The 57,671-nt window shown below is 35.3% G+C and carries 36 protein-coding genes and 1 pseudogene (1 of these 37 running past the window's edge); 12 read left to right on the top strand and 25 right to left on the bottom strand.

Annotation, left to right across the window (positions count from 1 at the left end; all coding sequences use genetic code 11):
• The 15 genes and pseudogenes from PQO00_RS18900 to PQO00_RS18830 all read right to left on the bottom strand — a co-directional run.
• Positions 1–12,544, bottom strand: partial view of a T9SS type B sorting domain-containing protein gene (locus PQO00_RS18900; RefSeq protein WP_274186420.1) — the 5' portion only. Its footprint begins 536 nt before the window's first position; 12,544 of the gene's 13,080 nt are visible here — the first part of the coding sequence; its start codon is at positions 12,542–12,544; its stop codon lies beyond the left edge, outside the window.
• A gap of 103 nt (positions 12,545–12,647) precedes the next feature.
• Positions 12,648–15,596, bottom strand: a complete 2,949-nt coding sequence (locus tag PQO00_RS18895) for a type IX secretion system membrane protein PorP/SprF (RefSeq protein WP_274186419.1) — start codon at positions 15,594–15,596, stop codon at positions 12,648–12,650.
• 1 nt (position 15,597) lies between these two features.
• Positions 15,598–17,046, bottom strand: coding sequence for a gliding motility-associated C-terminal domain-containing protein (locus tag PQO00_RS18890; RefSeq protein ID WP_274186418.1), 1,449 nt, complete (start codon positions 17,044–17,046; stop codon positions 15,598–15,600).
• A gap of 163 nt (positions 17,047–17,209) precedes the next feature.
• A complete protein-coding gene (locus PQO00_RS18885) occupies positions 17,210–18,514 on the bottom strand; it encodes a hypothetical protein (RefSeq protein ID WP_274186417.1) in 1,305 nt (434 codons plus the stop codon).
• Positions 18,515–19,117: 603 nt separating this feature from the next.
• Entirely contained in the window at positions 19,118–19,561 is a 444-nt protein-coding gene (locus PQO00_RS18880) for a hypothetical protein (protein WP_274186416.1), read from the bottom strand.
• A gap of 501 nt (positions 19,562–20,062) precedes the next feature.
• Positions 20,063–20,176: pseudogene (locus tag PQO00_RS18875) on the bottom strand (hypothetical protein); the annotation flags it as partial.
• 244 nt (positions 20,177–20,420) lie between these two features.
• Positions 20,421–21,881 carry a TolC family protein gene (locus PQO00_RS18870; protein ID WP_274186415.1) on the bottom strand — a complete coding sequence of 487 codons (1,461 nt, stop codon included), beginning with the start codon at positions 21,879–21,881 and terminating at the stop codon, positions 20,421–20,423.
• On the bottom strand, positions 21,878–22,090 hold the full coding sequence (locus tag PQO00_RS18865; protein ID WP_274186414.1) for a hypothetical protein: 213 nt from the start codon (positions 22,088–22,090) through the stop codon (positions 21,878–21,880). The genes PQO00_RS18870 and PQO00_RS18865 overlap by 4 nt, the downstream gene beginning before the upstream one ends.
• Before the next feature lie 8 nt (positions 22,091–22,098).
• Positions 22,099–22,770: an ABC transporter ATP-binding protein gene (locus PQO00_RS18860; RefSeq protein WP_274186413.1), complete on the bottom strand. Its 672-nt coding sequence runs from the start codon at positions 22,768–22,770 to the stop codon at positions 22,099–22,101.
• Positions 22,771–22,842: 72 nt separating this feature from the next.
• Positions 22,843–25,230, bottom strand: a complete 2,388-nt coding sequence (locus PQO00_RS18855) for an ABC transporter permease (RefSeq protein ID WP_274186412.1) — start codon at positions 25,228–25,230, stop codon at positions 22,843–22,845.
• A gap of 10 nt (positions 25,231–25,240) precedes the next feature.
• Positions 25,241–27,670: an ABC transporter permease gene (locus tag PQO00_RS18850; protein ID WP_274186411.1), complete on the bottom strand. Its 2,430-nt coding sequence runs from the start codon at positions 27,668–27,670 to the stop codon at positions 25,241–25,243.
• A 12-nt stretch (positions 27,671–27,682) separates the two neighbouring features.
• Positions 27,683–30,061, bottom strand: a complete 2,379-nt coding sequence (locus PQO00_RS18845; RefSeq protein ID WP_274186410.1) for an ABC transporter permease — start codon at positions 30,059–30,061, stop codon at positions 27,683–27,685.
• 12 nt (positions 30,062–30,073) lie between these two features.
• Complete coding sequence (locus PQO00_RS18840) at positions 30,074–32,551, bottom strand: ABC transporter permease (RefSeq protein ID WP_274186409.1); 2,478 nt, start codon at positions 32,549–32,551, stop codon at positions 30,074–30,076.
• A gap of 12 nt (positions 32,552–32,563) precedes the next feature.
• Positions 32,564–33,241: an ABC transporter ATP-binding protein gene (locus PQO00_RS18835; RefSeq protein ID WP_274186408.1), complete on the bottom strand. Its 678-nt coding sequence runs from the start codon at positions 33,239–33,241 to the stop codon at positions 32,564–32,566.
• A gap of 13 nt (positions 33,242–33,254) precedes the next feature.
• Positions 33,255–34,502, bottom strand: coding sequence for an efflux RND transporter periplasmic adaptor subunit (locus PQO00_RS18830; RefSeq protein WP_274186407.1), 1,248 nt, complete (start codon positions 34,500–34,502; stop codon positions 33,255–33,257).
• A gap of 203 nt (positions 34,503–34,705) precedes the next feature.
• Here PQO00_RS18830 and PQO00_RS18825 point away from each other — a divergent pair, with 203 nt between their 5' ends.
• Together PQO00_RS18825 and PQO00_RS18820 are read left to right on the top strand one after the other, a co-directional pair.
• A complete protein-coding gene (locus PQO00_RS18825) occupies positions 34,706–36,052 on the top strand; it encodes a sigma-54 dependent transcriptional regulator (RefSeq protein ID WP_274186406.1) in 1,347 nt (448 codons plus the stop codon).
• Positions 36,042–37,424 (top strand): PAS domain-containing sensor histidine kinase, encoded by a 1,383-nt coding sequence (locus PQO00_RS18820; protein WP_274186405.1) that lies wholly within the window; start codon positions 36,042–36,044, stop codon positions 37,422–37,424. The genes PQO00_RS18825 and PQO00_RS18820 overlap by 11 nt, the downstream gene beginning before the upstream one ends.
• A gap of 166 nt (positions 37,425–37,590) precedes the next feature.
• Here the strand turns inward: PQO00_RS18820 and PQO00_RS18815 are convergent, their stop codons facing one another.
• The 6 genes from PQO00_RS18815 to PQO00_RS18790 form a co-directional block, all read right to left on the bottom strand.
• Positions 37,591–39,483: a hypothetical protein gene (locus PQO00_RS18815; RefSeq protein ID WP_274186404.1), complete on the bottom strand. Its 1,893-nt coding sequence runs from the start codon at positions 39,481–39,483 to the stop codon at positions 37,591–37,593.
• A 580-nt stretch (positions 39,484–40,063) separates the two neighbouring features.
• Positions 40,064–40,525: a GNAT family N-acetyltransferase gene (locus PQO00_RS18810; protein ID WP_274186403.1), complete on the bottom strand. Its 462-nt coding sequence runs from the start codon at positions 40,523–40,525 to the stop codon at positions 40,064–40,066.
• A 712-nt stretch (positions 40,526–41,237) separates the two neighbouring features.
• Positions 41,238–43,199: a glucosamine-6-phosphate deaminase gene (nagB, locus tag PQO00_RS18805; RefSeq protein WP_274186432.1), complete on the bottom strand. Its 1,962-nt coding sequence runs from the start codon at positions 43,197–43,199 to the stop codon at positions 41,238–41,240.
• Complete coding sequence (locus PQO00_RS18800; protein ID WP_274186402.1) at positions 43,200–44,528, bottom strand: sugar MFS transporter; 1,329 nt, start codon at positions 44,526–44,528, stop codon at positions 43,200–43,202.
• A 26-nt stretch (positions 44,529–44,554) separates the two neighbouring features.
• Positions 44,555–45,646, bottom strand: coding sequence for a phosphotransferase enzyme family protein (locus PQO00_RS18795; protein ID WP_274186401.1), 1,092 nt, complete (start codon positions 45,644–45,646; stop codon positions 44,555–44,557).
• A gap of 1 nt (position 45,647) precedes the next feature.
• Positions 45,648–46,550 (bottom strand): sugar phosphate nucleotidyltransferase, encoded by a 903-nt coding sequence (locus tag PQO00_RS18790; RefSeq protein WP_274186400.1) that lies wholly within the window; start codon positions 46,548–46,550, stop codon positions 45,648–45,650.
• Between the two features lie 173 nt (positions 46,551–46,723).
• On the opposite strand from PQO00_RS18790, the gene PQO00_RS18785 reads away from it, so the two are divergent.
• The gene (locus PQO00_RS18785) at positions 46,724–47,767 is read left to right on the top strand and encodes a substrate-binding domain-containing protein (protein ID WP_274186399.1); all 1,044 of its coding nucleotides are present in this window, start codon (positions 46,724–46,726) and stop codon (positions 47,765–47,767) included.
• An 82-nt stretch (positions 47,768–47,849) separates the two neighbouring features.
• Here the strand turns inward: PQO00_RS18785 and PQO00_RS18780 are convergent, their stop codons facing one another.
• Positions 47,850–48,503, bottom strand: a complete 654-nt coding sequence (locus PQO00_RS18780) for a sugar-binding protein (protein ID WP_274186398.1) — start codon at positions 48,501–48,503, stop codon at positions 47,850–47,852.
• Between the two features lie 518 nt (positions 48,504–49,021).
• Positions 49,022–49,264, bottom strand: coding sequence for a hypothetical protein (locus PQO00_RS18775; protein ID WP_274186397.1), 243 nt, complete (start codon positions 49,262–49,264; stop codon positions 49,022–49,024).
• Between the two features lie 360 nt (positions 49,265–49,624).
• Between PQO00_RS18775 and PQO00_RS18770 the strand changes: the two genes are divergently transcribed.
• From PQO00_RS18770 to PQO00_RS18760, 3 genes are all read left to right on the top strand, one after another.
• Positions 49,625–50,023 carry a hypothetical protein gene (locus PQO00_RS18770; protein ID WP_274186396.1) on the top strand — a complete coding sequence of 133 codons (399 nt, stop codon included), beginning with the start codon at positions 49,625–49,627 and terminating at the stop codon, positions 50,021–50,023.
• Positions 50,024–50,333: 310 nt separating this feature from the next.
• On the top strand, positions 50,334–50,489 hold the full coding sequence (locus tag PQO00_RS18765; RefSeq protein ID WP_274186395.1) for a hypothetical protein: 156 nt from the start codon (positions 50,334–50,336) through the stop codon (positions 50,487–50,489).
• An 82-nt stretch (positions 50,490–50,571) separates the two neighbouring features.
• The gene (locus PQO00_RS18760; RefSeq protein ID WP_274186394.1) at positions 50,572–50,925 is read left to right on the top strand and encodes a hypothetical protein; all 354 of its coding nucleotides are present in this window, start codon (positions 50,572–50,574) and stop codon (positions 50,923–50,925) included.
• An 872-nt stretch (positions 50,926–51,797) separates the two neighbouring features.
• On the opposite strand, the gene PQO00_RS18755 is transcribed toward PQO00_RS18760, so the two are convergent.
• Both PQO00_RS18755 and PQO00_RS18750 read right to left on the bottom strand, forming a co-directional pair.
• Positions 51,798–52,361, bottom strand: a complete 564-nt coding sequence (locus tag PQO00_RS18755) for a PIN domain-containing protein (RefSeq protein WP_274186393.1) — start codon at positions 52,359–52,361, stop codon at positions 51,798–51,800.
• The gene (locus PQO00_RS18750) at positions 52,351–52,806 is read right to left on the bottom strand and encodes a helix-turn-helix domain-containing protein (RefSeq protein ID WP_274186392.1); all 456 of its coding nucleotides are present in this window, start codon (positions 52,804–52,806) and stop codon (positions 52,351–52,353) included. Before PQO00_RS18750 ends, PQO00_RS18755 begins: the two co-directional genes overlap by 11 nt.
• Positions 52,807–53,259: 453 nt before the next feature.
• Between PQO00_RS18750 and PQO00_RS18745 the strand changes: the two genes are divergently transcribed.
• The 6 genes from PQO00_RS18745 to PQO00_RS18720 all read left to right on the top strand — a co-directional run bounded on the left by PQO00_RS18745 (position 53,260) and on the right by PQO00_RS18720 (position 57,548).
• A complete protein-coding gene (locus PQO00_RS18745; protein WP_274186391.1) occupies positions 53,260–53,634 on the top strand; it encodes a DoxX family protein in 375 nt (124 codons plus the stop codon).
• 233 nt (positions 53,635–53,867) lie between these two features.
• On the top strand, positions 53,868–54,926 hold the full coding sequence (locus PQO00_RS18740) for a serine hydrolase (protein ID WP_274186390.1): 1,059 nt from the start codon (positions 53,868–53,870) through the stop codon (positions 54,924–54,926).
• Positions 54,927–55,516: 590 nt separating this feature from the next.
• Positions 55,517–56,026: a DUF3124 domain-containing protein gene (locus PQO00_RS18735; protein WP_274186389.1), complete on the top strand. Its 510-nt coding sequence runs from the start codon at positions 55,517–55,519 to the stop codon at positions 56,024–56,026.
• On the top strand, positions 56,027–56,635 hold the full coding sequence (locus PQO00_RS18730) for a MarC family protein (protein WP_274186388.1): 609 nt from the start codon (positions 56,027–56,029) through the stop codon (positions 56,633–56,635).
• A 318-nt stretch (positions 56,636–56,953) separates the two neighbouring features.
• Positions 56,954–57,361 carry a hypothetical protein gene (locus PQO00_RS18725; RefSeq protein ID WP_274186387.1) on the top strand — a complete coding sequence of 136 codons (408 nt, stop codon included), beginning with the start codon at positions 56,954–56,956 and terminating at the stop codon, positions 57,359–57,361.
• The gene (locus PQO00_RS18720) at positions 57,354–57,548 is read left to right on the top strand and encodes an SRPBCC domain-containing protein (protein WP_274186386.1); all 195 of its coding nucleotides are present in this window, start codon (positions 57,354–57,356) and stop codon (positions 57,546–57,548) included. The genes PQO00_RS18725 and PQO00_RS18720 overlap by 8 nt, the downstream gene beginning before the upstream one ends.
• Positions 57,549–57,671: the final 123 nt, after the last annotated feature.

Here is a 57,671-nt window from a genome sequence, read left to right as displayed (position 1 = left end):
CTATGTAGTGGTCTAATCCAGCTGGCACATTTACAAACACATTGCTTGCTTGGTATGGCCCACCATCTAACGAATAATCCACATCGGCAGGGTTTGTTATACTAGTATCTATAGTTACTGTAACGGTATTAGTAGATAAATTACCTGTACAACCGTATTCAACACTGGCTTCAGGATTAATTCTTACCGATGCTGGGAATGTTATATTCCATTCAGACTCACAACCAAGGGCATCTCGAACATACACGATATGGTCTCCGCCTCCAAGATTTGAAAAATCAAATATGGTTTGGGTTGGACCACCAGTGGTGTAAGTGCCATTTATATCATCTAAAGCGACACTATATGGCTGTACCCCTCCTGATATATCAACACTAAATTCTCCATCCATATCGCCCTCACAAATCTCAGGAATCAACGAGTTAGGTACCAGACTTACTACGACCGGAACTGGAGAGTCAATAGTGAAACTTTCAAATATAAAACAACCCAATTCGTCCTGCGCTATGGCTTGATAATTACCAGGTGCTAGGTTTTCAAATAAAGATGTTTCAAAAAACTGATCTAATCTAGGAGAAATGGCATATCTAATCAACCCTGTTCCTCCTGATGCATTTATTTGCAACGTACCATCGTTGGCTCCTGGACAAGTAACTTCCGATGGAACAAAAGTTGCCGTTAATGGTTGAGAAGGTTCCGTAATGTCTATTCTTACAGAAGTAACCAAACAATCACCACTCTCTACCATTACTTGATAGCTTCCTGCTACAAGATCGGTGAAAACACCAGGACTGTCTTGAGTTACCGGAGTTATATCATTTCCAGATGTATCCTGTAAAGTGTAAACATAGTTACCTAAGCCACCTTGAGCTGTTGCTGTTATAACACCTGTATTATCACCAGCACAATTAATAGTTGGATTCGTAGAATCTAAATTAACTACTAAAGTTGGTAACGGATCTATTTTAATTTCGTTAGATACATTCGCATTACAACCGTTGGCATCCCTTACATAATAAACATGTGTTCCAACCCCTACCGGGAATGTCGTTGATGATGCAAATGATCCTAATGTCGTTACAAAATTTGGCGTATCGCTATACGTATAAGGTCCTGTTCCTCCAGTGGCACTTAATGTTAGCGTGGCATTTGTTAAACAAGTTTGTGAAGTCGCACTTGCTAAAGTTGTTTGTATTTGAGTAGGCTCATTTATAACAACATTAGGTGAGTTGAATACACAATTATAGCCATCGGTAACGGTCACATTATAGGTTCCTGCTCCTAAATCGGTAAATACAGGAGATGTTTGAGGCCCTGATGACGTTGCCGTAGGCGACACCATATTAAGGGTATAAGAGTAATTACTTCCCTGTCCGCCCGTCACAAGACTTACCGTAATGGTCGCATTGGTATCACCAAAACAAGACAATAAGTTTGTACTAGGGGTCACAGTCGCATCAATAGGTGCTGGAATGGTAAGTGTAATCGGATCGGAAGCTATACAGCCACCGGCATCTCTTACATTTACGGTATAAGCCCCTGCTGCCAAGTCTCTAAACGTTCCGTTTGGAGAATACGCAACGGTCGCTGCACCTGTTAATTCATACTCATAAGTACCTCTACCTCCACTGGCAACAGCTGTAATAGTCCCTGCATTGTTATCACAGGTTACGCTAGCTGTTTCTGTTGCCGTTACTATTAATGCACTAGGTGGAGAATCTATAGTAACTACATTCGATGTTGTGGTACAGAAAGGGCTTGCCGTTTCTGTTACAACTACTGTATAATTACCTCCTGATAACCCTGTAACTATCTCGGGGTTTGTGGATGTATTAGCAGCCGTAAGCCCTCTCACAGAAGTACCGGTGCTATCCAAGATATCATAATTATAAGGTCCCGTATAACCAGTAACATTAATTTCAAAAGCACCATTCGTATCAGCAAAACAAGTTACTGCTGTTGTTGCAGTTAATACCGCATCAATCGTATCAAAAGGTACTACCGTAAATGGATCTGTGATTAGGCTACAACCTGTGTCCAGATCATTTACCTGGAAATAGTAATCTCCTGGAGCAGTCACACTAAAGGTATTTGAAGCCTGTGGTGTACCACTTGGCAACATTTGATAGGTAAAGTTACCAGAACCTCCAGTAACGATGATATCGACCGAACCTGTACCATTACAATCAATAGGTGTTGCAATGGCCACTGTGGCTGCTGTTAATGTTGGTAATGGCGCTATGTTAACCGTATTGGTCGCTACACATCCATTATTATCTCTTACAAAGATATTAATGGTCTGTGGACTTCCTGTATCTATGATATCAAATGTATTTGTAGTAAAATAATTTGTACCATCTATACTATAGGTATATGGTGCGGTTCCTGTTCCTGCTCCTTCATTAATGGTCAATGTAGAGGCATTTACAGAATTATCTGGTGCACACGCATAAGGCGTTGCTGTTCCAGACACCGTTAAAAGTGTTGGTTCTGTAACAGGTACAACTGCCGTATCGAAACATCCTCTACCTGAGTTTACCCGTACGGTATAGTTTCCAGCAACCAATCCTGTAAAAATATTCGAGGTTTGCGGCGCTACTACTATAGGAGCCGTTATCTCATACGTATAAATTGGATTATCGTTACTTGCTGCTAAATTTACGGTAATTGAACCATCATTACCGCCATTACAGCTCACATTAACCACATCTGTAGTAAATGTTACTGGTGTTGCGGGAGACAATGTTACCGATACATTGTTTGTACACGAGGTTACGGTATCTGTTATTTCAACAGTATAAGTTCCTGATGGTACTCCAGAAAACACATTACCGGTTAAGCTTATGGATGCAGGATTCGGACTTATAGCATAGGTATAAGTTCCTGATCCTCCGGATGCATCTACTGTAATCACCCCATCATTGTCAAGACAACTAGGCAATGCTGTTATGGTTGGCGTTATACCTAAAGGCTCATAAATAGTTATAGGCGCACTGGTTGCCGTACAGCCATTCGCATCCCTTACTGTTACTGTATATGTTCCAGCAGCCGAAACCGTAAAGGTCCCACTAGATTGGAAACCGGTTCCTATGGAGTACTCCAAAGGCCCTACACCTGTACTACCTGTTATAGTAAATGTATATGGGTCTCCTGTTAAGTTACATTGATTCGATGCCAATGCAGGAACCGTTACCGTTGGTAATGGATCTGTTGCAATAACCACATCTATTTGTGCCGTACAGCCATTAGCATCCTGTACCCAAACATCCCAATTTACATTTGTAGCTGGATCTAAAACGGCACTAGAGCTATTTGTATAATCTCCAGGAACCGGTGCTACACCATCTTGAACAAAAGCATAAGTATACGCTGGTGTTCCATCACTTGCAGTTACCGTTACCTGGGCTCCAAAATTACAGTTTGCATTAATGTTTGATGACTCTACAAGTGTTAATATAGTAGGTTCACCAACTGGTACCGTGAACGTATCGGTACATCCAGTTGTTTCGTCTGTTACTATAATCACCTGATTACCTGCTGGTAATCCTGTTAAATTAATGGTTGTTGCAGATTGTCCTGTTACTGCTGGTGCGCCATTGATTGTGTAGCTATATGTTCCTGCAAAACTTCCGACCGTAAAGTCTACGGCACCATCCGAACCGCCATTACAGCTTACGTCATTAACCAACACTCCTGAAACCGTAATATTGGTTACCGGATCTACGGTATACGACTCTTGGTATGTACAACCATTAGCGTCGGTCACTTCAAATAAATAGGTATCTGGTGCTAATCCTGTAAATAATCCAGAAGAAGCTCCTGTTACATTACCAGTTGCACTCGCTGGTGATAAAATAGCATAAGCCAATGGACCTACACCGTCTGTTGCTGTTAAGGTAACATCACTGGTCAATGCCAAACACGTTACTGGTGTAGAAACAAAGTCCAGATCTGTTGGTGGATCCAATGCTGGTACATTCTGTACAATCGGAGCACTAAGACATCCGTTACTATCCCTAATAATAGCAGATACTGGACCAGCTACGTTTGTAGTAAATGTATTGTTTGAGGTGTAATTTGTACCACCATCAAAACTATAAGTATAAGGTGCCGTTCCTCCAGAAGGCGTAATGGTTACAATAGCTGATTGCGTGGCATTTCCAGCACCACAGGTTAATCCGTCTGTTAATGTTGCAAATCCAGTAACATCTATAGGCTCCGTAATATTTACTACAGTCGCTCCAGAATCACAGTTTTTAGCATCTCTTACCACCACATTATATGGACTACCAGCTGCATTTAATCCGTTAAATACATTTGACGCCTGGAATGTTGCACCATTGTCAATACTATACTGATATGGTGGTATGCCATTGGATGCCGTTACTACGATACTACCATCTGAACCGCCAATACAGCTTACATCGGTATGTGTCTCTGTAAGTGTTGGTGTTGTTCTTGGTGTGACTGTAATGGTGTTGGATTCTGCATCACATAGTTGCGAATCTATCACTCTAAATCGATAGGTTCCATAAGCAGCTGTAGTATAAGTCGATCCTATCGCATTATATGGACCTCCATTGACACTAACTTCAAAAGTTGTGTAAGTTCCCGTACCACCCGTTGGTGTTAACGTAATACTAGCATCTACCGTACAAGTTAAGTCCTGTGTCATATTAGCATCCAATAACAATTGAGGCTCTACAACATACGATGTTGAGGCGATACAACCGTTACCGTCCTGGATACTTAACGTATACGTTCCCGGGGCATTAATTGTAAAGTTTGGACTCGCTTGATATGCACCTCCAATACTGTATGTTGCCGAGGCTGTAGAAGTTGTTCCCGTTATAGTAATATTGAAAGGAGTCCCTGTAAAACATTGCTGAGCTACTGGGTTAATTGTTGGGTCTGGATCTCTTACAATGGTTTCATTAAGTGTGACTTCACAACCATTTGCGTCTCTAACCACAATATCCCAATTTGTTCTTATGGTATCGTCTAGATTAAGGACGTTATTCGGGTCAAAATCAGCTGGAAATGTTGGTGAAAAACCTGGGGCTCCAGCCGCATATTGATACGGACCTGTTCCACCTGTTGTTGTAATGGTAAGCTGTGCTCCTGTATTACAATTAGCATTTATATTACTGGTAACTGATGCACTAAGAGGCTGAATTGGTTGCGTTATTTGAAAAGCATGACTAGCAGGACATTGTGTCCCTGATGCTTCTGTAACCTGTAACACATAACTTCCTGCCGGTAGCGTAGTAATGTTTCCAGAAACGGGTCCTCCTGCCGCTCCAGTTAGCGTTCCATTGATAGCAGGCGTAACTGGTAACAAAGAAAGCGCATCCAAAATTATATAATCTATATCCGTAACGGTTGGATCATAATTTTGAACTGTAAAATTCAATGTCCCGTTTGAGCCACCATTACATGTAACATCTGTACTTGTTGTACCTGTAATTTGGATAGTAGATGGTGCATTAGGGGTTAGTATTTCTAAAATAGAAATACAATTATTAACATCCTCTACTTGTAAGAAGTAAGTGGTATTATGAAGCAATCCTGTAAAGGTATAAGTCGGGCTAGCCTGAGGCGGTGATGCCGTTGCTGGTTGTCCAAAAATTGAAAATACATACGGTGCTATCCCTCCTGTAGTTGTCACTGTATAATCGACACCCGTAGCACAAGTGTTAGAGTCTACAAAACCATCTAATGTTAAAATTGGAGGTGTTTCTATTCTTTGAATGCCACTATTATATTCACATCCGTTGGCATCTACTACGGTGATATAATAATCACCAAAGGTCAATCCTAGAAAATCATAGGATGTTGCTGCTGTTGGTCCCGATGTTGCCAACTGATTAAAACTGGTATCATAAAGCGTATAAACAAACGATGCTACCCCACCAGAGTTAATTGTTGCCGTAAAACTACCAAGGGTATTTATATTACACACTATAGGTGTCGAGGTTATAGTAACATCTATCAGCGCTGGATCGTTTAATATAATCGTTCCTGTGGCATCACAACCTTTACTATCCCTTACAACATAATCGTAATTACCCGCAGTCAAACCTCCAAATACATTCGATGACACAAAAGTTGTTCCTGCATCAATACTATAAGTAAAAGGGGCTTCTCCTGTTAATGCTGTTAAAGTAATAGATCCATCTGAAAAACCATTACAAGTAGGGTCTACTGATGCTTCTGAAACGGTTACTGGCACAATAGCATTGGTTGTAACAGTACTTGTTTCTACAGTACAACCATTCGCATCCGTAATTTCGAATTGATGTGTGCCTACAGTAGCTGTCGGATAAGTAAATGTGGTCCCTGCAAACGCAATGGGGCCTCCTGAATAACCGCCTCCATTTGTGTTGACTCTATAAGCAAAAGGAGCATTACCTCCAGACACCGTTATATCCATGGATGCATCGGTTGGCACCGAACATGTTAAATCTTTCGTTAAAGTGGCACTTGCTGCAAGTGGCGCAAAAACCTCTGTTGTTGTGGCACTAGTTGCCGTACAACCGTTTCCGTCTCTAATGGTTACGGTATAAGTTCCCGGTGCATTTACTGTAAATGTTGAACTGGCTTGATAAGAAGCCCCGCCATTTATACTATATTCCAATGGTGCGACACCTGTTCCTGTTACTGTAAAAGTAAAGGCAGAGGTTACCATACATTGGTTTGATGGTATTGCAGGCGTCGTTACCGTTGGTAGCGCATCACTAACCACCGATACGGTATTCATGGTAATACAACCATTTATGTCCCTTACATATACATCCCAATCCAAATCTGCACCAGAATTTGTATCCACAGTCACAACATTACTTGGACCATATGCTACGGGAGCAGGATCGCCAGTTATAACGGCAGCATACATATAACCTGGTGTACCTCCTGCTGCTGTAACCGTAATTTGTGATTCATCATTAGAACAAAACACACTAGTTGATGTGGTACTAAATGTTAATGGGTTTGCCGGTTCCGTAACTGTTACCGTAAACGTATCTGTACATCCTGTGGTTTCGTCTGTTACAACAATGATCTGATCTCCAACTGGCAAACCAGTTAAATTAATGGTTGTTGCCGATTGTCCCGTTACTGCTGGCGCCCCATTAATGGTATAGCTGTACGTTCCTGCAAAACTTCCAACCGTAAAATCCACGGCGCCATCTAGACCTCCATTACAGCTTACATCATTTATTAATGTTCCAGTGACTACAATATTTATAACAGGATCTACCGTATAAGTCTCTTCATAATAACAACCATCGGCATCTGTAACCCTAAACGTATAGGTGTCTGGTGCCAATCCTGCAAAAACACCTGTGCCATTGGAAGTCGCAGAAGCTGCTGGTGCCGTTATTTCGTAAGTAAGAGGCGCTACGCCTGTTCCTGCCGCTTCGGTTACCGTAACAGTACTTGTTGTAGCTGTACATGTTATAGGGTTACCAATAATAGAACCGGATGTTGGCGGATTTAATGCCGTTATAACAACAGCGTCATTAAACACACAACCTTGGGCATCTCTTACCGAATAATTAATCGTTTGGTCCGAACCATTATCTGTGACATCGAAAGTATTGGTCGCACTATAACCAGATCCATTAAAACTGTATTGGTACGGGGCCGTACCAGTTCCAGCAGTAGTCGTAACCGTTATCGTACCAGGTTGGCTTGCATTAGTCACGCTACAGCTAAATGGTGTTGTTACCGCTGCTGTTGCTGCTAAAGCTGATGGCTCTGTTAATGTTATCGAACCATTAAAAATACATTCTTTACTATCCCTTACCTGATATGAATAGGTACCAGCAATTAAGCCTGTATATAAGGATGTGGCCGTAAAGGCACTTCCATCAAAACTATATTCATAAGGACCTACACCTCCTGCGGGGGTTATTTGCACCGAACCATCTGCAGCACCATTACAAGTTGGATTCACCGAAGTTTCAGTAGCCGTCGGGTTTGTTATCGGAGTAATTGTAACGACATTAGATTCTGCCTGACATCCCTGTGCATCGGTTATTCTAAATCGGTAATCTCCCGCTATTGCGGTTAAATAATTAAATGGTGTTACCACAGATCCTAATGGACCATATGCTCCTCCATTTAATGACAATTCATAAGTATATGGCGATGTCCCTCCAGAAATGGTACCTGTTATTACAGCATCTGGCGTTGCGGAACAATCTAAATCTTTAGCCAAGACCGTACTTACTGTTAATTCTGGAGCTATGGTCTGTGCCGGTAAAGTAAATGTACATCCATACGCATCTCTTACTATAATAGTATAGGTTCCGGGAGTTAGATTAGTAAAAGTGTTACTAGATCCAAAAGGGCCTCCATTAATATTGTATTCATAAGGCGTTTGTCCTCCAGAAGCAGTGGCAACCAGTGTTGCTGCATCTACTCCATCATAACAAAGGTCTCCGCCTATAGTAGCTGTTGGTGGTGTTGACGTACTTAAAACAAAGGTGTCGGTCGCCGTACATCCATTTGCATCCGTAACTGTTACCGTATAAGTTCCCGCCTGCGTTAAATTTGCAAACGTATTGCTTCCTTGTGGCCCTAAAACGGTGGTATCTGGTTGTGTAAGCGTAAAAGTATTGCCGCCCCAACCTCCTGTGGCATTAATAACGACACTGCCATCTACGTTACAAGTAATAGGTGACTCCGTTGCCGTAACACTTAATGATACGGATGGTTCATTTACTGTTACAGAGGCTGTTTCCTGACAATTTGTAGCAGTGTCCGTTACAAGAATTGTGTACGTTCCAGCTCCCAAGCCTGTCAAATCAATAGGAGATGTTCCTACTGTGGAAGCCCCTCCATTAATGGTATAAGTAAAACCTGTTGATCCCGAAACCGTAAATCGAACGGCACCGTCTGAAGCACCTACACAAGTAACATCATTTATCAATTGATCTAAGACGCTTAATGCTGGTAGTGGGTCAATAGTATAAGATTCACTATAAGTACAATTATCTGCATCCCTTACCTGGAAGGTATAAGTTCCTGGTGCTAATCCAGCAAAAACATTTGAGGCCTGATATGCCGTAGCTGATCCTGCCGGTGCTGTTATTTGATATTCCAATGCTCCTGAACCACCTGTAGTTCCAGTAATGGTTACGTCAGATGTATTTGACGGACAAGTTAAAGCAGTATGACTAAAAGTTAAATCTGTTGGTGGGTTCAATGGATCTATAGTAATAGGCGGTGCTACAAGTGTACATCCATTGTCATCTCTTATAGTAACTGTATAAGTACCATCTGTTAATCCTGAAAATGTTAGACCAGCTTGAAAAGTAACCCCATCAATACTGTATGTATAGGGAGCGGTCCCACCTGAAACTCCGGAAACCGTTATAACTCCATCCGAAATACACGTATAAGGTGTGGTTAATGTCGCTGTTCCAGTTATTGGTGAAAGCTCTATAATGCTAATGGTTTGAGGTGCCGTAACACACACATCCGGTCCTGTAGTGTATTCAACAACGACTTCATAATTTCCAGCAGCTAGCCCTGTAAAATTAGGCGAATTAAAGAATGTAGCACCATTATCAATACTATATCGTAAACTATTTCCGTTAGCATTCGTGACATTAACGTTTATTTCTCCAACATTACCTGAGCCTGCACATAAAATATCGGTCTTGGTAATATTAAAATCCGGTGGCAATATAGCATTTACCGTTATTGATGTATCAACAAAACAGTTATTAGAATCAACCACCCTAATATTGTATGTTCCTGCAGCAGTTACAGGAATTTGTGGTAGCGTTTGAAAAACGGTCGTACTATTAACAAAATAGAAATAAGGAGCTGTTCCGCCTACGGGATATACAGTAATCTCACCATCTGTACAGGTCAATGGGCTTGTTAAAGCCGCAGTGGCCGTTAATAATGGTGGCTCTGTTATCGTTATATCTCCTGAGTAAGCACAACCATCGTCTGTGGATACATTTATGGTATATGTTCCAGGGTTTAGGTTCGCAAACGTATAATCACTGGCGGTTATGGGGCCTACACTATTTATTAATGTGCCTCCGTCGTAAATTGAGTAATAATACTGCGGACGAACATCATTGGCCGCGATTAATACACTTCCTTGTCCGCCATTACAATAAGGTTGTGTAATAGCTGTTGAAACGGTAAAATTTCTTTCTCTTATTTGAATATTCGGTACGGTAAAGATACATGGATTAGGTGTCACCCCAATTTGTCTAATATAAACAGTATAAATGCCTGCAGTCGTAATAGAGAACATATTACTTGGCTGGAAATTCACATTATCAATACTATATTCATAACCACTAGGAACATCTCCTACAATAATTTCTCCCGGTGTTGTACAAATAATATCATTAGTTGTGGCCGTAGGTACCAAAACGTTTTCATAAACATTGAAATAAAATTGATTAAAACAACCACCAGTATAATTTAGTGTCAATCTATATTGACCTGCCGTATCTATCAAATAATCCGGTCCTGTTTGAACTTGGTTCCATGTACAAGAAACCTCTTCATTGGCACACCTAATATCGGGAACTGCAGCACAACTTGTGTCATCCAACCGTTCCCAAATTATTGAGGATGTATCCGTAATATTTGTATCAATAAACCTGGTATCATTCGCACCACACATAAAAATATTAGGCAGCTCTTTTCCATCATTAGGACATGTAACTACCTGATCTGCAAATGGAATCAAAGGGTTGGTAACACCCGCTCCATAGGTAATAACATTAAATATCTGATCGATGGATTGACAAGGCGCTGTTGCTGTATTGCGAACATAATACGTCCCAGGGGTGGTCACTGTTATAGATTGTGTGGTTCCTATTACCGGAGTTCCAGAAGGACTTGTGGACCATGAGTATGTGTCGTAGTCGGCTCCTGCCGTTAATACGACATTATCACCACAGAGTATAACGTCTTCTTCAAACGTACAATTAATATCTGCCAAAAAGTTAGTAGCTCCCGGTGTAATTAAACACCCTGTATTGGTGCTATAACTTGGGTCGTCTGAAATAACAAACAAAGGGTTTAATGTTCCTCTATATGTTGAAAATGCCTGATTGCTTACAATGTTATCACATGCATTATTCAACAAACTACATTCTCTTACCACCGTCACTTTAAAACGAATTTCCAGCACAGGATCGTTTTCCTCAACTACAGAATCGTCTATGGCAAAAATAAGTTCCCTGGTTGTTGGATTATAACTTTGCACAGTAATCCCGGGTGGCAATAAGCCCATATCTGCGGGGTAATCAAACTCAATATTTCTTGGAAGGATATCTCTAATCGTAAGTCCTGTAGCGTCGTCATTTCCTGTATTTTGAAAACCTATAATATAATTTAATTCCTCTCCAAGACCTACCAATCCGCCTCCAATATTGTTTCCCGAAGCATCCTCAACGGTCTTGGTAAGTACCATATTAGGTGCAATAATATCAACCGCAAAAGCGAAGAAATAGGGAAAATAAGTATCTCCAGTAGATTCCAAACGTACTGTTGCACTTGTATCATCATTGTCAATAACACCATTACTTGGATTGGGAACAGCCAATATACCTGTATCAAACCCTAGAGCATTACTACTATTAGGTTGCCTAGTAACCGGTCCAGTGACCGAACTATTAAAAAAGTTATCTGAAGCGCGGTTCAAATCTGATAAACTAGTGCCATTTATTCTTAATCGATCTCCTGTAATTGGTTTATCGCCTTCTAAGGCTGCAAATGCAAAATTGGCTCTTACTGGCGCTGGTGCCGGTACTGTTCTAAATCCAGAAACAGCCACATCCACCGTAGGATTATTGGCACTGGTAATGGTACTAAATCCATCAAAACTAGTAATTGATTTACCTGGGTATGATGGATTTTGATAAACTATAAATAAAGACCAACCTGCAGAATATCCTGTACCGTTTCTGGGGCTAAACGTATCTGTTTGTCCTTCAGCCGATGATACATTTGCAACGGTATAGGTTCCTTGGTCGGTTCCTAATGCTCTTATTATATTGGTGACATCCGCATAACATGCGTATGGAAAACTATTACCTCCATCTACCGACGTGCTTCCTGCATCAAAAATAACATCATCTGCCACAATATCATTATAGCCACCTGATGGTCCCCTTAATTTTACATTGTTAATAGATTCAGAACCACTTGTAACCGCACTCCAATAGAGACCTGCATGTACAATTTCATAACAATCATTGGCTGCGGCGGGAATATTAGGATTAATAGGTATTGCCAAATCCGCACTCGACGAACTAAACGTTGTTGCATCTGAATCAATGTCAATATACCTCATATCAACCGTATGGTTGTATGTTGAGTTATTATTGAAATCATTGTTATCTGGTCCCAAAATATTATTACCTATCAGAACGATATCACCCTTCAAATCTTGATTAAATCTGGGTGTGAAGGGCACTTGATTTTGAGCGAATAATTGTAAACTGAACAAAAATATCAGTAGAACAATTAGTTCTTTTTTAAAAATAGTAGGTTTTTTCATAATAGTTTATATTTGATGCTTCTTTATCCTCATTAGTATGGGGCTCAATCAGATAAAGTATAGCTAGGCTAATTTTGTTACATATTCTTAATTATTTTCTTTCTTAATTTTCAATTTTAACCATTGACATTTTTCCATTATATGGTTTGTCACCTTTAGCTTGTAAAGCTTTTGTTGCTTGTTCTACGCTATTAAACTTTTGATAATAAATAAAATATTTACTAGTGTTTTCATCGTAGAAGAAGTTTATATCTGATCGTCCAGCAGATACTGCTTTCTTTACAAACTCATCTCTTTTATCAACATCACTATGTACAGCAAGCACTAAATAATAACCGCTTTCTGTATTTTTAACATCTTTTACAATTTTTATGTTACCGCCCTGCTTTTCTCCAAAATCAAAATCTTCTTCTTTAAGTGGCACAGAACTTACAGGTGTACTTTGCTTGATTCTATTTAACGTAGCCACATCTTTTGAATACCTGTCATCTGCATTATCGTAAGCTGCACGTTTAATTCTTCGTTTTCTCTCTATTTCTGTAGCTATATTAATTTTATCTAGTGCAGACATTAAATTTTCTCTTGATCTTAAAGCCTGTATCTGTTCTGATTTTAATCTTTCCAGCATTTTCAATTCAGTCGGATCAATCGAACCTTCATATTGTTTTTCCAGTGCTTCAATTCTTTCATTTCGGGTATTAATAACACCATCCAACTCTGATTTCAAGGATTCTAAAGCAGCATTTTCTGCTGTAATACTTTTAAAAGGTCTTGGTGCTTTAAAAATACCTTTTTCACCTAAATCATTTTCTTCTTTTAAATCCTTAAGATCTTGATCTCTACTAGCGACGGTTTCGTCTAACCTTGTCAACAAATTATTCATTGTTTTGGTAATATCCGCTACTGGTGATTTTGCTCTTTCTTCTTCTTCGGCTTTAGCTTTCGCCTCGGCTTCTGCTTTCAACCTAGCTGCTTCGTCTGCTTTGGCCTTCGCCTCGGCTTCTGCTTTCAACCTAGCCGCTTCGTCCGCTTTGGCCTTCGCCTCGGCTTCTGCTTTCAACCTAGCCGCTTCGTCCGCTTTGGCCTTCGCCTCGGCTGCTGCTTTCAACCTAGCTGCTTCGTCCGCTTTGGCCTTCGCCTCGGCTGCTGCTTTCAACCTAGCTGCTTCGTCCGCTTTGGCCTTCGCCTCGGCTTCTGCTTTCAACCTAGCTGCTTCGTCCGCTTTGGCCTTCGCCTCGGCTGCTGCTTTCAACCTAGCTGCTTCGTCTGCTTTGGCCTTCGCCTCGGCTTCTGCTTTCAACCTAGCTGCTTCGTCCGCTTTGGCCTTCGCCTCGGCTGCTGCTTTCAACCTAGCTGCTTCGTCTGCTTTGGCCTTCGCCTCGGCTGCTGCTTTCAACCTAGCTGCTTCGTCCGCTTTGGCCTTCGCCTCGGCTGCTACTTTCAACCTAGCTTCTTCGTCTGCTTTGGCCTTCGCCTCTGCTTCTGCTTTCAACCTAGCTGCTTCGTCTGCTTTGGCCTTCGCCTCTGCTTCTGCTTTCAACCTAGCTGCTTCGTCTGCTTTGGCCTTCGCCTCGGCTGCTGCTTTCAACCTAGCTGCTTCGTCTGCTTTGGCCTTCGCCTCGGCTGCTGCTTTCAACCTAGCCGCTTCGTCTGCTTTGGCCTTCGCTTCGGCTGCTGCTTTCAACCTAGCCGCTTCGTCTGCTTTGGCTTTTGCCTCGGCTGCTGCTTTCAACCTAACTTCTTCGTCCGCTTTGGCTTTTGCCTCGGCTGCTGCTTTCAACCTAGCTGCTTCGTCTGCTTTGGCTTTTGCCTCGGCTGCTGCTTTCAACCTAGCTGCTTCGTCTGCTTTGGCTTTCGCCTCGGCTTCTGCTTTCAACCTAGCTGCTTCGTCTGCTTTGGCTTTCGCCTCGGCTGCTGCTTTCAACCTAGCTGCTTCGGTGGCAGCTGTTCTTTCTTTAGCTCTTTCTTCTGCGGCTTTAGCTCTAGCTTCTGCTTCGGCCTTAGCTCTAGCCGATGCTGCTGCCCTTTCTTCAGCAGAAACTTTTGGTTTAGCTGGCGCTTTTCTCCTAACTATAGGACGCCTTGTTCTTTTAGCAGGAATAATGATTGAATTTTCTTCATCATCTCCACTATATCTGTATCTATATCTATTTTTAAATTTATAAGCTAAAGTAATATCATGAGAGTTTCCAAAATCCACCAAGTCTCCCATAGCTTTTTCAAAATTATACTCTATGGAGATTTGGGTGCTTATATTGAGCCCCAATCCACCAGATAATCCATATAAAGTGTTATATCCTACTTGCGCCCAAACACCTTTAGGGACAGTTAACATAGCTATACCAGAAAGCACTGTTTTTTCTTTTTTGAATTCTGATCTAATTAATCCAGAAAACTTACTTTCGTCAAAAAAACCACGACTATTAACATAACCTGTATACATAACATGTGCCTGAATACTTTGCTCAGGATCATCCTCGACCATTTTTGATGTTTTTAGATTGTATAAGACAGCATTATTAATTGACAACCCAAAATCAAAAAAATCGATACCATAATTTATTCCCGGATTTACGGTCAATAAAGAGTTTGAAGGTATATTATCTAATGACGGATCTGGAAAATTTGTTACTATTTTACCTTCGTTCAAACCACTTTTGTAAAATCCCAGATTCATACCAAAGGTTAAATTGCTATACCTGTCTAAAACAACATTGTAAGCAAAATTTAAGATACCTCCAAAGGTGGTCAATACGCCATAATTTTGTTGAAATAATCCCACGCCAACACCTATGTCTTCTCTAAACCTTCCTGAATAACCAAATAAATATGTTTGTGGAGCATCTTCAAACTGAACCCACTGTCTTTTATTATTAAAACTAATATATCTGTTTTGTTCTCTTACAAAACTAAAGGTAGGATTTATAATGTATCTATTAAATTTCAAAGAATTCCTAACAGGTAGCGTAAACGAAACAACTCCATCTTCTTGAGTATGGAATTGCTGCATAAAACATAAGAATATAACGATATTTAATAAATATTTTTTCACACTATTTTATTACCGTTATTGAACCTTTTTTTGTTTGTTGGGATTCAGTTGTTATTATATAGTAGAAGACTGGATTTACATCTGTAAAATCCAATGTTTCCACAGGCCAATTATTCTGATAATCATTTGTTTGAAATACTATTTCTCCTTGTGAACTAATCAACGTAATTTCTGTATTTGTGCCACTTGTATAAGCTTGAGGAATTACCCAAGTATCATTTATACCATCACCATTGGGGCTTATTAAATTAGGTATGTTTTCAACATCTGGAAAGGTATCCTGTATTACAAAAAGATATTCTTTTGATGATATGCATCCCGTAGTTTGCTTAATAATCGCTTTATAATTACCAACTTGTGTTGCTTCATAAGTATTATTAGTAGCTCCCGCTATTAAAGATTCATTTAAATACCATTCATATTCAGGGCTGTTAGCTGTGTCTGTAAGGGTTACGGTCAACGAACCACTAGCTGGCATTAAGTTTATAGCTGGCGCTTCGGGAATATCAATACTACTTGTAAATTGATTGGCATCCAAATCTATGGATGCGCTTGTTGAACAACTCCCTAAAGAGACATTTACAGCGTATACTCCAGACTCATTCGTTTCGTAGGTACGATTTATCGCGCCATCGATCTCATTACCATCTTTAAACCATTGATAATCGGAACCGGATGTTGCTGTTAAGGTTGTTAAGCCTTGACTAGAACAAAATGGATTTCCTAAACTAGAGTTTATACTACTGGTACCACCAGAAGTTGCCTGGCTTACTGTTACTCTGTTGGAAAATGAATTTGAAGTACAGCTTCCATAATTTGTTTCCACAAAATAAGTACCTTCTTCGCTTACTTCTAAACTTGCTCCTTCTGCAACAAAAACAGATGTGGTCGGGCTTGTTTCCTTAAACCAATTAAATGTAAGTGAAGGATATTGTAAAGGAGAATCGTTATCTCCTGTCCCTGGGTTATCTATTGTTAATAAGTAGCTTCCCCCAGCACAGTAAACACCTGTATCGTTTAAATTATTGATTGAAAAAGGGGTGTCTTGAATTTTATAGTATGCTGGAAAGGCGTTTGAACCACTACTTGTCGAACCTGGTGAGGTACTTTTAATTCTAATCTTATATGCTTCTCCCGCAGTTGTAGTGGGTATAGAAAAAGGAATGGTAGCTGGCGAGCTTGTAATTTCACCAGCCGTTGAGGTATAAATTACTTCAGGACTTGAAAAGCTCCCGGTATCATCTGAAAGTTCAATTATAAATTGATTGGAAGCTATATTTATTAATCCTTCTTCAAATTCAAATGTAGTATTATAGGTATTAAAAGAAGGGCTGGCACAAGCCTGGGTAAAGCCTAAACCAGGTTTATGTACTATTTGTGCACCTGTATGCCCAGCCACAAACAAAAATACAACAACAACGACAATATTAATAATAGTAAAATTTCGCATACGATATCATTCTCTTTAGTTAATAAAACTTTTTAGAAACAATTATCGTTCTAACAATGATACTATTAGAATTGAAAATCACCTTGTTGTAATAATTGTCGGTTGGTTATTTAATAAAAAGAACTCTTTATAGGTTTAGGGAAAACTAATAAAATTTCTTATTTTAATTTTTACTATTGGCTGCTATTATTTTATTGATACGTAATCTATAGTCAGGTCTTTTATTATTCTTCAAATCAATGAATGTTTCCGAATTCTGACTTTTTGCGTATACGTTATAAAAAGATCTGTTACCATACCAATTCTCTAAATCCTCATTATTGGAGTTATATTCTTTAAAAATATTACCATTACAATTGTTGAAATACATATCAACAAATTTAATTTTTTCCAAATTCTCTTGATTAATCGTTATTTTATCATCCAGTATTACTGCTGGGTTAAATCCAGAAATAACACTTTTATTGATATCAAGCGTTGCATTTTCACCTATGAAAATAGCCTCTTTAATCAAGCCCATTTTAATGTGAGAACTTAAATCATTACTATCATTAAATAAAGTCAAGTTTTTAGCAACTACCGAAGTTCCTTCCTTAGTGAAATCAACTTCTTCTTTTTTATCATATGAAGTAATTTGTAAACATGTTGCACCAGCACTACTAGTTGCATATGGAGATCGAACAGCTAATGAATTCTCTAAGTTTGATTGTGCTCCTAAATTAAACTTAAAGTCATTACTGTTAGAGCAGTAAGAAACCGCCTTAAGCAAATTAACATTTCCTCCTAGTATTTCAAAAGAATCTCCTTCGCAATAACTTACCATAATATTTTCCAATACTGTTTCGCTTCCTACTCCAGCTAATAATATGCCATCAAAATTAAATCCTTTTCTTAATTTTCTTCCCGCGTATTCTATTCTTACATATTTTAATACTCCAGAATTGCTATTTGTATTCGTTCCACCATAGTTAGTATATCTATAAGAAGATGAATCAAGGTTTGCATATTGTGATGCTATAGAACCATTTCCAAATTTATTAGTTGGAGCGTCCCCTAATAAAATCAAACCTCCCCAGTCACCTGGTTTTTTAACACTTCTATTAGAAGTAAACACTATGGGGTCTGTCTCCAAACCTTCTGCTATTATAGTTGCTCCTTTAGCAATAGTTAAAGATCCTTTTGTTTCAAAATCTCCAATAATTACAGTTCCTGGCTCTATAGTAAGTGTTGTACTATCTGTAACAAAAACATTACCTAATAATAAGTAAGTGTCTTTCTTATATAATTTAGTGTCTGTAGAAATATTACCTGTTAGTATTTGGCTCGGTTCTCCATAATCTATTCTTTTAGGATCAAAATCCGTCCAATTATTTAGCCAGTTTTCCGTACCTATTATTCCTTTTTCCTGCTGAGCTGATGCACTTCCTATTATTAGAAACAACATCATGATTTGGGTAATTTTTTTCATAACGATTAATATTTACTATATGTTTAGTTCAAATCTACAATTATTCATAATTAAATTCCACAAAAAGCCAATAAATTCGATGAAATGCACATTTTGAAAAGAATTAACTTACAAAATTATTCGATATAATGCATATACTTCTTTTAATAACCCTATATAAATAGAATCTTAATGTGATTTGGCATAAATTTTATTGAACGTATTTTCAACTTTTTACTTAAGCGAAAAGCCATGCTTTTATTTCTAGATGAAATCTTTCTACAAAACATAGCATCATACCATATAATAAAAAGATAAAATACGGAAATAAAATAACCAGATCCTTTTCCAAAATGGAAGGGATTATGATAATAAACCATAAAAAATCAATGAGATCTTATCGATAAAATTCTTATATAAATTTAAAACAAAAAAAGAAAAATCTATAATACTATAATGACTTTGTTTATGTATTATTTCTGCTAAAAAGCGTACTTAATAAATAAACTCACCACAAAATAGACAAAAGGTTTAACTTGAATTTTAGTTTTTAGACCTTAATATTCAATGAAATTTATACTAATTATTTATCAAACAACAAATAACTGTATGAGCAAATGGTTGTTAACGAAATTCACTGTATTGGTGCAGTGCCTTCATGGTATCTTCATAAAATATGATCGCCGCTATTAAGTTACTTTTATCCGAATAGGGCAACATCGTCCTTTGAAAATTAAGAGTTGTTTCCAGAAATGCATCCGAAGCTTCAAATTCGTCTTCCAGGGTCTCTCTATTATCTTTTGTATTAGGAATACCTAAAGTAGACATGGTCACACCTGGTTTTGTTGCAAATGCTATGTAAGGTAAAGTTTTAACCAGAAGTTTTATTCTCTCAATATAAAGTTCTAATAATTGACCTTTTTGCATGCGATCCAACTCATCCTTGTCATGGTATTTTTTTATACCTACTTTTTCACTGATAATGCTTTTTGGAGCATCTTTTTGGGCAAAGCTTGCTCCTGTTATTAAAAATAAACTAAGACTAAAAAATATAATTTTCATTTTCATATTACAAATTTTCTTGATTATGAATAACAAAACTATGCAATTTATCTTAAAAAACAACATTTTAACCGATTTTTTTGCATTTTATCCTGAATTTTATCAAAAACTATAGTATAACAGTGTGTTACGATTACATAATATAAGGTGAAAATGAAAAATTTTTATTCCCAACACAGAATATATTATGCTAACACATAATGATTTAATATTTATATGCCCAAATTTTGATAGAAACCTAAAGACTTTATTAAAATATATATACACTAAGGACATTGCTTATCTTAGGCTATAGGAATTTATTTACAAATAACCAAAAGTGCCCATTTATTGTTCTTGTCGTTTTGATGTGATAAAGTTTATAGACTTAAAAACTAATATGCCAAATCAATAATTATGCTATCAGCGTATATTTCCCCATAGGTGTACATACGATCGACAACTATCCTTCCTTTTAAGACTTTATTAATTAAACAGGTGTTAATAACAAACAATGTATGTATTTCCCTAAAGTAATCCGGAAGTATAGCGCATGGGTTCCGATAATATAATAACTGCTTCTGGTGCATCATTTGAGTTTTTTACTATTAGTGGATACATGCCATTTAACGAATTAAATAAAAATGAGGGGTTATCTGATTTTTAAGTGAGCTCTAATTCCGAGACATTTTTTTTGAGCTTCGAGATCCTTTTAGACAGTGTCATTCCTTATCCATGCTTCATAAATTTTAATTGCTGCACCTAACACTAAGAGCATTTAAGGAAAATAAAAGAAGAAAAACTTTAAATGAGTTCTTTATGAAAAACCAGTGATAATTATAGTTTTGGATTTGTTTTTTTTTGAAACATCATGAGGTTTATAGAACTAAAGCCCTCTATAATAATCTAAAATTTTCACTCGTAACAAATATTCATACCTAGCTTTATTTAAATTAAGCTGAGCGGTATCCATATTATTTTTACTAGTTATATATTCTACAATATTCGACACCCCATTTTTAAATCGAACTTCATTTATTCTATATGATTCTTTGAATGACGCTACTTGATCCAATAAAATATGATATCTACTAAATGCAGATTCCATGTTATTGTATGCTTGTTCTATAGCTTGTTTAAAAAGTAATTTTGTATTCTCTAGTTCTAACTGGGTTTCCTCTAATTTTATTTTTTGTAATTGTACCAAGTTTTTTGCTTTAAAACCATTAAACAAAGGAATTCTCACCGAAAGACCGACAACAGAATTAAGATTGTTATCAAATTGGTCTTCGTAACTAATTTTACTTCCAGCAAATTGTCTTTCGTTTTGAAGCACTGGATAATCTTGATTTGCAATGGTCACAAAATCTCCTGTTTCGGTTATACTGCTTCCTGTTTCGGTAAATACTTCTGCGGCACTTGAATAATTGGTATTTAATTGACCGAAAACAGATATTTCTGGATAATACCCCGATCGTGTTACCTTGATACCACTATTGACAGCATCAATACGAAATTGTTTTGATTTGAATGTTGCAAGATTTCGTAAGGCTTCTTTATATACATCGTTTGCCGAAAGTGCATATTCATCAGATGCAATCAATCCAGAAATATTTTCAAAATCTTTTTCCGAATCCAAGTCTATATTCAGCAAAGTTACAAAGTCTAAGATTGCTGATTTAAAATTATTTTCTGCCTCAACAATATTAACTTTATCGATGGCATACTGCCCTTGCATATCGGTATAATCTACCGGATTCCCAATACCTTCATCATAATGTGTTTTTAATCTTTTTAATTGGGTTTCAGTGGTTACTAATCGTGATCTAGAAAGCTCTAATTGATCCCTGCTATTAAGAATTTGAATGTATCCAACGGTAACCTGAAGGATTAAATTTTGTCTAGCTTCTTCCAATGCCATCTCAGAAGCTTTTAAATTAAGCTTGCTCTGCTTAATACTATTTAACACTCTAAACCCATTAAAAACAGTGGTACTTAAATTTACACCAAGCGAAGAAAAGGTAAGCTCTTGATTACTATAACTATTTGTAAACGGATCTATGCTCCTACCATTACTAACCCCGATATTATAATTGGCATTAAGAGTAGGTAGCAACTGGTTTATTGATTGCTTATAATTAACCTTTGATGATTTTGTTTCAAGACTAGAGCTTTTTAAATCGTTATTATTTTCTAAAGCCAATGCAATACAGTTCTCTAAGGTAAATGAAAACTGCTGATTATTTTGAGCAAACCCTACGCTAAAAAAAATATTCCAAACAAAAATCCATATTATATTTTTTTTTATCCTTATTAATAGATAGCTTTTATAATAAGTCTGTATCATACTAGTTTGTCATTTTTTAAGTTAGTAAACTTATGTTCTTCAACATCAATAATGATAAAATCTTCCTGAGCCCCAAGGTGATGTTTTAATGAGCTTTTTGTAATTGAAAATGCCAAACAATACTTATCTCCCAAAGTGTTATTAGGTATATAAACATCTATATCTCCATCTAAAGATTTAAGTGTCTCAATAAGTTTTTTTACCTTCATTCTAATAATTAAACGGTGTTAATAATTCTTCCATCCAATAGATTAATGATTCTCGAACCATAGGTCGCATTTTTTTCAGAATGGGTCACCTGAATGATGGTGACCCCCTCATCATTTAATTGCTTAAAAAGGTTCATGATTTCCTCACCTTGCTTAGAATTAAGGTTACCTGTGGGCTCATCGGCCAGAATAAGTTTAGGATTTGAAATTAGTGCTCTTGCAATACCTACAATCTGTTGCTGTCCGCCACTTAATTGTGTAGGAAACAAGTCTTTTTTTCCAACAATATTAAATCGATCTAACATATCTGCCACCAAGGATTTGCGTTCTGATGATTTATAGTTTTTATAAAGCAGGGGCGTCTCTATATTCTCATAAACCGTTAATTCGTCTATTAAATGATAAGATTGAAAAACAAAACCTATGTACTCCTTGTATAGATTCGCTCTGTGCTTTTCTTTTAATTTATGTACAGGTTCATGAAGAAAACTGTATTCACCTTCATTAAAATCGTCCAACATTCCTATAACATTTAACAAGGTTGTTTTTCCAGATCCCGATGGTCCCATGATGGAAATAAAATCTCCTTCATTAACAGTTAGTTCTATGTCATTTAACAAGAATATTCTGTTTCCTCCGGAATTCACCCACTTAAAAAGGTCTTTTATTTGTAGTAGCATTTTGTTTATTTTTTAATTATAGATGTTATGTTTTAACATAATATTATTTTTTATGACCAATCATTAATTCCATTATTCTATTTTTAAACTTTTTATAGGGTTTGCCCTAGCTATTTTTATTGCTTGTAGGCTTACGGTCAATAGTGTCATAGCAACAGCCCCTATTCCTGATATAGCAAAAACCTTCCAAGATATTTCTGTTCGATATTCATAATTATTTAACCAATGAGTTGCCCCGTAATAAGCTAGAGGAACAGCTATGATAATTGCAAGGGCTATAAGCATTATAAAATCTTTAGATAGCAGCTTCCATAGGGTAAACACCGAAGCGCCAACCACTTTACGAATACCTATTTCTTTGGTGCGCTGCTCTACAATAAAAGAGGTCAATCCAAAAAGCCCCAGACAACTAATAAAAATGGCAAAAAATGTAAATACGGTCGATAGTTTTCTTATCCGTTCTTCCGCAACAAACTTTTTAGCGAAAGCATCACCCACAAATTGATACTCAAATGGCACATTAGGAATGTATTTATTAAAAACAGTTTTTACCGCTGCCAACGATTCGTTTGCACTTTTATATGGATTGAGCTTTAATTCTATCCAATTCGTGTTATTATACTTTATCATGTAAACGGCTTGTTTTACAGGTTCAAAAGGAGATTCTGCCAATATATTTTTTACTACGCCAATAACTTGATGTTCTTGATTATTCCATCTTATTGTTTTACCTATGGGGTTTTTTATCCCCATATATTTTACAGCTGCTTCATTGAGAATGAATGCTGTGGAATCTGTTGAAAATGTTCTGGAAAAATCGCGTCCTTCTACAAGATCCCATCCTACAGTATTTCCATAATCATGAGACACACAAACAGTTACTATATTGGTTAAAAAATTCGGATCTTTTCCTTCCCATTCAAATCCGCCACCACTAGACCATACATCGGTTAATGGGCTTGAGGATTCGGACATCTCTGCAATGGCCCCACTGTTTAAAAGTTCACTCCGTAAAGTATTGTATTTACCTTCATAATCTTCTGTAACCTTTTCAATCATTACCAGTCTATTCTTTTCATAGCCTATAGGTCTATTTTTAGAATGGTCAATTTGTTTTTTCACCACAATGGTTCCTATAACAAGTATAACAGACACCGTAAATTGAACAATCACTAGTGTTTTACGAAATGTCATAGCCATTTTGCCAGCTTTAAAAGTGCCTTTTAAAACCTTTACAGGACGAAAAGAGGATAAGTAAAATGCTGGGTAACTGCCAGCAATAATACTTGTAACCAATATAAACCCAACATTAATTAGCCAAAACAACATGTTTTTATAAGGAAATATAATTTGTTTATCTGCCAATTGATTAAATGCAGGTATTGCTAAAAAAACAAGATTAACTGCAAGTATAAATGCCAATACAACCACTAAAAAAGATTCACTTAAAAACTGATTTATCAGTTGACGTTTAGAAGAACCTATAGACTTAAGGACTCCCACTTCCTTGGCACGTTTTTCTGATTGTGCCGTGCTTAAATTCATAAAATTAATACAGGCTAAAAGCAATACAAAAAGACCTATCACACCAAATAACCAAACATACTGTATAAATCCACCAATATTAACACCATTTTTCCAATTGGATCTTAGATGCCAATCTTTCATAGGGTGCAATACTAATTCTGGATGGCTTCTGCTATAATCAGGTAAATTGTTGTAAATGGCATCTTTAATTTTTGCATTTACTAATGTCATATCTGTACCATCAGCAATTTGCACAAACAATTGGTAAGAATTATTATCCCATAGGTTGTTGTCACGGGCATATCGTACCCAATCATGGGAAGTTACATATAATTCCCAAGGCGCAATAAACTCTAAGCCATGAAACCTTGCATTAAATGGGATATCTTGATATACACCTGTTACAACTACATTCAAAAGATTATTAACTTTTATAAACTTTCCAATAGGATTAATATCATCAAAAAATGCTTTTGCTGTAGACTGCGAAATAACAACAGAATTAGGTTTTTTAAGTCCGCCCCAATCCCCATACATCATTTTTAAGGATAACATCCTAAGAGCATCAGGCTCCATAAAGCCTCCGTACATAGAAAGGCTTTTGTTATCTATAGATAGAATATTATCGCCATGGAAAGAACTCATTACGACATAATCAAAACTATCACCATATTTTTTTCTTATTTCTTCTCCAAGAGGAAAAGGAATTGGGGTGCGTGTTCGTGTTTCACCATTAGCCGTTCTATTCAACAGCACATGAGCAATCCGATCATAGTTCTCATGATTTTGGTTATAAGTAACTTCGTCATTTATCCATAACCCTATAAGGATAACCACCGCCATTCCTAAAGCTAGACCAATAATATTGATAATGGAAAGCCCTTTGTTCTTAACAAGGTTTCGCCATGCGATTTTGAAATGATTTCTAAGCATAATCTTTTATTTATTCATCTTTTAAAGATTGTACGGGGTTTACAATAGCAGCATTAATCGTTTTAATACTAATTGAAAACACAACCAATCCCATAATTAAAACTATAGGGAGCACAAACAGCCACCAGTTTAGCTCTATTCGAAAAGCAAAATTTTCTAACCATTTTGTTGCTATTAAATAGGTAATAGGGATACCTATAAGCATTGCTAAAAAAACCATTTTTATGAAGTTTTTAGAGAGCAACACCAAAATGTTTAATATACTAGCCCCTATAACTTTTCTAATACCAATTTCTTTTTTCCGCTTTAAAACGGTAAATGAGGCTAAACCAAATAAACCTAAGCAAGCAATTAAAATGGCAAATCCCGTAAGCACACTAAACACATCTTGAAATTGCTTATCGGCCTTATACTGTTTATCATATTCGTTATCCATAAAAAAGTATGAGAATGGGGCCGTTGGAAAAACAGATTTATAAACAGCCTCTATTTGAGCAATTTGTTCTTTAGGGTCTGTGTTATTAAATTTAATACTGGCAAACCCCTGAAACTGGTCAAAATATCTATGAATAATTGGTATATGTGCAGATTTAGCCGATTCTTGATGATAATTTTTAAGCACTCCTTTTATGGTCCATTCACTCCCCCAAAACTTCAACTTTCTACCTATGGCCTCCTTGGTTTCAGGAATTCCCCATAAACGAATGGCTTCTTCGTTAACGATGACCTCTCTCTTATCTGGATGGCTTGTCTCGTCAAAATTATTGCCTTCAATTAGTGTCATCCCCATTACAGGGATATAATTGGCATCAATTGTGGTTAAATAAAAATTATAATTATGATCTTCAATTATTTCTGAAAGGTTGATTCCCGTAGTTGTACTCATTTGACTTGCCATTTGCCCAGGTACAGAACCTGAAAGCGCAACCGATTTTACTGAAGCATTTGCCAATAATTCTTGTTTAAATACGCTATAATTCTTACGTTCGGTATTTTGAGTAGGGGCACTTACAACCACCGTTTGATTCGTATTTACACCTAAATCTATATTTTGAAGAAACTCTAATTGCTTATTAATGGTAAAGATCTGAATGAGCAAAATAATAGTCATTGAAAATTGAAAAACGACTAAAGATTTGCGAAACAACACACCTTGTGTTGAGTGTGTAAACTTTCCTTTTAATACAGAGGATGGTTTAAATGAAGACAGCACTAATGCAGGATACAATCCTGAAAACAATACACCCAATAAAATAAAAGCGCCGAGTATTATCCAAAAAAACACAGCTCCAAAAATGCTGAAATCTGCCGGCAATCCAGCCACCTCAATAAATTTAGTTTTTGAAACTAAAATCAAAGTTATGGCAAAGATTCCCGCAGCGACATTAATAAGAAGTGATTCAATCAAAAATTGAATTCTTAACTGTGTCCTTGTCGACCCAACCACTTTTCGAATACCAACTTCTTTAGCCCTGTCCAAAGCTTTAGAGGTCGCCAGATTAATATAATTTACAAAAGCACTAATAATAACCAAAAACGCTACGCCCAATAAGAAAAATACCGAAGAAGCTTTCCCATTGGGTTCGGTTTCAAAAGTTTTATGTGAGTATAGGTGGATTTTACCAATTTTTTGACCAATAAATCTTGCCTTTTTAAAACCCTTTTCTTCCTTTAAACGTTTATTAAACTCTTTAAATGACGTTGTAAAATCATCATAATTTACATTAGGAGCCAATAATATGTAGGTTAATGTATTGTTCCCGCCCCAATTATCTTCTTCTTCTCCATACTCCCCTTGCAATGCCTTATCAGATAACATGGTAGGATAAGAAATAAGCATATTAAACTTTAAATGGGTATTGGGGGGGCTATCTGCAACTACGCCAACAATATTCAATAATACCAATCCTTGCGATAGAGGTATTTCCAGCATCTCGCCTACAACATCTTTTTTACCAAAGTATTTAAGCGCTGTGCTCTCTGTTAAAACAGCTTGGTTGGGTTGTTTAAAAATATCCTTTTTTACACCATACAATAAAGGGCAAGTGAACATATCAAAAAAAGCATTATCTACGGCAAACAGTTTATCTAATATAAAATGCTCATTTTCAATGGAGATATTAACCGTGGGCTCTCCCAAAGGATAAACTCTAGTAAAATTTTCGACCTCTGGCAATTCTGTAGTTACTAGAGGTCCCAAAGGCGGATTAGTTTCACAATCTTGCTCTGCCACAGTCTCACCATCCATATAATCGGTGGTTAAACGTACTAGTCTATCCGCATTTACATGCGTATTTTCATAACTGAACTCAAACCTAACATACTGAACGATAAGTAGTGTAATAGCAAAACCTGTCGCTAAGCCTAGTAAGTTAATAAATGTAAAGCTCTTGTCTTTTTTAAAATTACGCCACGCGATTTTAAAATAATTTTTGATCATGATGTTTTATATTTATTCTGTTCTTAATGCATCTACTGGATTTGAAATTGCTACTTTAATAGCCTGAAAACCTACTGTTATTAAAGCAATAAGCATAGCCATAACTCCAGCAGCAAGAAACACCCACCAACTGACAGTCGTTCGATAGGCAAAATCCATTAACCATTCTTGCATAAAAAACCAAGAAACAGGTGTGGCTACGAAAAAAGAAATGGCCACTAATTTTAAAAAATCACGAGATAATAAATTTAAAATGCTAGATACAGATGCACCCATAATTTTACGAATCCCTATTTCTTTAGTTCGCTGTATTGTAGTATATGAAGCCAAACCAAGCAGCCCTAGACAGGATAGAAAAATTGCCAGTAAGGCAAAATTTAAGAACAATTTGCCAAATTGTTCTTCGCTTTTGTATTGGCGACCAAAAAACTCATCTAGAAAATAATAACTAAAAGGTTTGTTTGGAATGATTTTTTCCCATTGATTTTCAACAGCTGCCATAGTTGAAGCAAGATTAGAGGTAGAGATATTTATGGACAAATAATCACCTCGATCTGGATTGATACGCATGCTCAATGGCTTTATTGGTTTTTTTAATGACTGAAAATGAAAGTCTTTAATAACACCAATGATTTTTCCTTCATGCCCCCATTGTTTAAAACGTTTTCCTATAGCTTGTTCTGGAGAACTATATCCAAACATTTTTACTGCGGCTTCATTAAGCACCATTGCCTGTGTGGTGTCTGTTTTAAATTCACGCGAAAAAGGTCTTCCAGCAGCTAATTGAATATTAAATAAAGAAATGTAATCGAAATCTACGAAATATAAATCAAGGTTCGCTACTTGTAAATCCCCTTTTATATTTTCTATTTCTGAATATGCTATTAAATTGCCCGTTCCTGGAACACTTGATGACAAAGAGGCGTTTTTAATATTTGACAAACTAGATGTAGCCTGTTTTAGTACATCCCTATTTTTATCGCTATTGGTATCAAGAACAAGAATCTGGTCTTTTTTGAACCCTAAATCACGATTATTCATATAGCTCATTTGTGAATAAACTACAATGGTTCCAATAATTAATGCAATTGAAATAGTAAACTGCGATATCACAAGACCCTTTCGTAAAAAATTGCCTTTTGCTCCAGTAGTAAACCTCCCTTTTAAAACTGTGGTTGGCTTAAATGAAGAAAGTATTAAAGCTGGATAAATTCCTGCTAATAACCCTATCCCAGTAGCTGCCAAAAAAAGTAATAGTATGTAAAGAGGAATCTCAAAAATTCCTTGGCTAATTGTTTTCCCCGCTAATTGATTAAATGATGGTAATAATAGTGATGTAACGACTAATGTCAATAAAAAAGCGATAAGGCAAATTAAAACAGATTCTCCAATAAATTGTCTAGCCAATTGAGATTTTGCAGCCCCAACTACTTTTCTAATTCCTACTTCTTTTGCCCGTTCTGAAGATCTAGCTGTTGTAAGGTTTATAAAGTTCATACATGCAATTAGCAATATTAGCATAGCAACTATTGAGAAAACATATACGTTTTTAATATTTCCGGTAACAAAACCTCCACGATCTGATTTGAGGTAAACATCTTTTAACGGTTCTAACAAAAGTGTTGGAAACATTTGTGATTTATTCATTTCTTTGCCACTCCACTTTTCAAGAAATGCTGGAAATTTACTTTCAAGATGCTTTGCATTTGTATCGGGTTTAAGTAAGAGGTAGGCAAAAGGCCCATAATTGCCCCATTGATCATTTACACCTTCAGCAAACTTTTTTGTAATAGTTGTCATAGATATTACTACATCACCCTGTATTTGAGAGTTTACTGGTATATCTTCCATAATACCGGTAACCGTTGATGGAAAAGCATCGTCGGTGATTAGAATGGTCTGCCCAATAGGATCATTATCACCGAAATATTTTTTTGCTGAAGTTTCAGATAACACAATACTAAAAGGTTCTTTTAAAACTGTGAGCGGGTTCCCTTTTAGCAATTTATAATCAAAAACAGTGAAAAAATCTGCATCTGCCCACAAGGATTCTGTTTCGTTGAACGTTAAATTGTCTTTTTTAAAAAGTATAATATCACTAAGAACACGAACCGCAGCTGCAACTTCAGGAAATTCAGTTATGTGGGGAGGAACGGCCCAAGACGGTCCCTTCCCATTAATTGTTTCTGTTGGAGTTTTAATATCGGCAACAACCCTAAAAATACGATCCTTCTTTAAATGAAAGTTGTCATAGCTTAATTCAAAGTTTACATATGAAAAAATTAGAAAACAAGCAGTCATGCCAACACTCAAACCAAAAATATTAATAAAAGAATACACCTTATTCTTTTTAAGATTTCGCCACGCGATTTTAAAATAATTCCGTATCATAACTATTAAAATTTATTCATTCCTTAAATAATTGGCAGGTTTAACCAAAGTCACTCTTAAAGATTCTGGTAAAACCGAAATAAGCGCCACAACTGTTACCAATAACAAGGGCGCAATAAACATCCATAGATTCATGCTAACTCGAAACGCATAATTGGTAAGCCATTCTGATGCTATAAAGTGGGTAACAGGAATAGCTATTAAACCTGATACAAAAACCAAAACCAATAAACTTTTTGGGATCAAAAACAATACATGTGGTTTGCTGGCACCTAAAACTTTTCGAACACAAAGCTCTTTGGTTCTTCGCATGGCCATATATGAGCCTAATCCAAACAACCCTAGAGTAGCAATAAATATGGCGAGTATGGCAAACAGATTACATATTTTACTGAATTTTAAATCTGCTTGATACTGCTTGTTAAAATGCTCTTCGAGAAAGAAATAGTTGAAAGGGTCTAATGGAAAAAAGCTTTCAAACTTATTCTCTATAATGGCTATAGTGCTCTGAATATCTGATGTATTTAAGTTAATGGTTAAATAACTCGAAGCAAAAAAGTCAAAATAAAAGAACACAATGGGGTCAAAATCATTTCTTAAAGATTCTTGATGGTAGTCGTCCATAACCCCTATAATTTCAACCCTATGCTCTTTACCGTCCCTATCAACAATAATTTGTTTGCCAAGGGCTTCTTCAATGGTTAAAAATCCTATTTTTTTCGACGCAGCTTTATTAATCATAATTTTACCTTTTCCTTTTTCTTGAGAACCATTATAATCATATAAGGATTTATCGGCTAACCTAAAGTTCCTACCTGTCAGTAATTTAATCTTATAAGTTTCTAAAAAATCATGATTTATGCTTAATTGGCTACATCTAACACCTTCTCCTTTTCTTATATGAAGTTGCCTAGCTGTATTATATTTGGTGATTTTTCTTCCTGGTATTTCATCTGTAGTGGCAATACTATTTATTTTCGGATTTCGCAAAAGCTCGTTTTTAAATGCCATCATTTTATGAGTTATCGTGGTGTCTATTATTGTAGGCGCATTAACAATAAGATTATGCTCTACATCATATCCCAGCTCTTGGTCTTGCATAAACGAAAACTGACTATTTACAATAAATGTACCTGCTATTAATGCAATAGATATAGAGAACTGTGCTACAACCAGTATTTTTCGCATTAAAACACCTTGACCGGATTGGTGAAATTTTCCTTTTAATACTTGGATGGGCTTAAAACCCGAAAGTATAAAAGCAGGATAAGCACCTGCTAAAATGCCACCTAGTAGTACTAATCCAATTAATTGAATCCAAATGTGATAGTCTAGCCACATATCCATTGATAATATATTTAGCCCTACCAATTGATTAAATGGTTTTATAAGTAGGCTCACTAAAAGGATTGCAATAAGAGTTGCTAAAAAATTAATTATTACCGATTCAAAAAGAAATTGTCCTATCAAAGCTTTTTTAGAAATACCTACTACTTTTTTCAAACCTACCTCCATAGCACGTTCTACAGATTTGGCGGTAGATAGGTTGATAAAATTTATTAAGGCGATAAGTATCACAAAGAGCCCTATTATTCTAAGAAAATTTAAGGTGCCTTCACTAGCATTTGCTTCTATTTCATTTCGAAGGTGAGATTTTAAGTGAATGTCTTTGACGGGTTGTAATTCAAACTTGGTCTTAAAATTATATTCCTCCATAATCTCGCTCAAATATTTATTTGTAAATGAAGGAAATTTACTCTCAAGTACTTTAGGATCGGTACCAGGTTTTAGGCGCACGTAATTATAAAATTCAGGCCAAACCCAAGTTGTGTCCGTATTTGGGCTTAAAGTGGAGAAAGAAACAAGTATATCAAACTTTAAATGTGTATTGTCTGGAAGTTTTTCAAATACGCCCAAAATTTTTATAGGCATATTATTATTTGCAATTAAATTTTTATTTATAGGATCTTCATTCCCAAAAAATCGTTTCGCAACTTCCTCTGATATGATAATAGAATTTGGCTCTTTTAAGGCCACATCAGGATCTCCTTTTAAGAGATTCACTCTAAACATATTCAAAAATGCATTGTCGGCAAAATATACTTTATCATCATTTACATTCGATTTTATTCTTGTTCCGTTATTCCTAGTATATGAGAGCACAAAAGCTCTACGCATAACAATTGGCCTTTCTACCAATCGCGCAAAACTCTCTACTTCGGTAAAATCCTGCTTAAGAGCAGGGCCGACCGCTGGGTGATTAGCTGCAACACCTACAAAGTCTTTCCTACCATAAGTATGGTTATAAGTTACTCGGTATAAATTATCTACTTGCGGGTGATAATTATCATAATTAGACTCAAAGTTCACATACTGGGTAATTAGCATATATGCTGTAATACCTATAGCCAATCCCAGTACATTAATTGCTGTGAAAAGTCTATTCTTAAGAAAAACCCTTAATGTTATTTTAAAATAATTTCGTAGCATTTGTTAAAGCATTTAAACTAAACTATTCTCTGTCACTTTTTGTCCATCCAACATGCGAATAATACGATGGCTGTATTTGGCATCATGTTCACTATGTGTTACCATAATTATAGTCGTGCCCTGGTCATTTAATTCGGTTAACAATTCCATGACCTCATTACCATTACTACTATCCAGGTTTCCTGTAGGCTCATCGGCAAGTATTAATTTAGGATCATTAACTACGGCTCTGGCAACAGCGACTCTTTGCTGTTGCCCACCAGAAAGTTGTTGCGGAAAATGTTTTCGCCTGTGCATAATCTGCATTTTTTCAAGTACAGCTTCTACCTTTTTTTTACGTTCTGCTTTTTTTACACCGGTATATATTAAAGGAAGCTCAACATTTTCAAAAACCGTAAGTTGATCTATCAAATTAAAACTTTGAAATACAAATCCGATATTATGCTTCCGGATGCTGGCCCTTTTACGTTCGTTATAATTAATAACCTCTTCTCCGTTAAAAATAAAACTACCACCATCAGAGTCGTCCAACATTCCCAAAATATTAAGCAACGTAGATTTACCACAACCAGATGGTCCCATAACAGCAATAAACTCACCTTGCTTGACTTCAAAAGACAATTTGTTTAAAGCAATGGTTTGTAGCTCTTCTGTCTTATAATATTTTTCTAAATCTTTAATCTTAATCATAATATGTATCTGTTTATTTTAATACCAATTCTTGTTTATCGCCATAATTATCATAGCTCGATGTTATAACTTTATCACCAGATTTCAGTCCTTCTAATACCTCATAATATTCTGTGTTTTCCGATCCAAGTCTAATATCCACTCTATGGGCAGTGGTCCCATCTTCATTTAATTTAAAGATCCAATTGCCTCCCGTTTGCTGAAAAAAACCGCCTTTGGGAACAAGAAGTGCCTGCTTTTCTTCACTTAAGGCCAAACGTATCTGTAATGATTGCCCACGACGAATTCCTTCTACTTTTTCTTTAAAGAGCATATCGACCTGAAATCTGCCACTGGTAACTTGGGTGAACACTTTTTTAATAACCAAGCTGTACTTATTACTACTAAAAAAAAATGTTCCGCGCTGTCCTGTATATATTCTGGAAATATAGTGTTCGTCAATATCTGCACGTACTTTAAATCCGCTTAAAACATCTATTTGCCCTAAGCGTTCGCCCTTATTTTTAGACTGCCCTATTTCGGCATCCAATGAGGTTAATTGGCCATCGACAGGGGCTTTTACGACCAAGTCCCCTACCTTTTTTCGCATGAGTTTTAAAGCGCTTTGGGTTCTAGCAAATGAACTTTCTGCTTGACTGGCTTCTTGTCTAGTAGAGATGCTATCTTGCTTTAAAATTTCTTGAGCAAGTTCCATTTGTTGTTTCTGGTAGTTATAATTATTCTCCGATTCTTGAAACTCCTGACGTCCAATAGCCTTTTGCTCATATAACTTTTTATTAAGTTGATATATTCTATTTGCTTCTATAAGCGAATTCTCAACATCGGTCATTCTGGTTAATTTGTTAATGGTATTTTGGCGGGCAGCATTTTGAGAGATTTGCATCTGAGTCAATAAATTATAAACCGCTGTTTCTTGATTGACCAAACTCAATTCTAAATCTGTGTTCGATAATCTGAGAATGGGTTCGCCTTGCTTCATTATAGCCCCATCCTCTACAAATATTTCATCTACACGTCCGCCTTCAAGAGCATCTAAATATATCGTGGTGATGGGCAATACATTTCCAGTAACCGGGATATTTTCCTGAAAGACACCTTCTTTAATCTCACTAACAGAAATGCGCTCTTTATCTACATTTAGCTTTGAGCTTCCCCCTGTGGATACCGCTACAAAAATGATTAATGCAACCAAAAGGAGGACTCCAACCACTATACTTATCTTTTTCTTATCAAACCGTTTCTTTTCTAAAGGGATATCCATATAATTAACATGTTTACGCTTTTATATAGACATTATTATGCCGTTTTATAAAAAACTACAAATCAATAATTTAAACAAAAACAAACTTATTAAAGTGTTCGAAAATGATACAATCATGTTCGATAATAAAACACTTCTACCCTACCGAATATTTATACTTTAATAATTTTTAATGAGCATATTAATATTGTAATATTGTAATTATGTTGTTAAAAAACGCTAACATATTAGTTGTAGATGACGATGACGATGTGCTAACTGCCATACGATTACTGTTAAAATCTAAAGTAAAAGATGTTATTGTAGAGAAAAACCCGGGCAACATAGTGTCTTTGATCCAGAAGACTAAATTCGATCTTATTATTCTTGATATGAATTTTAACGGGCTTATAAATACAGGAAACGAAGGTATTTATTGGCTCAATAAAATTAAGGAGATCAATAAAGAAGTATACATTGTTTTAATAACGGCCTATGGGGATCTGGATTTGGCCATCCGGTCCCTAAAAGAAGGCGCTTCAGATTTTTTAGTGAAACCATGGGAAAACAGCAAACTCATAGAGTCGCTTACCGATATTTTAAATAAGAAAAAATCACACAAATCAAAAAAGACAGGCGCTTCCATTACAAGAACCGAAATTTTGGGTGAAAGTCATGTTATGAACGATACTTTTTTGAAGATAAAAAAAATTGCCCCTACCGATGCCAATATTTTAATTCTAGGTGAAAATGGGACTGGTAAAGATCTTATTGCGAAAGCTATACATAATAATTCGTTACGAAAAAACAAGCCCTTTATTAAAGTCGATGTCGGATCGTTAACAGCATCATTATTTGAAAGTGAACTGTTTGGTTACAAAAAAGGGGCTTTTACAGATGCAAAAAACGATCGGTCCGGAAGGTTTGAAGCAGCAGATGGTGGTACCCTTTTTTTAGATGAAATAGGGAATATTAGCCTGCAACAACAAGCAAAACTTTTAACTGTTTTGCAAAATAGAAAGGTAACTCCGTTAGGCTCTAACAAATCCATAGATATTAATATTAGACTTATTTGTGCAACAAATTTAAGTATAGAATTTCTTGCCAACGAAGCTAATTTTAGAAAAGACCTTATTTATAGGATAAACACCGTAGAAATTATGGTGCCTCCTTTAAGAGACCGAGGTAACGATGTTATTTTACTGGCCAAACATTTTATTAAGCTATATGCTGAAAAGTATCTAAAACCCAGCTTTAAGTTGGATAATGGTTTTATTAACAAACTAAAGCTTTATTATTTTCCCGGTAATGTTCGAGAACTTCAATATGCCTTAGAACGGGCAGTGATTATGGCAGACAACGATTGTCTATATGAAGAGGACCTGGTATTTTCTCCTATAGAAAAAATAGGAAATAACATTGGTACTACCGATTTAAAACTTGAAACCATTGAGAAAAATGCCATTTTAAAGGTTATTGAAAAGAACCATGGTAACATTTCCAAATCTGCAAAAGAATTAGGAATTACAAGGACAGCACTTTATAGAAGATTAAACAAGTATGGTTTATAGGAAATATAAATTAGTTCTGGTCATTAGGGTTATCGCTTTATTTTTTACACTAACAGCCTTAGCGTTTGCAATAAACATGCTTGACTTTCAAAATAGCACACAAGTTAGTGTAGCCATACTAATTCCCATTTTAATTACTTTATATTATGCCTTTAGGGGACTTTATAAATTTATATTTAGACGATTTTATGAAATGGACGATTTTTTTGAATCTGTAAAATACAGGGATTTTTCACGCTGGTTTAATGAAAAATCCGGAACGGAAGATCTTAGGGAATTACATAAAGGCTTTAATGAGGTTAATAAAACAGTACATGAGATCAATAAAGAAAAGGAAGCCCAGCATTTATACCTAAAAAAAATACTCGAATTAATTAACACAGGTATTATTGCTTATCATATAGACTCTGGGGAGGTTTTATGGATTAATGATTCATTTAAAAAAAATTTAAATGTTCCTTCATTAAAAAACGTTCAATTTGTAAAAAAAAGGAAGCCAGATTTATTTAATTCCGTTTTCGTAAAAAATCACACCAATGAAAATAGTATGACTATAGAAATCGAGAATGAAAAAACACCCCTATTAATTGCGAGTTCTATTTTTCAGATAAAAGAACAGTCATATAAACTTATAGTACTACAAAATATTGAAAACACACTTACTCAAAATGAATCTAAAGCTTGGAAGAAATTATTAAGTGTAATGACTCATGAAATAATGAATTCCATTGCACCAATAACATCATTAGCAGAAACTTTACAATCTAAAGTCCAGCAATCTATAGAAGATCCAGAAAATCATCAAATAGATATAAACGATTTAAATACTGGTATTGAAAGCATTAAAAAAAGAAGCGAGGGCCTATTAAAATTTGCAAAAACCTACCGAAGCTTAAATAAAATCACCAAGCTTAATCTAAGTAAGATCGCTGTGATTGAATTATTCGAAAATATAAAAACCTTGATGCTTCCTTCACTTGCGAATAAAAATATGGCGTTACATTTTGAAATTGAAAATCCAAATCTCCAAATAGAAATGGATGTCTATTTAATTGAGCAGGTGTTAATCAATTTAATACTTAATTCGATTGAAGCTTGTAAAGAAATCGAGTCTCCAAAAATTATATTATCTGCAGAAAAGAACATTAATGGTCAACCAGTTATAAAAATTAAGGATAATGGCAAGGGAATTCCAAATGAAATAATTGATGATGTATTTATTCCCTTTTTCAGTACTAAAAAATCCGGAAGCGGTATTGGATTAAGCTTGTGCAAACAAATTATGCTTTTACATAAAAGCAAAATTCAGATCAAAAGTGTAGAGAAAAAAGGGACCATAGCAAGCCTAATCTTTATCCCAAACAACAACTGAAAAAAAGGAAACCCTTGAAAAAGGAATTGAATTAATTAAATTTACTCAATAAAACCCATCAAGTTTTTATAATAAATTATTATTACCGTCACACTAGATCTAAAACTGGAACTGGACAACAAGATCATGCCAATTGGGATTGGTCCATTTAGCAGAAGAAATAATATTAATCAAGACATTTTAACTTATCAATAAAAAACTCTTTATAATCTATATCTGTAATATTAAAAGTACCCTTTGTTCCTTTTAACAATATCGATTTAATGGGAGACTTTTTTAAATGTATTATTTTCGATTGAGAAAGGTTTCCTTTAAATAAAAACTCGCCACATTCCATATTCCATGTGTGGTAAAACGTTATGGTCTGATTATTTTCAAGTTCAACCTTTACAGATGATCGATTATTAGAAAAATAACTAACGCAACCTAAATCTTTTGGAGAGTTAAAAAACACACTTGTTTTTTGCCCATATTTATATAATTCGATGGTTAAATCATCACTTATCGAATAAGGGTCGGTTCTTATATAAATCTTTTTATAAAACTCATCATATCTGTGTATCGCATAATGACATGTGTTTCTAAATTTAATCCTTTCTGTATTAGTGTTTTCGTTTACTTCTGCTTTTTTATTCTTTGCTGCTGCCAACACGGCTTGCTGGCGTTTGGCTTCTTCCCTAGCCTTATCAATTAAGCCCTGAATCCTTTGTTTTTCAATTAGCTCAGCTGCTTCCTTAGCCCTATTAATTGAATCCTGAACCCTTTGCCTTTCCTTTAACTCAGCAGCTTGCCTTTTGGCTTTTGCCAGTAGCTCCTGTTGGCGTTTCGCTGCTTCCTCGGCCCTGTTAATCGAGTCCTGAATCCTTTGCTTTTCCTTTAACTCGGCTGCCTGCTGTTTAGCTTTTGCCAATAGCTCCTGTTGGCGTTTCGCTGCTTCCTCGGCCCTGTTAATCGAGTCCTGAACCCTTTGTTTTTCCTTTAACCCGGCTGCCTGCTGTTTAGCTTTTGCCAATAGCTCCTGTTGGCGTTTCGCTGCTTCCTCGTCCCTGTTTATAGAGTCCTGAACCCTTTGCTTTTCCTTTAACTCGGCTGCCTGCTGTTTAGCTTGCGCCAATAGCTCCTGTTGGCGTTTCGCCGTTTCCTCGGCCCTGTTTATAGAGTCCTGAACCCTTTGTTTTTCCTTTAACTCGGCTGCCTGCTGTTTAGCTTTTGCCAATAGCTCCTGTTGGCGTTTCGCCGTTTCCTCGGCCCTGTTTATAGAGTCCTGAACCCTTTGCTTTTCCTTTAACTCGGCTGCCTGCTGTTTAGCTTGCGCCAATAGCTCCTGTTGGCGTTTCGCCGTTTCCTCGGCCCTGTTTATAGAGTCCTGAACCCTTTGCTTTTCCTTTAACTCGGCTGCCTGCTGTTTAGCTTTTGCCAATAGCTCCTGTTGATGTTTCGCCGTTTCCTCGGCCCTGTTTATAGAGTCCTGAACCCTTTGCTTTTCCTTTAACCCGGCTGCCTGCTGTTTAGCTTTTGCCAATAGTTCCTGCTGGCGTTTCGCCGTTTCCTCGGCCCTGTTTATAGAGTCCTGAACCCTTTGCTTTTCCTTTAACCCGGCTGCCTGCTGTTTAGCTTTTGCCAATAGTTCCTGCTGGCGTTTCGCTGCTTCCCTCGCTTTAATAATAGAATCTTGGATACGCTCTTTTTCTTCCCTCTTTCTTATTACCTCCCTTATCTTTTTCTTTCTTTTTTCATCTTCCGCAATAGCTTTCTTTAATTCTTTTTCTTCATTGGCGAAATATAGATCCATCATTTCCTCATTAATCGATAAAAAATCAGAGTTTACATAACCTACCCGCTCTTTATAGATTATTTTATATATATTCTTCCCCAAATAACCAGTAACAATACATTTTTCATGCGCTTTAAATTGAGCCAAAGGCTGAGAAAATTCCTTAAAACTTTTATACATACTACCATCCTCAAGAAATTTTGTAGGGATAGCTACTTCTTGTGAAAAAATATTATTTGATAGTATAAAACAAATAATTAAAAAAGAAAATTTAATCTCATTCATTGGTATAACGTGTAAATATAATAACCAATTAAACCAATAGCCAAAGAAAAAGACTAAATATTTCCTAGTCTGATTAAACAAGGATATTCCACCATTAATTTTGTAGAAGAAACTTTTAAGTAATACCGATTATTATTTAAAATGAGCTATAAATAATTTGAATTATATTTTGTTCTGATATGATAGAAAATTCAATCATAGCCTTTGTTCAATGTCATTAAGTTAAGGCCGTAATGTCAGTCTGAGCGCAGTCGAAGACCAATTGGAGTTCTAGTTTTATTAGCATTTCGACTGCGCTCAATGTGACAAAAAGGGGCAAATTTCCTTAACTTAATGACATTGAGCCTTTGTTATGGTTTTATACCCAGTCAAGCTGAGCTCATGTTTTATATTGAAATATGAGCAAAATTGTAATCGAAGAAGATTCATGAACTCCTATTTATCAAATTAGATCTGTGAGCTAAACAAATTATAGGGGTTGTTTTGAGTCATAATTGGTATAAGAACTTCTTTTTTTACCAAAGCAAAATTATAATGCAAGAACATGATAGCACAAATACTGTACTTACAAAAAAGAAGTTCAATACGTCTTACGAAGTGTAAATTTCACCTTTTCAATACCAATTGAAGTCATATATTTTCCTTGCTGTATAAAACCAAATGTCTCATATAAGGCAACGGCTGGCTTGTTTGCAAATCCAGTTTCAACAATGATTATTTCTGAATGATGCAATGCTACAGCAAAATCTAAAAGTTTTTTGGCAATGCCTTGCCTGAAAAACAAAGGATGAACAACAAGGCTACAGATATCTGTTATATTATTTACCTTATCAATTTCAAGAACAGCAGCTAGCTCTGATGCTTTCCAAAAACCATAAAAATTGGTGGCACTGTCTTGAAAATTATTCACGCCTCTTTTTAAAGGTGGAAAATCTTGAAGTTTTACTTGAAGTAAGTCTGCTTCAATTTTATAGGATGCTTGAAAAATGCGGTATATTTCCTTAGATACCTGTTCTTTCTTGTGATTAAGTTTTTTTATCATTTAAATGCTATAAACAATACCATTGCTAGCTTAAAATTACTCATTTAATAAAAATAACCAAATATGGACGAATATGAGCCAATCCCTGCCTGCCAGAACTACGGTGTGTACTCTTCTTTAAAAAAGACACGAATGGCACAAATTTACACGAATCCAATACTTTATGGTATTGATTGAACTCTGCATGAATATGAATCCCTAGTCTATATAGGCTTGAAATCTGTCAATAGTCTGAATAATTTGTGAAAATTTGTGCCATTCGTGTCCAATCTTTTTTTGTTTTTATATCCATTTAAGTGAACTGCGGACAAAATATAGTTCCTTAAAAGATGTGGGTACACCGTAGCTACCGGAAGCAGGTTCTAGGAAATAGAAAAGTCAAGGAGAGTTTGTATATATAGCTAAGTCGATATAAAACCAATTAAAAAAATTATAGCCCTTGCATATTCACAAAAGCTATAATAAATTATTGTTAGAGTAGATGTTTCTTCTTTGGAAGCAGCTTTTACATTTTAAAATTCATTAAATGTAATAATACCAATTAACAAATAAAATAAGCCTAATAATTCGTTTCTATTGCACTTATATTTCAAGATAAAATAACCTCATAACTAAGGCTATGCTTTCATTTTCTATTTTATATAAGCACACTATAATTCAAATTATTTAAGGCTCATTTCACCTGCCAATTGGTATAACCACTTTTATTCTCTTAATATTTCCATCTCACAAAAGCTTCCATAGCAGCATAATGTGATAAACCTAACTGGTCATAGAGCTCGGCCGTTTCCCTGTTTCGATCTTCGGCACGTTGCCAAAACTCCCTACTATCCGAGCCTTGAAATACAACCCCATCTTTTTGTGATTGGTGCTTGAATATTCCCTTTCGTTTTTCCAAGACTTGATCGGGCCCCATAGGTACTGCCATTTCAATCTCATCAATACCCCACTCTTGCCAGGCGCCTCTGTACAACCAAATCCAACAATCTTTCATAAACTTTTTTGGTTTTAAACGTTTGGCCGCTTCAAAAATAGCATCCAGGCATACTTTATGGGTCCCATGTGGGTCTGCTAGGTCTCCTGCTGCATATATTTGATGTGGTTTTATCTTCTCTATCAAATCCATCGTAATTTTAACATCTTTTTCTCCTAATGGCTTTTTTTCTATAGTGCCAGTTTCATAAAAGGGCAATTCCATGAAATGAATTTGATTATCGGGGACACCTACAAAGTAACAAGTAGACTGTGCTTCTCCCCTTCGTATCAAACCTTTAATGTATCTCACTTCCTTTATATCTACCTCACTTGCCTTTTTGTTTTTAAGAAATGCTACAGCTTTTTTATAGATAGCTTCAGCTTCTTCACTTTTTATTCCAAACTTATCGTTGTAATCGCATACAAAGCTGGCAAAGCGCAATGCTTCATCATCTGCTACGGCTATATTTCCTGAGGTTTGATAGCCTACATGCACTTCATGACCTTGTTCTTGCAAACGTTTAAAGGTGCCTCCCATACTTATAATATCATCGTCTGGGTGTGGGCTAAAAATAAGTACCCGTTTTTTTGCCGGCTCTGCTCTTTCTGGTCGTTTACTATCATCAGCATTGGGTTTTCCTCCTGGCCAACCTGTAATAGTATTTTGTAGTTTATTGAATATTTTAATATTTATATCATAAGCAGGTCCAGAATCTGCCAACAAATCACTCATCCCGTTTTCTATATAATCGGCATCTGTAAGCATAAGTATGGGCTTTTTTAAATGTAAGGCCAAACCTAAAACAGCTTTTCTAATAAGCTCATCTGTCCAATCAATTTTTTCTACTAACCAAGGTGTATTGATACGGGTCAATTTTGATGCAGCAGCTTTATCTAAAACAAAGGTCGCATTATTATGTTCCTGTAGATAAGAAGCCGGAACCCGATTGGTTACTTCTCCTTCTACTGAAGCTTTTATGATATTGGATTTTCTTTCTCCCCAAGCCAATAATATAACACGTTTGGCTTCCATTATAGCTTTCACCCCTAGTGTTATAGCCGTTCTCGGCGTATTATTTAGACCTGAAAAATCGTTACTGGCAGCCACTCTTGTTATATGATCTAAGGCAACTAAGCGGGTTTTTGAATTTTGTAAGGCCCCCGACTCATTAAATCCTATATGTCCATTGCCACCAATACCCAAAATTTGTAAATCGATGCCTCCAAATGCTTTTATCTTTGCCTCATATTGACTACAATAATCCGCAATGTCCTCTTTTGATAAGGTACCATCTGGGATATGATAATTTTCGGGCAGGATATCTACTTGATCAAATAGCAACTCCTTCATAAACCGCACATAACTATTTATGGAATCTGGTTCCATGGGATAATATTCATCCAAATTAAATGAGACGACATTCTTAAAACTTAAACCCTCTTCTTTATGCAGACGTACTAATTCCGCATACAGTCCTTTAGGTGAAGATCCTGTTGCCAACCCCAGGATACAAGGTTGCTTTTGAGCTTGTTTAACTTTTATAAGATCTGCTATCTCTTTGGCGACAGCTTTTGATGCTTCTATTGAATTTTCATAGACTACAGTACCAGCGTTTTCAAATCTTTTTTCGAAGCCTGTTGATTTATCTATACGACTCTTTAACATGTTTTTGTTTTTATTGTTTTCTTTTTCTTTAATTTATTTTTTACTCCAATTCTTGAACTTATATCCCCAAATAGCAAAAAATAGTATCATGGTATAGCAAGGAATTAAAATCCAATAACTACTTGTCGATGCTGTAGCCAAAGCTTCAGCTTCATTTACCCCATTTACTATCAGTTCATGCTTATTCGCATCTACCATTCTACCATAAAGCGGGGGTATAATGGCACCACCTGAGATAGACATGACTAATAAAGCTGAAGCTGTTTTGGTAAATTTACCAAGACCATTCAAGGTCAATGGCCAAATAGCAGGCCAAACTAATGCGTTAGCAATACCTAAAGCTGCTACGAACAAGATTGAAGCAAAGCCTGTTGTTGACAAGATGCACACACTGAAAATAATTCCCAGAGCTGCACTAATTTTAAGCGCTGTCCCTTGGTTTACATATTTCGGAATTAAAAAAACACCCAAAGCATACGTAAAAACCATGGCCAATAAAGTTAGCGTTGTAAAAAACTTAGCATCGGCTGCTGGAAATCCTAAAGAGATCCCATAGGCTATAATCGTGTCTCCCGCAACCACTTCGGCGCCTACATACACAAACAATGCCAATACCCCTAACCATAAATGTGGAAATTGAAAAATGTTTGTTTTTGGAGTTTCGCCATCTTTTGTTTCTTCAGTTTCTGTAGCTTCAACATATGGTAACGGTGCTTTTCTTATTAATATTCCCAAAATAAACAATACAATGGCCATAACTAAATACGGCATAAAAACACTGTCGGCCATAGTGTCCAAAAGAATTCCTTTTTCATCGGCAGAAACGCTCCCTAACTTTTCTTTAACATCGTCAATACCTGATAATAGTAACGCCCCAAATATCAAGGACCCCAAGGCTCCAGCTGTTTTATTAGCTATGCCCATAATAGCAATTCGTTTAGCACCACTTTCTATAGGACCTAAAATAGTAATGTAAGGGTTGGCTGCAGTTTGTAATAACGTCATTCCAATACCTTGAATAAAAATACCTGTTAAAAATACCCAGTAGGTTCTGGCTTCGGCTGCCGGTATAAAAACCAAAGCGCCTAAACCCATTATTACCAAACCTAGTGACATCCCTTTTTTATAACCTATTTTGTTTAAAATGTAAGATGCTGGTAGTGCCATGACGACAAATGAAATGTAAGATGCCGATGCTACCAAATAAGATTGGGCATCAGTTAATTCATTTATTGTTTTCATAAAAGGAATCAATGCTCCGTTAATCCAAGTTACAAATCCAAATATGAAAAATAGACCTGCTATAATTGCTATTGGAATGGTGTAATTTGTTTTTGCTAATGATTGTTGTGAATTGGACATGTCTCTGTTTTCAATTATTAATATTATTATTGATATTTGCTCATTACTTTTTGAATGTCATCATGTTTTTCAGAAAAACTTTTTACTAATTTAAATTGATTTCTTGACCGAACTAAATTGTGTTCCGGGTATTCTATTTTATAATAAACATCACCGTTTAAAAAATCGGTCAAAAATCTTAACCCCATTATAAATATAATAGATTTAGCTCCTAAAGGAAGATATTTCAATTCGATAGGAGTTAATGAGTTTCCCAATGTTTCTAGAAATCCTTTAACATAGGCTTCATAGTAATCTAGATTGAAAGTGACCAGGCTTAAGTCTTTTTCATCTTCTGATGCTGTATTACATATAGTTCGTATAGCATCTCCAAAATCATAATGGACAATCCCAGGCATAACCGTATCGGTATCGATCACACAAAGCCCTTTATTATTTAAATCAAATAATGCGTTAGATATTTTTGTGTCGTTATGCGTCACTCGTAATTTTATATCACCAGATTCCTTCAAACTTTGAAGAATATGCATTTCTTTCCTTAAATCTTCCACAAAATCAATAGATTCCTTTGCTTGTATTAGGCGCTCTTTAGAAGCTACTTTAAGAGCATCCTCAAACTGGGAGTACCTAAATGACATGTCATGAAATTTTGGTATAATCTCTATTAAACTTGAAGGATTAAAATCACTTGTTAGGTTCAAAAATTCTCCCGATAACTTACCGCCCTCATAAGCGACTTCTTTATTTGTAACTATATCAAAAGTCTGGCTATTATCTATATAATACATCATATTCCAATAATTACCATCACCATCCTTGTAATATGAATCTCCTTTGTTTGTATCTACAAATGAAAGCACACGACGTTTAAGCTCACCTTCTGATAAGTGTCCCAGCTTCTTTTGAAGATGGCGACTCACTCCAACCTTGTTTTCTATCAGACCACGTACATCTTTAAACACCTCATGGTTAATACGTTGCAAAATAAAATATGGCTTCTTTTTTGTTATTATTAAATAAGTGTCATTAATGTGTCCTGAGGCTAATTCCTGATAAGAATCGAATATCCCTTTATGGTTAAACTTATTAAAAATTGTTTCTAATTTTCTCAATAACATACTACCAAAGTTTTGCTGGGTAAATATTCTGGTGCTTTAATGCTTGTATTGCTTTTTGCACAATCGCTTTGTCCTCTTTATAGGTAACGCCAAACCATTTTGCATCAGATTTTAATACTTCTACAGTAGCTTTTCCCGACCTTAATATATCGTTTACAACAGATGGTATAAAAAACTCAGCTTTTAGATTTTCTGTATTGGCTTCTAAAAAGGCATTGAACAATTTATCTCCAAACTCAAAGTATTTTGGTGTAAATCCCCAAAAGTTCATAGAGACCACCGTATCTTCATTTATAGGAATTAAAATACCGTCATCATCTTTGCGCATGAGTTTTCCATTAACTTTTTCTATATGAGTACGTTCTGTAATAGCTGTTAAATAGCCTTCTTCATTTACCTGGCATTCGCCTCTGGAAACAAACCCATGATCAGAAACCGTGTTTTTTAACAAATAGGCCATCATATTAAAGTCATAGGATGCTTTATTTTTTGTCGTTAAAGATTTTGCCATAACATCAAAAGCTTCTTTACCGTAAAAATCATCAGCATTTATAACTGCAAAATTCTCCCGAACCACATCTTTTGCCATTAAAAGGGCATGTCCTGTCCCCCAAGGCTTTTTTCTTTCTGGATTAATATACTTTTCGGGCACCTCATCTAGTTCTTGATACACATAGGCTACTTCGGCTCTTCCTTCTAATTTTTTATTGAAAATTTCCTTAAACTCTTTTTCAAAACTTTTTCGAATAATAAACACAAACTTTCCAAACCCAGCCTGAAGCGCATCAAAAATGGAGAAGTCAATAATAGTATCTCCTTCTGGCGTCAATGCATCCATTTGTTTTAAACCGCCATAACGGCTACCCATTCCTGCTGCTAAAATTACAAGTGTTGGTTTCTCCATCTCTCTTTTTTAAGGTTCATAAACTTAGTTGTTTTTTACAATTCTTTTAGCTAACGTTTAGAATATTTTTTCAAAAATAAGTAAAAAAAATTAAAAATGTGCTCGAACACACAAAAAAATGTTATCGTGCACACTTTTTAGATCTTAATTTAATGTTTTATATATTTGTATACATGAAAAAATATACCATTAAAGATATTGCCGATTTAGCCGGGGTCTCGAAAGGAACTGTAGATAGGGTTATACATAATCGTGGAAAAGTATCTAAAAAGGCTCTTGAAAGTGTAACAAAGCTTCTTGAGGAAATAGATTACCAACCCAATCTTATTGCTAGAAATTTAAAAAACAACAAGGTATATCGCATTTGTATTTTGATTCCAAATCCTGAGGTTGATGTCTATTGGAGTCCTTGCATAGCTGGTATCAATAATGTTATTAATGAATTAAACGCCTTTGGAATACATATAGAAACTGTATTATTTGATTCGAAAAGTACCAAATCATTTTTAGACGCGAATAAAAGTGTTCAAAAATTATCTCCCGATGCTGTTTTAATGGTGCCATTTTTTTATAAGGAAACCCTAATGGCATTAGAAGGCTATCATAACCTAGGTATTATTGCTTCTACTATTAACAACCGTATTGAATCTGAAGTTGTTAAAGGGTTTGTTGGCCAGGATTTATATCAAAGTGGACGCGTAGCTGCTAAATTAATGCAAAGTACCGCACAGAAAAAAGGGGATATTGTTATTATTCATATTGATGAAAAGTATAAAAATGCGATACATATGCAGGAAAAGGAAAAAGGGTTTAGGGAATATTATAATCAATTTAACAACTTTAAGAACCATATTATTACACTAAAGTTAAAGCGTGATGATTTCGAGGTTTCCCTTACCAATTTCTTAAATGAACACAAAAACCTTATTGGCATATGTGTAACGACCTCAAAAACTTATCAAGTTGCAGATGTTTTAAGTAAATTAAATATTAACAAAATATCTCTTATAGGATATGACCTGGTGAATGAAAATGTTATGCATTTAAAAAATGGTGTTATCGATTTTTTAATCCATCAGAACCCCAAGCAACAAGCCTATCTTGGGTTAAAGTCCTTGGCAGAACATCTACTTTTTGAAAAAGAGCTGCCACATGAAATTCTTTTACCAATAGACATCATTAATTCTGAAAATGTCAAACCTTTTATGAGGGACTAATAACCTTCTCCTTTTTACCTAAGCAAGTATGAACAATATGAATTTATATGTTATACCATCTTCACTTTAAATAGACGCGTTATTAAACCGAAGCTCCAATTAATTTTAATAGCCCAAAAGAAGATGCTATGTGAAAATTGGGTGTTTTTGTATTTGGGTTTACCCATGTTATCCATGTAGGTTCGTAACTTCCATTTGGTTGCTGGTGGTATTTTGCACGATATAATCCGGTTTCTACTTTCCCTTCTTTTAATAAGCCATAGTCGGTAAGTGATTTAAGGCCAATGGCACCTTCAACGGTAAAACCTTTTTCATTGATAGATGATTTAATTTGAATGTCTTTAGCTGGCCAATTCCAATTAAAATCAAATTGTTTGTTTGGATATGCTTTAAAATCCATCAGTCTTGGTGTGGGATCGATCTCTAAACAATAATAAGGAGTCAATGAAGCATTGGTTCTAAAAAATAGCTCTACCCTATCCGAATTATTAATACTATCAATACTATCATCTTTTTTATCGATATGGACCTGAGCATCGTAAACTTTAAACAAAAAATACAAATGCACGCCATCATGAAGTGCTTTAAATTCCATTTTTTCAATGGGTCTTGTTTCCCAAGGAGATACAAAATCTTTTAATGTAACAGCTTTATCCCATACCACATTATTTCCTTGGCCATTTATAGTAATATGATTCGTCTCAATACAATTTACATTGTAGGTCTTGGTATTCATTTTCATTTAAATATTAGATAAATTGTATAGTAATAATATCTACCCAAGTAGCATGTCCAAAATAACAAAATGAAACCTAACTACAAAAGGCAAAAAACGCTTAGCACTAAAAATTAAAAACAACGGGATCGCTTTCTATCGCAATTTCGTTTTTTCTTACCATGTATATAAATCCAATTATTTTAAAAGTAACACATAACGCACCTTATGTAGCAGCTGGAAATATGCACTTATTTTTTAATACGTGGCTTATTAGTGTTAATGAAAATGTGACCACTAATAAACTGCCAAGAGTATGTAGACAATAGGTGGATGGCTTTATGCGGCTCCTGCCAATACTACATTATTACCAAATTCAATAGCTGGACGGGTTACTAATTTAAGAAACAATAACCATGCGCGCCTGGATAGTACTTTTTGAACTCTTCTTAAATTTTTTATGGAAGCAACTTAAACATTATAAACCTTGTATAATACCACTTCTCTGCTAAAGATCGTTATTAGTTACCATATTCAACCTATATATCACTTTTGTTTTTTTTCTTAACCTCACATGATATATAATTTTGCATATACACAATTAAATGCTTGCGTACATTATACTTTATTGGAATTTCAAAACGAGAAAACCAACCGGACCTAACACTGGATTTTACCATATCGAACTCCTCCGCTACTTTTTCAAAAAAATCCTCTTTATTAGATTTATTTATTTGGCTAAAAAGCTGTTTAATATGGTCTATTTCATTAATATCGCTCATAATGCTTTTTTAATGTTTTAAATATTTTTAACTGAGATCATAGAGGTTTTCGTAAATCCATAATATTATTAACAGGTAGTTTGTGCGGTATATTACGAATATTGATCGTAGTAGTACTAGCATACAATATATCTGCTAACTCTTTTTCCTTAAAGCTGTTTGATACTAAATGAATTATTTCATTTTCTCGTGTTATTAAATCTTTCATTAAGGATTAATTTACCTGTAAATTTTTTCATTTGTTGTTTTACAAGGTTTTACACCATATATTTGTTGTAGTATCACAATTATTAGCATACAAATATAAGACACTTTTCTGACACTTTAAAATAAAAGTGATACTTTTTTTACACTTTTAGTATGAGGCTATCAAAGAAAATAGAAAGATTAATAAATGAACTCCAGCTCTCCCCTGAGAAATTCGGAGACAAAATAGGTGCTGGAAAAAGCTCTATATATAAGTTATTAAGAGGGGATACAAAGAAACTTACTTCTAAAATGGCAGCTAAAATAAATAGCGCATTTCCTCAATATTCTTTGGAATATTTAAATGGACTCAATTATGATACTTCAAAAGATAATACAAAAGAACCAGATCCAAACTATAAAAAAATAGGACAAAAGGAAATAGACTTCATTATAGAAGCCTTGGAGAACAATTTTGATGAATTAATGGATAATAGGCGGTTTAAAAAAGAGTTTCTATTTAGATCTACAGAATTACTGGACGCCCTCATACATAATAAGCCTAAAAAATAACCTATGGGAGTCTATAACAGTATTTTGAAGTTTAAATACTGAAAAAGAACTTATTTTGTAGGATTAATACTACATACAAAACAACTATAGATATAGGTAACACATGTAAATCATATAATTATAGGTATATAAAAACATATTAATTTACCTATAAGTATAATTATATCAAGTTTTTCTTATAAAGTTATGTATTTCGTCGATTTTGAATATATTGTACCACCCTATACAACGGAATACTTGTTATTTATGTGTGATATAAGCAGGCTAAATAACTAATCAAAATTAAAAATATAATTAATGACATTTACAAATGAAATTTGTTTTTAAAGGCGAAAAAGAAAGAAGTCTTAGCGCCTTTGCTTATCGGCTGGTAGCTATCATTGGTATTCTTTTTGCATTATCTGCATTTCCTAACAGCTTAGTATTAGCTTTTGTTGTCATTCTTCTGGTAAGCAGTTTAATTTAGAAGCATTTTTAATCATAAAAAACTAACAACCAATTATTTAAAAATAACTTATAATTCGATACTACCCTAAAAGCTATTTTTGTTGTGTTACTACAAAATAACACAAACTGCTATCGATTCTTTCCTACAAAATATAAACCATATAAAACTAGGCGTATTCTTAGGCTTATCTTGTGTTTCCATATTTTTTATAGCACGAATACTGCTCAAAAAGAAGACCTATGCTGTTGAAGATATTATAAAATCTTTAGGCTTTGGCTTCACTTTATCTTTGTGCCTTAAGATAGGATTGATCGGCTACTTTAACGAATGTGATAAACTTGAATTCACAACCGAATCATGTATGATAATTGGAGGGTTTGCCTTGGCTGTCTTTGCGGTAGATGGATTAATAAAATCCGTTAAAAAAGAGGATCCTCCTAAAAATAAGGATTAATAGTAGCATAGTAAAATTCTTCTTTATATCGGCTAGAAGTTTCTGCCAAAACCCTATCAAAGAACTACACCCCTCTTTGATTATATTTTCAGTGCTTTAAAAAATTTATTCTTTTGTCCAACTCTTATAAGTATGTCCCCTTATCTCAAAAAACAATATCATGGCATAGCTGGGAATCAATATCCAATAACTAGGTATTGCCGCTGTTGTATACCCTTATAGCTAAGTCGCTATAAAATGGCATAGAATATTTAGAAATAAAAAATAGAAGTTCAAGGTAAAAAGCGCAGGCATAGCCTAGTTACGGCGAGTATTTTTAACGAAGAAATTCGGTTTTTTACTCTGAAGGTTCATGTTATTTTATATGGATTTAGCTATAGACATAGCTACGCAACCCATTTATTAGAAAATGGTATTGATTTAAGATACTTCAAGAATTATTAGGTCATACCAACCAAAAACAACAATGATTTACATACATGTCTCTAAAAAAGATTTATGATAAAGTTATTTTTGACAAAGAAGCCAAGAAGCAAATCAAAGAACTTTCTGCTTGGAGAATAGAGGAATTCTGTAAAAAATTTATCAGTAAAATAATAGTTTAGTCTACACCAAACTTGCTACAACACCGGTAATCGTTGCACAAGCCCTATGAAATAGTTCAAAAGGAGTTTTTTAGCTCCTTTTTAACCAATTTTCTATTTTCTAGAACAAGAATTATACTAATATATATTAGTTTTTGATTAGCTTATTTTGATCACTAAAAGCCTCTTAGTTTATTGCTATTTCTAGCCTACTTACGAAAGTTTTTATTTGCTAAATTAGGTGCTTAAACCACGCAACAAACCATAAACACGTTGGCAATAATTTGACTACAATTGAGAATGTAGAAAATCGGTAGTATCTTTCAAACCTCTATTTCTTAAAATATCTAAAACTTGAAATTCATCCAAATCTGGATTTCTTCTATTTAATACCAATTGCTTAAATGCTTTAACTGCTTGCTCCGGATTTAAATCAATTATGTCTGTTAAAAAATCATCAGCCGTTTTCGCTGTTAATCCAAAAGAAGCTAAATAATCTTTGGGAAAATCTTTAATATTATTTGTAACAATGACATTTGCGTTTGTCTTAATTGCTGCTGCAAGAACGTGCCTATCTTTAGGGTCAGGTAATTCCAAACTATTAATCAAGCCAGAATAATTGGTAACTAAAGCATCTGGGAAAGCTATATTTGCTTTTTCAACTCTTTTATTAGCTTCATCTTCGCTTATCCCCTTTCTTATCATTACATCTCTCCACTCATTAAAAATATGTTCACTCCATTTTGGAGTAAACAATTCATAATAAGCGAACCAAAATAATAAATCCCTAATTTCGATTGGATAAATTACATTAGTATCTAAAACACATTTAAATCTTACACTATGAATCATAAATTCCTAATTCTTCGTCCGACTTCATTATATCAATAATGTTTTGTTTCTGAATTTTCTTCATTCTCTTTTTATATCTCATAACATCTTCGAACTTAACCCTTCTATGTTTTCCAACTTTAGTATATTCTATCTGACCTTCTTCAAGCAACTTAACTAAATGAGGCCTTGAACAACCAATTATTTCAGCGGCTTTTTGAGTTGTAACTTCTGTAGCTACAGGAACTAAAGAAAATGGTTTTCCTTGGCCCATTGCCTTTAATATATCACCCAAAAATTTTAAAGCACTTAAAGGGATTTTTATCCTCTCCTCTGTTTCTTCAATTTCAATCTCTGGGTTTTCTGACTTCAACTGTTCAATTACAGAAGCTAAAGCATCATAGGATTCTAGAGCTAATTTTTGCTCATCTTTTGACGGTTTATTAATATTATTATAAGTTTCCATTGTCGCTGTTTTTAGTTAACTCTATACAATATTAAACGAAATAAACGAAACAACCTTACAATTTGATGTTAAATTTTAAAAACTATTGCCAATCGTGTAAACGGGTGACGACTTAAAGTCGCCACTGTACCTCACACACCACCGCACATACGGATCTCGTATACGGCGGTTCACCAAATTGAAATAGCCATTGCTTATAATCTGAGAAGGCTGTTCAACCTAAAAATAGTTAATATCCTGCCTTTAATAAGCCTTAAAACCTGTGTTTTGGCTTTAAAAAAGGAAATATCTGCGTTGTACACCTTTTTTAAGCGTAGATTCTTATCGTACAATTATTCTTTGTTTGCCTTTACTTTTTAATCTATATTTAAACTTTAATTGGTAGTTTTAAGACAGACTGCCGTTGACAACAATAAGTACTAATCTCCCAAGATGAATTTAATAAATTTTACAATGATGAAAAAAAACTTTAATGATTTGGCACTTTTAATATTAAGAGTTGGCTTTGGTGGCTTTATGCTTACCCACGGAATTCCAAAAATAAGTATGTTATCAAACCCTTCCGATTTTGGTGACCCCATAGGTGTGGGCGCTACAATATCCTTAATTTTGGCACTTATTGGAGAAGTTGTCGCTCCAATTATGTTAATTATAGGTTTTAAAACAAAATGGGCTGCAATTCCTTCTGCAATTACTATGTTAGTAGCTGCATTTATAATACACGCCAAAGATGATTTAGCAACCAAAGAACATGCTTTATTATTTTTAATAGCCTTTGTCGTGATATTTCTAACAGGAGCTGGAAAATATTCGGTTGATAAAGAATAATAAGTTCTGTTCATTCCAAACTGAAAATAGTGTTATTGGAGATTCGGAATTTATAGAAACGAAATACAAGTAAAAAAACTGTTGCCAATAGCTATAAGTAATTGCTTGTTCTCGCCTATTTCTGAAAGTGCTCTCGGACTTCTATTCGGTTTGTATTTGCTAAATTAGGTGCTTAAACAACGCAACTAATCTTAAACACGTTGTGGCTAATTGAAAAACTATACAGAATTTGAATGACTAAAACAAAATCAAAACAAATAATTAGAGCATTGTTGCTTGTTGGGACGATTATATCTTTATACTTTGTTCCTTGGCCAATATTAAAAGCCTGGATAGCTCCTTTACCCGAAACAGTTCAGCAGCAAGTAAATAAAGCGACTGATTATGGATTTGACGGAATAATTGTTTATATAGATAAAAAAGACAATAAGAAAGAATATTTCACTTCAGGCTACAAGAATAGAGAGAATAAAACACCTACTGACCCTAATTCCCTATTTAAAATTGCTAGTGTTAGCAAGCTATATACAGCACTTGCTATTACTAAATTGGTAACTGATAGGCGCTTATCTTTAGACAAAACACTTGCAGATTACTTTCCAGAACTCGTTGGACGGATAGAAAACGCGGACAGAATTACCTTGAGAATGATGGTACAAAACCGTAGCGGAATTCCGAATTATACAGACACGAAAAATTATTGGGTTCACCCCAAACAAAACGACAAAGAACGACTTGAATTAGTTCTAGATTTACCAGCCAATTTTGAACCTAATGAAGATTTTGAATATAGCAACACGAATTACTTATTACTCTCTCAACTAATAGAAAAGTCGTCAGAATTAACAAAATTTCAATACATCAAAGAAACTATTTTAAAACCTCTAAATCTTAATAACACTTATGGCTCAATTCACGAAGTCGATACCGATGATGTAATGAGTGGATATTATGTCGGATATGAAAATGACTTAAAAATGGACGACAATGGAGTTATGTTAGCAACTGCAGAAGATTTGGGTAAATTTATTCGAGCTTTAAATGATGGTTCTGTATTTAAAGATAAAAAAGAACAAGAAATTTATAATTCAATATACAAATATGAACATACAGGACTAATTCCAGGCTATCAAACAATTGCCAAATACCACAAGGACATAGATACTGTAATTATTCAATTTACAAATACAGTCGACTTTGACGGCTACAATTGGAGTTTATCAGAAATAATGTATAATAGAATAGTAAAAATATTGAGCGAAAAAACTAGCCACAGTCGAGTAGACGGGTGACGACTTAAAGTCTCCACTATGACTCTCACACCTCTCAGCGTACAGGCCTCATATTCGGCGGTTCGTAAATCATCACACCAAAGCTGTTTTCACCCTTAGTGCCATCTTCTAGTTTAAGCATAGGCTACAACTAGTGTTCCTATGCGAACTTTGAAGATAATTACGTTCAGCCCTTCTTTACTCGTGTGTCCTATGTGCTTTTAACACAACTCGTTCATTATGCCTCTGTATACGGTTTCTGCTTGGCCTGTCCTGAGCTTGACTCTGGGTCAGTACCGAACTTTGTAGTCTCGCTTCCTTCTAATAATACCTCACGGTTTTCACCCTTGCGACTTACTAATGCTTCAAGACGTGACTCCTGGGCATAAAGGACTTGCTCCCTCTAGATTAATTTCTTACTTTCACCTAAGAGAAAGATGCCCATGCTGGGCACACACAATATATAAAAATAATTGCTTGGTTCTCGCCTACTTGGAAAATCCTACGGATTTCCCTCTGGTTAGTTCCATTTTTGTAAGTTAGCTGCTTGCACACGCAACTATCCTTACACATAAACGTTACCATACATTTGAACAAAACGCTGTACTGAAATGAAAATAAAATATTTAAGCACATTATTAATTGTTCTTCTTTTTAGTTGCAACGAAAAGAAGGAAATCAGTTCTATAAACCCTGAAAATTGGTCAAAACGAGCAGTTAATCTAACCTCAAAAGATTCGCTTGAATTTGGAAAATCTTATCTATCAGTTTATTCACAAATTTATAGCAATACAGAACATAGAACTCACAACTTAACTTCAATGATAAGTATGAGAAATATAAGTGAACTAGACACTATTTATCTATTGAGAGCTGAATATTATGATACTCACGGAAAATCGGTTAGAAAATATTTTGATTATCCAATTTTTTTGGCACCTATGGAAACTACAGAGATTATAATTGACGAACTTGACGTTTCTGGAGGAACAGGTTCAAACTTTATTCTGGAATGGAAAATCCCTAAAAACTGTCCAGAACCTTTATTTGAGGGAATAATGACTTCGACTATGGGACAACAAGGTTTATCTTTCACAACTAAAGCTAAACGAATTAATTAAATGGTTGATATTTTAACGACAATATTTTTCGTTTTTGCTGTAATTGACCCCATTGGAACAATTCCTGTATATCTTGAGGCGACTAAAGAATTTGATTTACGCCATAAGAAGAAAATTGCAATCCGAGCATCAGTAATAGCTTTTCTGATACTTTTATTTTTCATCGTAATTGGACAACTGATTTTAGAAGGAATGTCTGTATCACTTGACGCTTTCCAAATTTCAGGCGGAGTAATTCTATTTTTATTTGCATTAACAATGATATTCGGAGATGGAAAACCTGAACTGGAAAAAAATCGAATTACGGACTACAAACACGTTACAATATTTCCGATTGCTATTCCTTCCATAGCATCACCAGGAGCAATTATGGCAGTTGTTTTAATGACAGATAATCACATTTACACAATACAACAACAATCAATCACAACTGGAATAGTTTTACTAGTTATTGGAATTACTTGCCTTATCCTTTTAGGGGCAAATCATTTACAAAAGCGAATTGGAGATTATGGAATTACTGTCATAAGTAAAATTATGGGCCTGATTTTAGCTTCGTATGCTGTACAAAGCATTTTAAGTGGAATTACGAGTTACTTTGGAAAATGACTATAAGTAATTGCTTGTTCTCGCCTATTTCTGAAAGTCCTCTCGGACTTCTATTCGGTTTGTATTTGCTAAATTAAGTGCTTAAAGCACGCAACAAACCATATAAACACGTTGGAGATAATTAAAGAAGAACATAAAACAATGATATTCAACCACAAATCAGAAACATTTGTAGAAATTGATTCTGCTAAAATATATTATGAAGAAATCGGAAATCCTCAAAAAATCCCGTTGTAAAAGGAGATAAAGACCATTTAATCAGTAAGCAATCATCATTTATAAATGAGTTTTTGAAATGAAAATATAGCAACAATGTATATGGAAACAACAAACAAGATTGGAAAAATAGTAGCAGCATATTTGATTGTTACTGGAGTGGGATTCTTAACCTCAAGTGAATATTATTCGCAAATGATTTCTCATCAAGGAACTGATCCTGTTTTAATCAATCTCTCAGGAATGGTTCATTTTTTTATCGGAATGACAATTCTTGTCAATCATTTTTTGTGGAAAAATGCATTGCAAATCATTGTTACCTTACTAGGGTTTATGTTTCTCATGAAGGGGCTTTTCCTCATTATGTTGCCTGAACCGACCCTTCAATCATCAGATAATCCTGCTCAAGTACCATGGATAATGTCTATTGGTTTTATTATTGGTGGACTAGTCATTGGTTACATGGCATTTTTTAAAAAGTATAAATTGGAAACAACCAAACATGAATAGACAATTGATATCTAAATCTTCAATAGAAATAAACACTTCGGCTTCAATAATATGGGAAGCATTGATTAGACCTGAAATAGCGAAGGAATATTTTTTTGGAGCAGAGATTATGACAGATTGGAAAAAAGGAAGCTCAATCACATTCAAAGGTGAATTCAACGGGAATAAATACGAAGAAAAAGGGTAAGCCTTCGGGCTTGAGCATATAAAATTCAAAAGCCGGGATAAAATTTCTCGGCTTTATTATTGTCGGGGATTCCAGTTTTCGGGAAGAAGTTCATCTAGCTGGCTGACCTTGCATTCGGGTATT

This window comes from Flavivirga sp. 57AJ16, from assembly GCF_028736925.1.
In the GTDB taxonomy this organism is placed as follows: Bacteria; Bacteroidota; Bacteroidia; order Flavobacteriales; family Flavobacteriaceae; genus Flavivirga.
Note: the sequence above shows the minus strand (reverse complement) of the source record. Positions and strands in the feature narration are given on the sequence as shown.

Bases quoted from the DNA above. Each gene is read 5' to 3' on its own strand.
- PQO00_RS18775 (WP_274186397.1), bottom strand. From the start codon at position 49,264: ATGAGCGATATTAATGAAATAGACCATATTAAACAGCTTTTTAGCCAA.
- PQO00_RS18745 (WP_274186391.1), top strand. From the start codon at position 53,260: ATGATGAAAAAAAACTTTAATGATTTGGCACTTTTAATATTAAGAGTT.
- PQO00_RS18780 (WP_274186398.1), bottom strand. From the start codon at position 48,503: ATGAATACCAAGACCTACAATGTAAATTGTATTGAGACGAATCATATT.
- PQO00_RS18835 (WP_274186408.1), bottom strand. From the start codon at position 33,241: ATGATTAAGATTAAAGATTTAGAAAAATATTATAAGACAGAAGAGCTA.
- PQO00_RS18845 (WP_274186410.1), bottom strand. From the start codon at position 30,061: ATGATACGGAATTATTTTAAAATCGCGTGGCGAAATCTTAAAAAGAAT.
- PQO00_RS18825 (WP_274186406.1), top strand. From the start codon at position 34,706: ATGTTGTTAAAAAACGCTAACATATTAGTTGTAGATGACGATGACGAT.
- PQO00_RS18800 (WP_274186402.1), bottom strand. From the start codon at position 44,528: ATGTCCAATTCACAACAATCATTAGCAAAAACAAATTACACCATTCCA.
- PQO00_RS18870 (WP_274186415.1), bottom strand. From the start codon at position 21,881: ATGATACAGACTTATTATAAAAGCTATCTATTAATAAGGATAAAAAAA.
- PQO00_RS18830 (WP_274186407.1), bottom strand. From the start codon at position 34,502: ATGGATATCCCTTTAGAAAAGAAACGGTTTGATAAGAAAAAGATAAGT.
- PQO00_RS18765 (WP_274186395.1), top strand. From the start codon at position 50,334: ATGAAATTTGTTTTTAAAGGCGAAAAAGAAAGAAGTCTTAGCGCCTTT.
- PQO00_RS18815 (WP_274186404.1), bottom strand. From the start codon at position 39,483: ATGAATGAGATTAAATTTTCTTTTTTAATTATTTGTTTTATACTATCA.
- PQO00_RS18795 (WP_274186401.1), bottom strand. From the start codon at position 45,646: ATGTTATTGAGAAAATTAGAAACAATTTTTAATAAGTTTAACCATAAA.
- PQO00_RS18820 (WP_274186405.1), top strand. From the start codon at position 36,042: ATGGTTTATAGGAAATATAAATTAGTTCTGGTCATTAGGGTTATCGCT.
- PQO00_RS18865 (WP_274186414.1), bottom strand. From the start codon at position 22,090: ATGAAGGTAAAAAAACTTATTGAGACACTTAAATCTTTAGATGGAGAT.
- PQO00_RS18855 (WP_274186412.1), bottom strand. From the start codon at position 25,230: ATGCTTAGAAATCATTTCAAAATCGCATGGCGAAACCTTGTTAAGAAC.
- PQO00_RS18740 (WP_274186390.1), top strand. From the start codon at position 53,868: ATGACTAAAACAAAATCAAAACAAATAATTAGAGCATTGTTGCTTGTT.
- PQO00_RS18770 (WP_274186396.1), top strand. From the start codon at position 49,625: ATGAGGCTATCAAAGAAAATAGAAAGATTAATAAATGAACTCCAGCTC.
- PQO00_RS18860 (WP_274186413.1), bottom strand. From the start codon at position 22,770: ATGCTACTACAAATAAAAGACCTTTTTAAGTGGGTGAATTCCGGAGGA.
- PQO00_RS18730 (WP_274186388.1), top strand. From the start codon at position 56,027: ATGGTTGATATTTTAACGACAATATTTTTCGTTTTTGCTGTAATTGAC.
- PQO00_RS18750 (WP_274186392.1), bottom strand. From the start codon at position 52,806: ATGGAAACTTATAATAATATTAATAAACCGTCAAAAGATGAGCAAAAA.
- PQO00_RS18720 (WP_274186386.1), top strand. From the start codon at position 57,354: ATGAATAGACAATTGATATCTAAATCTTCAATAGAAATAAACACTTCG.
- PQO00_RS18790 (WP_274186400.1), bottom strand. From the start codon at position 46,550: ATGGAGAAACCAACACTTGTAATTTTAGCAGCAGGAATGGGTAGCCGT.
- PQO00_RS18880 (WP_274186416.1), bottom strand. From the start codon at position 19,561: ATGAAAATGAAAATTATATTTTTTAGTCTTAGTTTATTTTTAATAACA.
- PQO00_RS18785 (WP_274186399.1), top strand. From the start codon at position 46,724: ATGAAAAAATATACCATTAAAGATATTGCCGATTTAGCCGGGGTCTCG.
- PQO00_RS18735 (WP_274186389.1), top strand. From the start codon at position 55,517: ATGAAAATAAAATATTTAAGCACATTATTAATTGTTCTTCTTTTTAGT.
- PQO00_RS18810 (WP_274186403.1), bottom strand. From the start codon at position 40,525: ATGATAAAAAAACTTAATCACAAGAAAGAACAGGTATCTAAGGAAATA.
- PQO00_RS18840 (WP_274186409.1), bottom strand. From the start codon at position 32,551: ATGCTACGAAATTATTTTAAAATAACATTAAGGGTTTTTCTTAAGAAT.
- PQO00_RS18850 (WP_274186411.1), bottom strand. From the start codon at position 27,670: ATGATCAAAAATTATTTTAAAATCGCGTGGCGTAATTTTAAAAAAGAC.
- PQO00_RS18890 (WP_274186418.1), bottom strand. From the start codon at position 17,046: ATGCGAAATTTTACTATTATTAATATTGTCGTTGTTGTTGTATTTTTG.
- PQO00_RS18885 (WP_274186417.1), bottom strand. From the start codon at position 18,514: ATGAAAAAAATTACCCAAATCATGATGTTGTTTCTAATAATAGGAAGT.
- PQO00_RS18755 (WP_274186393.1), bottom strand. From the start codon at position 52,361: ATGATTCATAGTGTAAGATTTAAATGTGTTTTAGATACTAATGTAATT.
- PQO00_RS18725 (WP_274186387.1), top strand. From the start codon at position 56,954: ATGGAAACAACAAACAAGATTGGAAAAATAGTAGCAGCATATTTGATT.